Source organism: Pseudomonas sp. LJDD11 (assembly GCF_024584215.1).
Lineage (GTDB): Bacteria > Pseudomonadota > Gammaproteobacteria > Pseudomonadales > Pseudomonadaceae > Aquipseudomonas.
Genome location: NZ_JANJFL010000008.1, coordinates 1 through 57671, shown reverse-complemented (window position 1 = coordinate 57671; position 57671 = coordinate 1). Strand labels below are relative to the sequence as shown.

Annotated in this window: 43 protein-coding genes, 1 other RNA gene and 3 pseudogenes; 19 read left to right on the top strand and 28 right to left on the bottom strand. The window is 58.8% G+C overall.

What is annotated here, in order from left to right; translation table 11 throughout:
- Window positions 1-38: 38 nt before the first annotated feature.
- The 6 genes from secG to rlmE all read right to left on the bottom strand — a co-directional run bounded on the left by secG (window position 39) and on the right by rlmE (window position 6230).
- Window positions 39-419 (bottom strand): preprotein translocase subunit SecG, encoded by a 381-nt coding sequence (gene secG / locus NRB16_RS11800; protein ID WP_084709964.1) that lies wholly within the window; start codon window positions 417-419, stop codon window positions 39-41.
- Between the two features lie 4 nt (window positions 420-423).
- Window positions 424-1179, bottom strand: coding sequence for a triose-phosphate isomerase (tpiA, locus tag NRB16_RS11795; RefSeq protein ID WP_253116376.1), 756 nt, complete (start codon window positions 1177-1179; stop codon window positions 424-426).
- 66 nt (window positions 1180-1245) lie between these two features.
- Complete coding sequence (gene glmM / locus NRB16_RS11790) at window positions 1246-2586, bottom strand: phosphoglucosamine mutase (RefSeq protein ID WP_257106209.1); 1341 nt, start codon at window positions 2584-2586, stop codon at window positions 1246-1248.
- Window positions 2587-2604: 18 nt separating this feature from the next.
- Window positions 2605-3456 carry a dihydropteroate synthase gene (gene folP, locus NRB16_RS11785; RefSeq protein WP_045487716.1) on the bottom strand — a complete coding sequence of 284 codons (852 nt, stop codon included), beginning with the start codon at window positions 3454-3456 and terminating at the stop codon, window positions 2605-2607.
- A gap of 8 nt (window positions 3457-3464) precedes the next feature.
- Entirely contained in the window at window positions 3465-5366 is a 1902-nt protein-coding gene (gene ftsH / locus NRB16_RS11780; RefSeq protein WP_045487713.1) for an ATP-dependent zinc metalloprotease FtsH, read from the bottom strand.
- Between the two features lie 213 nt (window positions 5367-5579).
- A complete protein-coding gene (rlmE, locus tag NRB16_RS11775; protein ID WP_045487710.1) occupies window positions 5580-6230 on the bottom strand; it encodes a 23S rRNA (uridine(2552)-2'-O)-methyltransferase RlmE in 651 nt (216 codons plus the stop codon).
- A 104-nt stretch (window positions 6231-6334) separates the two neighbouring features.
- Between rlmE and yhbY the strand changes: the two genes are divergently transcribed.
- Window positions 6335-6643 carry a ribosome assembly RNA-binding protein YhbY gene (yhbY, locus tag NRB16_RS11770; RefSeq protein ID WP_257106208.1) on the top strand — a complete coding sequence of 103 codons (309 nt, stop codon included), beginning with the start codon at window positions 6335-6337 and terminating at the stop codon, window positions 6641-6643.
- Window positions 6644-6860: 217 nt separating this feature from the next.
- Here the strand turns inward: yhbY and greA are convergent, their stop codons facing one another.
- From greA to grpE, 7 genes are all read right to left on the bottom strand, one after another.
- The gene (greA, locus tag NRB16_RS11765) at window positions 6861-7340 is read right to left on the bottom strand and encodes a transcription elongation factor GreA (protein ID WP_045487706.1); all 480 of its coding nucleotides are present in this window, start codon (window positions 7338-7340) and stop codon (window positions 6861-6863) included.
- Window positions 7337-10558, bottom strand: coding sequence for a carbamoyl-phosphate synthase large subunit (gene carB, locus NRB16_RS11760; protein WP_045487704.1), 3222 nt, complete (start codon window positions 10556-10558; stop codon window positions 7337-7339). Before carB ends, greA begins: the two co-directional genes overlap by 4 nt.
- A gap of 147 nt (window positions 10559-10705) precedes the next feature.
- Window positions 10706-11842, bottom strand: coding sequence for a glutamine-hydrolyzing carbamoyl-phosphate synthase small subunit (gene carA / locus NRB16_RS11755; RefSeq protein WP_045487702.1), 1137 nt, complete (start codon window positions 11840-11842; stop codon window positions 10706-10708).
- A gap of 250 nt (window positions 11843-12092) precedes the next feature.
- A complete protein-coding gene (gene dapB, locus NRB16_RS11750; RefSeq protein WP_253139392.1) occupies window positions 12093-12896 on the bottom strand; it encodes a 4-hydroxy-tetrahydrodipicolinate reductase in 804 nt (267 codons plus the stop codon).
- Window positions 12897-12957: 61 nt separating this feature from the next.
- Window positions 12958-14091 (bottom strand): molecular chaperone DnaJ, encoded by a 1134-nt coding sequence (gene dnaJ, locus NRB16_RS11745; protein ID WP_045487697.1) that lies wholly within the window; start codon window positions 14089-14091, stop codon window positions 12958-12960.
- A gap of 327 nt (window positions 14092-14418) precedes the next feature.
- Complete coding sequence (gene dnaK, locus NRB16_RS11740) at window positions 14419-16335, bottom strand: molecular chaperone DnaK (protein ID WP_253116386.1); 1917 nt, start codon at window positions 16333-16335, stop codon at window positions 14419-14421.
- Window positions 16336-16436: 101 nt separating this feature from the next.
- On the bottom strand, window positions 16437-17000 hold the full coding sequence (gene grpE, locus NRB16_RS11735) for a nucleotide exchange factor GrpE (RefSeq protein ID WP_045487692.1): 564 nt from the start codon (window positions 16998-17000) through the stop codon (window positions 16437-16439).
- Window positions 17001-17259: 259 nt separating this feature from the next.
- Between grpE and recN the strand changes: the two are divergent.
- A pseudogene (recN, locus tag NRB16_RS11730) lies at window positions 17260-18915 on the top strand (DNA repair protein RecN); the annotation flags it as partial.
- Window positions 18916-19006: 91 nt separating this feature from the next.
- On the opposite strand, the gene fur reads toward recN, so the two are convergent.
- Window positions 19007-19411, bottom strand: coding sequence for a ferric iron uptake transcriptional regulator (gene fur / locus NRB16_RS11725; protein WP_045487688.1), 405 nt, complete (start codon window positions 19409-19411; stop codon window positions 19007-19009).
- Between the two features lie 96 nt (window positions 19412-19507).
- Between fur and NRB16_RS11720 the strand changes: the two genes are divergently transcribed.
- Entirely contained in the window at window positions 19508-20032 is a 525-nt protein-coding gene (locus NRB16_RS11720; RefSeq protein ID WP_045487686.1) for an outer membrane protein assembly factor BamE, read from the top strand.
- A gap of 63 nt (window positions 20033-20095) precedes the next feature.
- Here the strand turns inward: NRB16_RS11720 and NRB16_RS11715 are convergent, their stop codons facing one another.
- Together NRB16_RS11715 and NRB16_RS11710 are read right to left on the bottom strand one after the other, a co-directional pair.
- Window positions 20096-20416, bottom strand: a complete 321-nt coding sequence (locus tag NRB16_RS11715; protein WP_045487683.1) for an RnfH family protein — start codon at window positions 20414-20416, stop codon at window positions 20096-20098.
- Complete coding sequence (locus NRB16_RS11710; protein WP_045494304.1) at window positions 20409-20843, bottom strand: type II toxin-antitoxin system RatA family toxin; 435 nt, start codon at window positions 20841-20843, stop codon at window positions 20409-20411. Before NRB16_RS11710 ends, NRB16_RS11715 begins: the two co-directional genes overlap by 8 nt.
- 258 nt (window positions 20844-21101) lie before the next feature.
- Between NRB16_RS11710 and smpB the strand changes: the two genes are divergently transcribed.
- Entirely contained in the window at window positions 21102-21584 is a 483-nt protein-coding gene (gene smpB / locus NRB16_RS11705) for an SsrA-binding protein SmpB (protein WP_045487678.1), read from the top strand.
- 44 nt (window positions 21585-21628) lie between these two features.
- Here the strand turns inward: smpB and NRB16_RS11700 are convergent, their stop codons facing one another.
- Window positions 21629-22396, bottom strand: a complete 768-nt coding sequence (locus tag NRB16_RS11700) for an FCD domain-containing protein (protein ID WP_045487674.1) — start codon at window positions 22394-22396, stop codon at window positions 21629-21631.
- Between the two features lie 372 nt (window positions 22397-22768).
- On the opposite strand from NRB16_RS11700, the gene NRB16_RS11695 reads away from it, so the two are divergent.
- The 10 genes and pseudogenes from NRB16_RS11695 (at window position 22769) to NRB16_RS11650 (ending at window position 34959) form a co-directional block, all read left to right on the top strand.
- A complete protein-coding gene (locus tag NRB16_RS11695) occupies window positions 22769-24457 on the top strand; it encodes a lactate permease LctP family transporter (protein WP_253139398.1) in 1689 nt (562 codons plus the stop codon).
- An 84-nt stretch (window positions 24458-24541) separates the two neighbouring features.
- Window positions 24542-25363, top strand: coding sequence for a (Fe-S)-binding protein (locus tag NRB16_RS11690; protein WP_253139401.1), 822 nt, complete (start codon window positions 24542-24544; stop codon window positions 25361-25363).
- Window positions 25360-26817: a LutB/LldF family L-lactate oxidation iron-sulfur protein gene (locus NRB16_RS11685; RefSeq protein ID WP_253116397.1), complete on the top strand. Its 1458-nt coding sequence runs from the start codon at window positions 25360-25362 to the stop codon at window positions 26815-26817. Before NRB16_RS11690 ends, NRB16_RS11685 begins: the two co-directional genes overlap by 4 nt.
- Window positions 26817-27488 (top strand): lactate utilization protein, encoded by a 672-nt coding sequence (locus tag NRB16_RS11680; protein ID WP_253116399.1) that lies wholly within the window; start codon window positions 26817-26819, stop codon window positions 27486-27488. Before NRB16_RS11685 ends, NRB16_RS11680 begins: the two co-directional genes overlap by 1 nt.
- Window positions 27485-30295 (top strand): FAD-binding and (Fe-S)-binding domain-containing protein, encoded by a 2811-nt coding sequence (locus NRB16_RS11675; protein ID WP_257106207.1) that lies wholly within the window; start codon window positions 27485-27487, stop codon window positions 30293-30295. Before NRB16_RS11680 ends, NRB16_RS11675 begins: the two co-directional genes overlap by 4 nt.
- Window positions 30296-30556: 261 nt before the next feature.
- The gene (locus NRB16_RS11670) at window positions 30557-30841 is read left to right on the top strand and encodes a hypothetical protein (RefSeq protein WP_045487655.1); all 285 of its coding nucleotides are present in this window, start codon (window positions 30557-30559) and stop codon (window positions 30839-30841) included.
- 83 nt (window positions 30842-30924) lie between these two features.
- Window positions 30925-31316, top strand: a transfer-messenger RNA (tmRNA) gene (gene ssrA / locus NRB16_RS11665).
- Between the two features lie 187 nt (window positions 31317-31503).
- A pseudogene (locus NRB16_RS11660) lies at window positions 31504-32759 on the top strand (integrase domain-containing protein).
- Window positions 32760-33706: 947 nt separating this feature from the next.
- On the top strand, window positions 33707-34687 hold the full coding sequence (locus NRB16_RS11655) for an integrase domain-containing protein (protein ID WP_257106206.1): 981 nt from the start codon (window positions 33707-33709) through the stop codon (window positions 34685-34687).
- On the top strand, window positions 34684-34959 hold the full coding sequence (locus tag NRB16_RS11650) for a hypothetical protein (protein WP_257106205.1): 276 nt from the start codon (window positions 34684-34686) through the stop codon (window positions 34957-34959). The genes NRB16_RS11655 and NRB16_RS11650 overlap by 4 nt, the downstream gene beginning before the upstream one ends.
- Window positions 34960-35379: 420 nt before the next feature.
- Here NRB16_RS11650 and NRB16_RS11645 read toward each other — a convergent pair whose 3' ends face one another.
- From NRB16_RS11645 to NRB16_RS11595, 10 genes and pseudogenes are all read right to left on the bottom strand, one after another.
- The gene (locus NRB16_RS11645; RefSeq protein WP_257106204.1) at window positions 35380-36450 is read right to left on the bottom strand and encodes a hypothetical protein; all 1071 of its coding nucleotides are present in this window, start codon (window positions 36448-36450) and stop codon (window positions 35380-35382) included.
- Window positions 36451-37483: 1033 nt separating this feature from the next.
- Window positions 37484-40486: a type I restriction endonuclease subunit R gene (locus tag NRB16_RS11635; RefSeq protein WP_257106203.1), complete on the bottom strand. Its 3003-nt coding sequence runs from the start codon at window positions 40484-40486 to the stop codon at window positions 37484-37486.
- Window positions 40487-40490: 4 nt separating this feature from the next.
- Complete coding sequence (locus NRB16_RS11630) at window positions 40491-41660, bottom strand: restriction endonuclease subunit S (protein ID WP_257106202.1); 1170 nt, start codon at window positions 41658-41660, stop codon at window positions 40491-40493.
- A complete protein-coding gene (locus tag NRB16_RS11625; protein WP_257106201.1) occupies window positions 41653-43179 on the bottom strand; it encodes a class I SAM-dependent DNA methyltransferase in 1527 nt (508 codons plus the stop codon). Before NRB16_RS11625 ends, NRB16_RS11630 begins: the two co-directional genes overlap by 8 nt.
- Window positions 43176-44672 (bottom strand): class I SAM-dependent DNA methyltransferase, encoded by a 1497-nt coding sequence (locus tag NRB16_RS11620; RefSeq protein ID WP_257106200.1) that lies wholly within the window; start codon window positions 44670-44672, stop codon window positions 43176-43178. Before NRB16_RS11620 ends, NRB16_RS11625 begins: the two co-directional genes overlap by 4 nt.
- 153 nt (window positions 44673-44825) lie before the next feature.
- Window positions 44826-44997: pseudogene (locus tag NRB16_RS11615) on the bottom strand (IS66 family transposase); the annotation flags it as partial.
- A gap of 156 nt (window positions 44998-45153) precedes the next feature.
- Window positions 45154-47658, bottom strand: a complete 2505-nt coding sequence (locus tag NRB16_RS11610; RefSeq protein ID WP_257106199.1) for a phosphoketolase — start codon at window positions 47656-47658, stop codon at window positions 45154-45156.
- Window positions 47659-47719: 61 nt separating this feature from the next.
- Entirely contained in the window at window positions 47720-48925 is a 1206-nt protein-coding gene (locus NRB16_RS11605; RefSeq protein ID WP_257106198.1) for an acetate/propionate family kinase, read from the bottom strand.
- 52 nt (window positions 48926-48977) lie between these two features.
- Window positions 48978-49892: a universal stress protein gene (locus tag NRB16_RS11600; RefSeq protein ID WP_253139467.1), complete on the bottom strand. Its 915-nt coding sequence runs from the start codon at window positions 49890-49892 to the stop codon at window positions 48978-48980.
- A 13-nt stretch (window positions 49893-49905) separates the two neighbouring features.
- Complete coding sequence (locus tag NRB16_RS11595) at window positions 49906-50916, bottom strand: universal stress protein (RefSeq protein WP_257106197.1); 1011 nt, start codon at window positions 50914-50916, stop codon at window positions 49906-49908.
- 230 nt (window positions 50917-51146) lie between these two features.
- Here NRB16_RS11595 and NRB16_RS11590 point away from each other — a divergent pair, with 230 nt between their 5' ends.
- The gene (locus NRB16_RS11590) at window positions 51147-51596 is read left to right on the top strand and encodes a potassium channel family protein (protein WP_253118059.1); all 450 of its coding nucleotides are present in this window, start codon (window positions 51147-51149) and stop codon (window positions 51594-51596) included.
- 133 nt (window positions 51597-51729) lie between these two features.
- Window positions 51730-52488, top strand: coding sequence for a cyclic nucleotide-binding domain-containing protein (locus tag NRB16_RS11585; RefSeq protein ID WP_257106196.1), 759 nt, complete (start codon window positions 51730-51732; stop codon window positions 52486-52488).
- A gap of 9 nt (window positions 52489-52497) precedes the next feature.
- Here NRB16_RS11585 and NRB16_RS11580 read toward each other — a convergent pair whose 3' ends face one another.
- Entirely contained in the window at window positions 52498-53571 is a 1074-nt protein-coding gene (locus tag NRB16_RS11580) for an NAD(P)-dependent alcohol dehydrogenase (RefSeq protein WP_253118061.1), read from the bottom strand.
- A gap of 251 nt (window positions 53572-53822) precedes the next feature.
- On the opposite strand from NRB16_RS11580, the gene NRB16_RS11575 reads away from it, so the two are divergent.
- The 3 genes from NRB16_RS11575 (at window position 53823) to NRB16_RS11565 (ending at window position 57545) form a co-directional block, all read left to right on the top strand.
- A complete protein-coding gene (locus NRB16_RS11575) occupies window positions 53823-54383 on the top strand; it encodes a GNAT family N-acetyltransferase (RefSeq protein WP_257106195.1) in 561 nt (186 codons plus the stop codon).
- A 36-nt stretch (window positions 54384-54419) separates the two neighbouring features.
- A complete protein-coding gene (locus NRB16_RS11570) occupies window positions 54420-56696 on the top strand; it encodes a heavy metal translocating P-type ATPase (RefSeq protein WP_257106194.1) in 2277 nt (758 codons plus the stop codon).
- 198 nt (window positions 56697-56894) lie between these two features.
- Window positions 56895-57545: a BON domain-containing protein gene (locus tag NRB16_RS11565; protein ID WP_045494292.1), complete on the top strand. Its 651-nt coding sequence runs from the start codon at window positions 56895-56897 to the stop codon at window positions 57543-57545.
- Window positions 57546-57671: the final 126 nt, after the last annotated feature.

Genomic DNA, 57671 nt, shown 5'->3' with positions numbered 1-57671 from the left:
ACACTTTGACGACATCAACTGCATCGTCGAATTCTTGCTTACTTTTCCGGAGCCTGAGGAACATCGGCCGGGACAGTAGCTGCGGGCTTCTGGCCGTCAAGCATAGGAACATCGTCGGATGCCGGCTTTTGCTTGATTTCCATTACCGCTGGATCTGGCAAACCTACCTGATTCAGCTCTTGAGCTTTTTCTTTAGCAAAGTAACCTAAACCCAAGCTACTCAAGAAAAAACATGCTGCAAGTATAGCAGTAAACTTACTAAGAAAGGTAGCACTTCCTTGGCTTCCGAAGACAGTATTTGATGCACCCGCACCAAATGAAGCACCTGCTTCAGCACCCTTACCCTGCTGCATCAGAACCAGGGCAACAACACCCAGGGCACCCAGCAGATGAAAAACGATTACGACTGTTTCCAGCATATTGTCAGTTTCCCGCGGCGCGACAGATCGCACCGAACTCATCTGCATTCAGGGAAGCTCCACCAACAAGCCCCCCATCGATATCCGGCATACTGAAAAGCTCAGCCGCATTGGCCGCCTTTACACTGCCGCCGTAGAGAAGTCGCACACCTTGTGCAACCCCAGAATCATTTTCGGCCAGTTGCGCACGTATTGCTGCGTGCACCTCCTGCGCCTGCTCAGGTGTTGCCGTCAACCCGGTGCCAATGGCCCATACAGGCTCGTAGGCAACAACGGCATTGACCAGCGCCTGGATACCAAACGCCTTGATGACACTGTCAAGCTGCTGCCCGACCACCTCAAGAGTTTGACCCGCCTCGCGCTGTGCAAGAGTTTCCCCAACACACAACACCGGCACCAGACCACTTGCCTGAATGGCCGCAAACTTGCGATTGAGCACTTCGTCAGACTCGCCCAACAAAAGGCGTCGCTCGGAGTGACCAACCAGAACCAGCTTGCAACCCGCATCGACCAACTGAACCGATGCCGTCTCGCCTGTCAGGGCGCCCTGCTCAGCCTGAACGGCTGCATCCTGGGCTCCCACGACGATCGACGTACCTTGGAGCCCGTCGACAACTTGACCGATATGCAGACTCGAAGGAATCACTGCAACATCAACACTGCCAGGCAGGTCCTGCGCTGCGAGTCCCTCGACCAGCTCAGCGACGCTGGCGCGGGTACCGTGCATCTTCCAGTTACCAGCTACCATAGGGCGACGCATGCTTTACCTCGTCGGTCAAAGTGGGCGCAGATATTACCCAACCATTTCAAAGCTGGCAAGCCGTTTTCAGGAACAAACTTCATCGACCAGCCTGGCCAGTTCTTCGGCATAGGCCCGGACCCGCACTTCATCCTCACCTTCGACCATGACACGCACCAGCGGCTCGGTCCCGGACTTGCGCAACAACACCCGACCACGCCCCGCCATCTCATCGGTTACCCGGGCACAAGCTTGCTGCACGGATGGATGAGCGACCGGATCCAGACCGCCGGCGAAGCGCACATTGATCAACACCTGAGGGCATTTGCGCAGTTTCTGGCGCGCCTGAGCCAGACTTTCACCTGCACGGCGCAGGGCCATCAACACCTGCAGCGCGGCGATAACGGCATCCCCGGTCGTGGTGTGCTGCATACATACCACATGTCCGGAGTTCTCACCGCCGAGCAGCCAGTTGCGCTCCAGCAGTTCGGCAATCACGTAGCGGTCACCGACATTGGCCCGAACAAATGGAATGCCGAGCTCGGCCAGCCCAAGCTCAAGCCCCAGATTGCTCATCAATGTACCGACGACACCGCCATTGAGGCGATCACGCTGATGCATGTCGCGGGCAATGATGTACATCAACTCATCGCCATCGACTATCGCACCGGTCTGATCGATCATCAGCACCCGGTCACCATCGCCGTCAAAGGCGATGCCCAGATCGGCCTTCTCGGCCAGCACGGCGGCCTGCAAGGATTCAAGGTGCGTAGAGCCGCAGTTTTCGTTGATATTCAGGCCGTTGGGCTGCGCAGCCAGAACACTGACCTGAGCCCCCAACTCGCGAAACACGCTGGGCGCGATCTTGTAGGTAGCGCCATGAGCACAATCGACCACCAGTTTCAGCCCGGCAAAGCTGGTGCCCGTCGGCACGCTGCTCTTGCAGAACTCGATATAACGACCGGCTGCGTCGTTGATCCGCGACACCTTGCCCAGATTCTCCGAGTCCACGACGGTCATCGGCGCATCGAGCAATTCTTCGATCATCATTTCGATCTCGTCAGGCAGCTTGGTGCCCTGCCCCGAGAAAAACTTGATGCCGTTATCGTAATGCGGATTGTGCGAAGCGCTGATCACGATACCGGCTTCTGCGTGAAAGGTACGGGTCAGGTAGGCGATCGCCGGCGTAGGCATCGGCCCCAGCAACATGACATCGGCCCCGGCAGCCGAAAGACCGGCCTCCAGGGCGGATTCGAACATGTAGCCAGAAATACGAGTGTCCTTACCCACCAGAATCCGGCAGGCGCCCATACGGCGAAACGCCATGCCCGCTGCCCAGCCCAGCTTAAGCATGAAATCAGGGGTAATCGGGTACTGGCCAACACGACCGCGAATGCCGTCGGTGCCGAAATATTTTTTGGTAGTCATGGGTGCTCCACAGTGTTCTTATTCAGCTGACTCGACAGCTGTAATCATGCGTACGACATCGACCGTCTCGGCAACATCGTGCACACGCAGGATCCGCGCGCCCTTGCTCATCGCCAGAGCCGCCAGGGCCAGACCGCCATACAGGCGCTCATCCACCGCACGCCCCAGCACACCGCCAATCATGCTCTTGCGCGAGACACCCACCAAGAGTGGGCGCCCCAACGCTTGCAGAACTTCCATGTGCTTGAACAGGCTGAGATTGTGATCCAGTGTCTTGGCGAAGCCAAACCCGGGGTCGAGAATAATGCGCTCAGCGCCAATACCGACGGCTGCGCACTGCTTCATACGCTCGACCAGAAAATCACTGACTTCCTGAACCAGGTCGCGATAGTGCGGATTATCCTGCATATCGCCAGGCTCGCCCAGCATGTGCATCAGACAAACCGGCAAACCGGTCTGCGCAGCCGCCTCCAGAGCACCAGGACGGCGCAGCGAGCGGACGTCGTTGATCAGACCCGCCCCCAGACGTGCGGTTTCCAGCATTACCTCAGGGGTTGAGGTATCGACGGAAATCACCACATCCAGCTCTTGAGCGACCCGCTCGACCAACGGCGCAACCCGCTCCAGCTCTTCGGGCACAGAGACCGGTGGCGCACCAGGGCGAGTGGACTCACCACCAATATCGATCAGAGTCGCACCAGCCAGCACCATCGCTTCGGCATGGCGCAGCGCAGCATCAAGCTGGCTGTAGCGGCCGCCATCGGAGAAAGAGTCGGGAGTCGCATTCAGAATGCCCATGACATGCGTCCGGGCCAAATCAAGAACCCGGTTGCCGCAAGGCAACCGGGTCGGATACAGCGTTGAAGTCATGTCAGACCTTAATGATCGGCAGCAGGGCCGCCGATAGGCGCTTCAGGACGGGGCTCGGGAATTGGCGTACCGTTGGTACCGGAACCACCTTCCCAATCACGAGGCTCACGCGGCGTGCGACCGGCCATGATGTCGTCGATCTGGTCGCTGTCGATGGTCTCGTACTTCATCAGCGCATCAGCCATGGCATCGAGCTTGTCACGGTTATCGGTCAGCAACTGCTTGGCCGTGCCATAACAAAGATCGATGATGCTGCGCACTTCAGAGTCGATCAGCTTGGCCGTATCACCGGAGAAACTGGTGTTCTGGCTCGAACCGCGCCCCAGGTAACCTGAGTCCTCGTCCTCCGTGTACATCAGCGGGCCAAGCTTCTCGGACAGCCCCCACTTGGTCACCATGTTCCGGGCAATCTGGCTGGCGCGCATGATGTCATTGGAGGCGCCGGTGGTAACCCCATCGAAGCCCAGGGTCATTTCCTCAGCGATACGGCCGCCATACAGCGAGCAGATCTGGCTGATCAGCGCACGCTTGGAGAGGCTGTAGCGATCCTCTTCAGGCAGGAACATGGTGACACCGAGGGCACGACCACGCGGGATGATCGAAACCTTGTAGACCGGGTCATGTTCCGGCACCAGACGACCAACGATCGCGTGGCCTGCTTCGTGATAAGCGGTGTTCTGTTTCTCTTTCTCGGACATGACCATGCTTTTGCGCTCGGCGCCCATCATGATCTTGTCTTTGGCCAGCTCGAACTCTTTCATTTCGACCAGGCGCTTGCCGCTGCGGGCAGCAAACAGTGACGCCTCGTTGACCAGGTTGGCCAGGTCGGCACCAGAGAAGCCAGGCGTACCGCGTGCGATCACTGCCGGATTGACGTTCTCGCCCATCGGCACTTTGCGCATGTGGACCTTGAGAATCTGCTCGCGACCACGGATATCCGGCAGACCGACGACCACCTGACGGTCGAAGCGGCCTGGACGAAGCAGCGCCGGGTCAAGAACGTCGGGACGGTTGGTCGCTGCAATGACGATAATGCCGTCATTCATTTCGAAGCCGTCCATCTCTACCAGCAACTGGTTGAGGGTCTGCTCGCGCTCATCGTGACCACCGCCCATACCGGCACCGCGATGACGACCGACCGCATCGATTTCGTCGATGAAGATGATGCATGGCGCATGCTTCTTGGCCTGCTCGAACATGTCGCGGACCCGGCTGGCACCAACACCGACGAACATCTCGACGAAGTCTGAACCGGAAATCGTGAAGAACGGCACCTTGGCTTCACCAGCAATGGCCTTGGCGAGCAAGGTCTTACCGGTGCCCGGAGGACCGACCATCAGTACGCCGCGCGGGATCCGACCGCCCAGGCGCTGGAACTTGCCCGGATCACGCAGGAACTCGACCAGCTCGCCGACTTCTTCCTTGGCTTCGTCACAACCTGCAACGTCGGCCAGGGTCGTCTTGACCTGATCTTCCGAGAGCAGGCGCGCCTTGCTCTTGCCGAAACTCATCGGCCCGCCCTTACCGCCGGCACCGCCCTGCATCTGCCGCATGAAGAACATGAAGACAGCAATGATCACCAGGATCGGGAAGCTGGCCACCAGCAACTGGGTCCAGATACTCTGCTGCTCAGGCTGTTTGCCTTCGACGACCACGTTGTTGTCGACCAGATCACCGATCAGGCCGTTATCCTGGATGGCAGGGCGGATGGTCTTGAAGGTATCGCCGTCACTGCGCTTGCCTGTGATGACATAGCCGTCCACAGAGACTTTCTCGACCTTGCCGCTCTTCACCTGCTGGATGAATTCGGAGTAGTTGAGGGTCTGCGGCTCGTTCGGGCTGGAGAAGTTGTTCATCACCGTCACCAGGACAGCCGCGATGATCAACCACAGGATCAAATTCTTTGCCATATCGTTCAATTAGCTACCCTCTGAAGCAAGCTCCACGCAGCAAGCGTGCCTCGCATGATAATCACCGCCCTAACTTACTACAGAACCCCCCAATGTGGCAGGCGCCGTCTGTAACCCTTTGTGAAACATTAGCTACAAGATGTTCATTCAGGCGACATCTGCACGCCATTTGAAAAAAACTATCGCACCATACCAAAAGCGCCCGGCACAGGATCAAAGACGCTCTTCGCTGGCCGAACCCTCCAGACCACGGAAGCCACGGGCCAGAAGGTATTGCTCGCGAGACCGGTCGCGCGATGACAACGGCTTGCGCATCTGCACCTTGTCGAACAGCCGACGGATGTCCTTGTGGTAGGTATCGAAGCCCTCACCCTGGAAAATCTTGATGAGGAAATCGCCACCTGGACGCAACACACGCCCCGCCAGGTCCAGCGCCAGCTCACAGAGGAACATGGCACGAGGCATATCCACAGCGCTCAATCCACTCATATTGGGGGCCATATCGGAAATAACAAGGTCTACTTGCGTATTACCTACCGCCTCGAGGATCTGCGCCAGCACGGCGTCCTGGGTAAAGTCGCCGCAAATGAAAGTGACATCCGGAATGCTGTCCATTTCCAGAATGTCCGAAGCGATCAGCTTGCCCTGACCACCAATCAGCCGACTGGTGACCTGAGACCAGCCGCCCGGGGCCGCTCCCAGGTCGATCACGGTCATGCCTGGACGAATGATTCTGTCCTTCTCCTGGATCTCCAGAAGCTTGTAACTGGCGCGCGAACGATAGCCGTCTTTTTGCGCCATCTTCACGTATTTATCGTCGAAATGTTCTTTAAGCCAGCCTTGGCTTGATTTGGAACGGGCCACAGGGCACCTCAATTTTAAACGGGTCGCGATTATATGGGCGGTCTCGGACTTGCTCGGGTAAACTAGCCGCCGTTTTTCACCAGACCAGACGCAGGGGTCAGATTATGCCGCTCACTCAAGAGCAGAAGAAACAGTACAAATCCATTGGCCACCACCTCAAGCCGGTTCTGATCGTGGCTGACAATGGTTTGACCGAAGGTGTGCTCGCCGAGCTTGAACGCGCTCTGAACGACCACGAGCTGATCAAGATCAAGCTCAACATCCTGGATCGCGAAAGCCGACTGCAGAGCGTCGCAGAGCTGTGCAAGAGCGGCTCGGCAGAGCTGGTTCAGGTCATCGGCAAGATGGCACTGATCTACCGCAAGAATCCCAAGCCGAACAAGAACCTTTCCAACGTTCATCGCGCCGGCTGATTCGCGCATCGTCAGGGCCGCAATCGCGCGCCCTGCTACCCTTCGACCAACGGTCGGCCTGCTTCACCCACTTGGCAAAACCTTCATTCAGCTACCTTACAGGGTCCGAGGACACTGCGCAGCAAGCTGCCTGAAAATCGGGACTGGATAGATGAAACAGGCCGCTCACCCCTGAGGATGAACAGCCTGCCTGTTACATCGGTACTGGCCCGAGGTGTCAGATGTGACGAACCTCGATGATTTCGTACTCAACATCACCACCGGGGGCCTTCACCACCACGGTGTCACCTTCTTGCTTGGCGATCAACGCGCGTGCAATTGGCGAAGTGACAGAAATCTTGCCCTGCTTGGCATCTGCCTCATCCTCACCTACAAGCTTGTAGATCACGCTTTCGTCGGTTTCGACGTTAGCGATTTCCACGGTAGTGCCGAACACCACCTTACCGGTATGCGGGATGGTCGTGACATCGATGATCACAGCGTTCTGCATGCGGCCTTCGATGTCACGGATGCGCGCTTCAACCATGCCCTGCTGCTCACGGGCGGCATGGTATTCGGCGTTTTCCTTCAGGTCACCCAGCTCGCGTGCTTCGCCGATGTCCTGACTGAGTTTTGGCCGGACCACCTTGGTCAGGTGGGCCAGTTCCTCTTCGAGCGCACGAGCGCCCTCGACGGTCATTGGGTACTTGGTACTCATCCTTTCATTCCTGCATGGAGGTCCTGCAAGCGACGCACGGTCTTTTCCGGACCGAACTTGAGCGCTTCACAGACCGCTTCGCCAGCCGCAATGGTGGTTGTGCAGTAGATCTTATGCTGCAGCGCATTGCGACGAATGGAGTAGGAGTCAGCGATCGACTGACGGCCTTCGGTGGTATTGATGATCAAAGTCACTTCGTCGTTCTTGATCATGTCGACAACGTGCGGGCGACCTTCGGTCACCTTATTGACCCGGCGCACCTTCAGGCCCGCAGCTTCGATCAGCTTGGCAGTACCAGCGGTAGCGACTACCTCGAAACCAAGGTTGATCAGGTCACGGGCGACACCCGCCACGAGCGGCTTGTCGTCGTCACGCACGCTGATGAACGCAGTACCGCCCGTTGGCAGCACTTCGCTGGCACCCATCTGGGCTTTGGCAAATGCCTCGCCGAAGGTGTCGCCCACGCCCATCACTTCACCGGTGGATTTCATCTCCGGGCCGAGGATCGGGTCAACACCCGGGAACTTGGCAAACGGGAACACCGCTTCCTTGACGCTGTAGAAGTCAGGAATGATTTCCTTGGTGAAGCCCAGCTCTTTCAGGGTTTTGCCGGCCATGACACGGGCTGCGATCATTGCCAGGGATACACCGATGCACTTGGAAACGAACGGCACGGTACGCGAAGCACGCGGGTTCACTTCAATGACGTAGATGTCCTCGCCCTGCAACGCCAACTGCACGTTCATCAGACCGACGACACCCAGCTCAAGGGCCATCTTCTTGACCTGGTCGCGCATCTCGTCCTGGATATGGGCCGGCAACGAGTACGGCGGCAGCGAACAGGCCGAGTCACCGGAGTGAACACCGGCTTGCTCGATGTGCTGCATGATCGCACCGATCACCACATCGGTGCCGTCGCTGACAGCATCGACGTCCATCTCGATTGCGCAGTTGAGGAAGTGATCGAGCAGCACCGGACTGTCGTTGGAGACCTGAACGGCCTCGCGCAGGTAGCGCTTGAGCTCTTCTTCCTGATAGACGATTTCCATCGCACGGCCACCCAATACATAGGATGGACGCACCACCAGCGGGTAACCGATCTTGGCCGCTGCACGAATCGCTTCGTCTTCGCTGCGCACGGTGGCGTTTGGTGGCTGGCGCAGGTTCAGGCGCTCAACCATCTGCTGGAAGCGCTCACGGTCTTCAGCACGGTCGATGGCATCAGGGCTGGTGCCGATGATCGGCACGCCGGCTGCTTCAAGGGCACGCGCCAGTTTCAGCGGCGTCTGGCCACCGTACTGGACAATCACACCTTTTGGCTTCTCGACACGGACGATTTCCAGCACGTCTTCCAGGGTCACTGGCTCGAAGTACAGGCGATCAGAGGTGTCGTAGTCGGTGGAGACGGTTTCCGGGTTGCAGTTGACCATGATCGTTTCATAGCCATCGTCACGCAGCGCGAGGGCCGCGTGTACACAGCAGTAGTCGAACTCGATACCTTGGCCGATACGGTTCGGACCGCCACCGAGGATCATGATCTTGTCGCGTGTCGAAGGATTGGCTTCGCACTCTTCTTCGTACGTGGAGTACATGTACGCAGTGTCGGTGGCGAACTCGGCCGCACAGGTGTCAACGCGCTTGTAAACCGGGAACACTTCCAGTTTCTGGCGGTGAGTGCGCAGGTTCTTCTCGGTCACGCCCAGCAGCTTGGCCAGACGGGCATCGGAGAAGCCTTTGCGCTTGAGGCGCAACATCAGGTCACGGTCGATGGCCGACAGACCCTGGGTCTTGATCTTCTCTTCATCCTTGATCAGATCTTCGATCTGCACCAGGAACCAAGGGTCGATCATGTTCATGCCAAAGATGTCTTCGACGCTGAAACCGGCACGGAACGCATCGGCGACGTACCAGATACGCTCAGCACCTGGAACGGTCAGTTCACGCTTGAGCGTGCTCATGCTTTCCGGGTGGCTCAGGTCCAGTTTCGGATCCAGACCGCTGACACCGACTTCCAGACCGCGCAGGGCTTTCTGCAGGGACTCCTGGAAGGTACGACCAATGGCCATGACCTCACCCACCGACTTCATCTGAGTGGTCAGGCGAGCGTCGGCATTGGAGAACTTCTCGAACGCAAAGCGCGGCAGCTTGGTCACGACGTAGTCGATCGACGGTTCGAAAGACGCCGGGGTCTTGCCGCCAGTGATGTCGTTCTGCAGCTCGTCGAGGGTGTAACCCACAGCCAGCTTGGCCGCGATCTTGGCGATCGGGAAACCGGTTGCCTTGGAAGCCAGCGCCGAGGAACGCGAAACACGCGGGTTCATCTCGATCACGACCATACGGCCGGTGTTCGGGCAAATACCGAACTGAACGTTGGAGCCACCGGTCTCAACGCCGATCTCGCGCAGCACCGCCAGCGAGGCGTTACGCAGGATCTGGTATTCCTTGTCGGTCAGGGTCTGTGCAGGTGCCACAGTGATCGAGTCACCGGTGTGCACGCCCATCGGGTCAAAGTTTTCGATGGAGCAGACGATGATGCAGTTGTCCTTTTTGTCACGGACAACTTCCATCTCGTACTCTTTCCAGCCGATCAGCGATTCGTCGATCAGCAGTTCCTTGGTTGGCGACAGATCCAGACCACGGGCGCAGATTTCTTCGAACTCTTCACGGTTGTAAGCGATACCGCCACCGGTGCCACCCATGGTGAAGGACGGGCGGATGATGCAAGGGAAACCCAGCGTCTCCAGTACCGCGTTGGCTTCTTCCATGGAATGGGCGATACCGGAACGCGGACAGGCCAGGCCAATGGCCTTCATAGCCTTGTCGAAACGCGAACGGTCTTCGGCCTTGTCAATGGTGTCAGCATTGGCACCGATCATTTCCACGCCGAACTTTTCCAGAACGCCTTCGCGCTCCAGGTCCAAAGCGCAGTTCAGTGCAGTCTGGCCGCCCATGGTCGGCAATACGGCATCTGGACGCTCTTTCTCGATGATCTTGGCAACACTCTGCCACTTGATCGGCTCGATGTAGGTCGCGTCCGCCATGGCCGGGTCGGTCATGATGGTGGCCGGGTTGGAGTTCACCAGGATAACCCGGTAACCCTCTTCGCGCAGGGCTTTACAGGCCTGGGCGCCGGAGTAGTCGAATTCACAGGCCTGACCGATCACGATGGGGCCGGCGCCGAGAATCAGGATACTTTTAATGTCTGTACGTTTTGGCATGGGTTGTCACTCAAATCCGCAGGTCAGTCGGCAAGCCGTCTTGATCAATTCATTGCGGTACCGGGTGGCAGCGCCTGGCGCAACTCCTGCTACAGAGATTGCCGGGGCCACCCTGACACCTGATTACTTCATTCTCAAGGCAACCGGTCAGCGACGCTTGGCCATCGCATCGATAAAGCGGTCGAACAGTGGCGCCACGTCAGTCGGGCCAGGGCTGGCTTCAGGGTGACCCTGGAAGCTGAACGCGCTCTTGTCGGTGCGCTCGATACCCTGCAGGGTGCCGTCGAACAGCGATTTGTGGATGGCGCGAACGTTGCCCGGCAGGGTCGCTTCGTCTACCGCAAAACCGTGGTTCTGGCTGGTGATCATGACCACGCCAGTGTCCAGATCCTGGACCGGGTGGTTGGCGCCGTGGTGGCCATGCCCCATTTTGACGGTCTTGGCGCCCGAAGCCAGGGCCAGCAACTGGTGACCCAGGCAGATACCGAACACCGGAATTTCGGTTTCCAGCACTTGCTTGATGGCAGCGATCGCGTAGTCGCAAGGCTCTGGATCGCCAGGGCCGTTGGACAGGAACACGCCGTCAGGATTAAGCGCCAGCACTTCACTGGCCGGGGTCTGGGCAGGCACCACAGTGACGCGGCAGCCGCGAGCCACCAGCATGCGCAGGATATTGACCTTGACGCCATAGTCGAACGCCACGACATGGTAAGGCAGGTCGGCCGCCGGAATTTCCGGATGGCTGTCGGTTTTCAGTTCCCAGACACTGGAGCGCCACTCGTAACGCTCTTTGGTGCTGACAACCTTGGCCAGGTCCATGCCTTTGAGGCCAGGGAAACCACGCGCAGCAGCAATCGCCGCTTCTTCGCTGATGTTGTCGCCGGCCAGGATGCAGCCGTTCTGAGCGCCCTTCTCACGCAGGATGCGGGTCAGGCGGCGAGTGTCGATCCCGGCAATGGCCACCACGTTGTTGGCCTTGAGATAGTCTTGCAGCGACAGCTTGTTACGCCAGTTGCTGGCCACCAGCGGCAGGTCACGAATGACCAGGCCAGCCGACCATACACGATCAGACTCGGCGTCTTCAGGCGTGGTGCCCGTATTGCCGACATGCGGGTAGGTCAGGGTAACGATTTGTTGGGCATAGGAAGGATCGGTAAGGATTTCCTGATAGCCGGTCATTGCGGTGTTGAACACCACCTCTCCAACGGTCTGGCCGTCGGCTCCAATGGCTTCGCCGCGAAAAATGCTGCCATCAGCAAGGGCGAGTATGGCTGGCTTAGTCAAGAAGACCTCCCGTAGTTAAAGCCTGAAAGGGCGTTCGCAGGTTGCAAAAAAGCGGAGTGACGTTTCGATACGTCACCCCGCTTTCTTGGATAGATTCATCTGCGCGCTTTTAGTGGACACACTAAAGCTGTAGCTTACAGAAAAGGGCTGTTTTGGTCTACCACCAATCGGCCCAAGACTGGTTAAACAAGGCCATCACTGAGCAAAGAATCAAGAACGGCCTGTTTTTTTCACGAAAAGTGACAGCGGTTCAACGCAGTTCGAGCACGTCCTGCATGTCATACAGACCGGGTATCTTGCCGTCCAGCCACAGCGCAGCACGCACCGCACCACGGGCAAAGGTCATCCGGCTGGAAGCCTTGTGGGTAATCTCCACACGCTCGCCATCAGCAGCAAACAGCACGGTATGATCACCGACAATGTCACCGGCACGCGTGGTCGCAAAACCAATGGTCTGCCGATCACGGGCACCTGTCTGGCCTTCACGACCGTACACCGCCACCTTCTCGAGATCGCGGCCCAGTGCAGCAGCGACCACCTCACCCATGCGCAGCGCGGTCCCCGACGGTGCGTCGACCTTGTGCCGATGGTGCGCCTCGCTGATCTCGATATCGACCTCATCCCCCAGCACCCGCGCGGCGGTATCCAGCAACTTCAGGCACAGGTTGACACCGACACTGTAGTTAGCCGCAAAGACAATCGGAATGTCCTTGGCCGCCTCTTCGATACGCTGCTTTTCTTCGGCGCTGAAACCCGTGGTGCCGATAACCATGGCCTTGCCAGCCTTGCGGCAAAACGCCAGGTTCTTCAGGGTCACCGATGGGTGAGTGAAGTCGATCAGCACATCAAACTCTTGCGCCACACGAGCCAGGTCGCCCGACAGCGGCACGCCAATGCGCCCCTGCCCAGCCAGCTCGCCGGCATCAGCACCAACCAGCGTGCTGTCAGGACGATCAACTGCTGCGGTAAGCCCGGCACCCTGCGCCTGACCAACCGCCTCGATAAGAATCTTGCCCATGCGCCCAGCGGCACCGGTAATAGCTATACGTCGCATATTCTGCTCCTGCCAGCCCTCGGGAAAGCGACGCTCTCACGAGGGCTTCTGGTTGGTGGCCTTACAAGTCGCCAAAGAACCGCTTCACACCTTCAAACCAGCCACTGGCCTTGGGCGAATGTGATTCGTCGCTTTGCAGCGACTCGCGGAACTCTTCCAGCAATTCACGCTGGCGCTTGCTGAGGTTGACCGGCGTCTCAACGGCGACCCGACACATCAGGTCACCCGGCCCACCACCACGCACTGGAGCCACACCTTTGCCACGCAGACGGAACTGCTTGCCGGTTTGGGTGCCCTCAGGGATCTTCAGCTTGACCCGCCCCTCAAGAGTCGGCACTTCAAGCTCGCCGCCCAAGGCTGCATCAGTGAAGCTGATTGGCACTTCGCAGAACAGATGCTTGCCATCGCGCTGGAAAATCGGGTGCTCGCGAACATTAATGACAACGTACAGATCGCCATTCGGACCACCTTGCGGCCCCGCCTCACCTTCACCAGACAGACGAATGCGATCGCCGGTATCGACCCCCGAAGGCACTTTGACCGACAAGGTCTTGTACTCTTCGACCCGGCCTTCGCCATTACAGGAATCGCACGGATCAGAAATGATCTTGCCCTGGCCATGACAGCGCGGGCAGGTCTGCTGCACCGAGAAGAAGCCCTGCTGCATGCGCACCTGACCAATGCCGCCACAGGTCGGACACGTGACAGGCGAGGAGCCTTTCTTGGCACCGCTGCCGTCGCACGGCTTGCAATTGACCAGCGTCGGCACACGGATATTCACGGTTGTACCGCGAACCGCTTCTTCCAGATTCAGCTCAAGGGTGTAGCGCAGGTCGCTGCCGCGCTGTGGACCGCCACGCGCGCCACCACGACCGCCACCACCGAAGAAGTCGCTGAACACATCACCGAAAATATCCGAGAAGTTCGCGCCACCGGCACCAAAGCCGCCACCGCCGCCGCCCATGCTCGGGTCGACACCGGCGTGGCCGTACTGGTCGTAGGCCGCACGTTTGCTGGTATCGGACAGCACTTCGTAGGCCTCGTTGGCCTCTTTGAAAAGCTCTTCCGATGCCTTGTCATCAGGGTTACGGTCAGGGTGATGCTTCATCGCCAGGCGGCGATAAGCTTTTTTCAGCTCGGCCTCGCTGGCGCCGCGCTCGACCCCCAATACTTCGTAATAATCACGCTTCGCCATAATTCTTCCGCACTCTTGAGGACGCCCGGCCAAACCCTCCTGAGCCTGGCCAGACTCGTTGAGCCCAATACAGGCCCGGACCCAACTCACGTCAATTCAACGATCCTGGTCTTCGTTCAACGGCCGCAAAGGGCCGCGAAAAGCGGCAGAACAAGCCGCACTGCAGGAGCACCGCGGCCTTGCCACAGGACTTGCGCAGCACAGTGCACAAGCCATAAAAAAAATCGTCTATCCCAGACACGCCAACGCGGGAGCAAGCTCCCGCGCGGCGACATCCTACCAGCGACCGCGATACAGCGGTCAACCGGGTTGCAAGTGAGCCTGCGCTTACTTGTGGTCTTTGACTTCTTCGAACTCGGCGTCGACAACGTCATCAGCCTTGGCCGCGCCTTCAGCTGGCTTGGCAGCGGCTTCCGGAGCTTCAGCCTGTTCGGCATACATCTTCTGCGCGATTGGCGCAGAGACCTTGGACAGCTCTTCAACCTTGGCATCGATGACCGACTTGTCGTCGCCCTTCACTGCCACTTCCAGCGCAGCAACAGCCGCTTCTACTGCGGTCTTCTCTTCGGCGCTGACCTTGTCACCGGCATCGGCAATCATTTTGCGGGTCGAGTGCACCAGTGCATCACCCTGGTTACGGGCCGAGGCCAGCTCTTCGAACTTGCGATCTTCCTCGGCATTAGCCTCGGCATCACGCACCATCTGCTGGATTTCTTCCTCGGACAGACCGGAGTTGGCCTTGATCACGATCGACTGCTGCTTGCCGGTAGCCTTGTCTTTCGCGCCGACGTGCAGGATGCCGTTAGCGTCGATGTCGAAGGTCACCTCGATTTGCGGAACGCCACGTGGCGCCGGCGGAATCTCGGCCAGGTCGAACTTGCCCAGCGATTTGTTCTGGGTCGCCTGCTTGCGCTCACCTTGCAGCACGTGAATGGTCACGGCGTTCTGGTTGTCGTCAGCGGTGGAGAACACTTGCGACTTCTTGGTCGGGATAGTGGTGTTCTTCTCGATCAGCGCAGTCATCACGCCACCCATGGTTTCGATACCCAGGGTCAGCGGGCTGACGTCCAGCAGCAGCACGTCTTTGACGTCACCGGCCAGAACCGCGCCCTGAATGGCGGCGCCCATGGCAACAGCTTCGTCCGGGTTGACGTCCTTGCGAGCTTCCTTGCCGAAGAACTCGGCAACCAGCTTCTGCACCAGCGGCATACGGGTCTGGCCACCGACCAGAATCACGTCGTTGATCGCACCGATGTCGATACCGGCATCTTTCAGAGCAGTACGGCAAGGCTCGATGGTGCGCTGCACCAGGTCTTCAACCAGCGACTCCAGCTTGGAACGCGAGATTTTCACGTTCAAGTGCTTTGGACCGGTGGCGTCTGCAGTGATGTACGGCAGGTTGACGTCGGTCTGGGTGCTGGAAGACAGCTCGATCTTGGCTTTTTCAGCGGCTTCTTTCAGGCGCTGCATGGCCAGCGGATCACCTTTGAGGTTGATGCCGCTTTCTTTCTTGAATTCGTCGACGAGGTAGTCAATCAGACGGATATCGAAGTCTTCACCACCGAGGAACGTGTCACCGTTGGTGGCCAATACTTCGAACTGGTGCTCGCCGTCGACTTCAGCGATCTCGATGACCGATACGTCGAAGGTACCACCACCGAGGTCATAAACGATCACAGTGTGGTCGCCTTTGGCCTTGTCCATACCGTACGCCAGCGCGGCTGCGGTCGGTTCGTTGATGATCCGCTTGACGTCAAGACCCGCGATACGGCCGGCGTCCTTGGTCGCCTGACGTTGGCTGTCGTTGAAGTAGGCCGGAACGGTGATCACCGCTTCAGTCACGGTCTCGCCGAGGTAGTCTTCGGCGGTTTTCTTCATCTTCTTGAGAATTTCAGCCGAGATCTGTGGCGGAGCCATTTTCTGGCCATTGACTTCAACCCACGCGTCGCCGTTGTCAGCCTTGGTGATCTTGTAAGGGACCATCTGGATGTCTTTCTGTACGACACCCTCGTCGAAACGACGGCCGATCAGACGCTTTACTGCGTACAGCGTGTTGTGCGGGTTGGTGACCGCCTGACGCTTGGCCGACTGACCGACCAGGATTTCGCCATCGTTGGCGTAGGCGATGATCGAAGGGGTAGTACGCGCACCTTCGGCGTTTTCAATGACCTTGACGTTGCCGCCTTCCAGAATCGAGACGCAGGAGTTGGTGGTCCCCAGGTCGATACCGATAATTTTGCCCATCTTGACTCTCCCGAAACTTTTGATTGGTTGCCGCAACCGGGTTCACAGATTGCGGTAGCACTTAAACGCTTGACCTTTAAATGGGGGCTGCCCGGACGATTTCAAGCCTGCTCGTTAATTGAGGGCGTGGCCGGCGAAGGCGCCTTGCTGACCACGACCATGGCCGGGCGCAGCAGGCGGCCATTGAGCTGATAGCCCTTCTGGAAGACCTTGAGTACGGTGTTGGGCTCGACGTTGGCGTTCTCTTCCATCGCCATCGCCTGGTGCTGTTCAGCATTGAACGGCTGGCCATGCGGATCAACGGCTTCCAGCTGATAGCGCTTGAGCGTGTCCTGAAACATCTTGAGGGTCAGTTCGATGCCTTCACGCATCGGACGGATGCTCTGGTCGTCCGGGTTGGACAGCTCCAGGCCACGCTCAAGGCTATCGATGATCGGCAACAGGTCGGCGGAGAATTTTTCCAGCGCAAACTTGTGCGCCTTTTCAACGTCCTGCTCGGCACGGCGGCGGACATTCTGCAGATCCGCAACGGCTCGCAGGGACTGGTCCTGCGCGGTGGCGAGTTGCTCTTCGAGCACTTGCACGCGGGTCGCCAGATCATCCCCGGCTTCAGCCTGTGCGGCCTGCCCCTGAGCGTGCGTATCCAGATTCTGTTCGTCAGCCATACTTCTCTCCTCTCCAAAACGTCCGCGATCCCAACTCGCGCTTCTGCCCCTTATATGGGAGCGGAATTTCCAGCTTCAAGGGGAGCACACCACGAAGTGCAGGGTAAAAAGCAAAAACCGCCAGCCCGCCAATCCATCTTGCGCATCAGGCAATTGCAGGCCTGTCCGACGACCAGTCATTACGAATTGGAGACGGGCATTGTCAGGCCGAAACAAAACACTGTATAAATAACCAGAAGAATCGTTCTGGAGCCGCTGCATGCTGGTTCATCTTTCGGTACACAACTACGCCATCGTCGAACACCTCGATCTGGAGCTTGATCGCGGCATGAGCGTCATCACGGGTGAAACCGGCGCCGGCAAGTCGATCATGCTCGACGCCCTGGGCCTCACCCTCGGTGACCGCGCCGACAGCGGCGTGGTTCGCCCTGGCGCCGACAAGGCCGATATTTTGGCCACGTTCGACCTGAGCAAGATCCCTGAGGCGCAGACCTGGCTCAAGGAGCGAGACCTGGAGGGCGAGGCACTGTGCATTCTGCGCCGGGTCATCACTGCTGAAGGTCGTTCACGCGCCTACATCAACGGCACGCCATGCCCACAGGGCGATTTGAAAGCCTTGGGCGAGCTGTTGATCGACATCCACAGCCAGCATGAACACCAGTCGCTGCTCAAAAGCGATACTCACCGGCGCCTGCTCGACGAATATGCGGGCGCAACCGATCTGGCCCGCCAGGTACAACTGGCCTCGCAGCGCTGGCGCCAGACACGCGCCGAGCTGGAGCGCCTGTCCAGTTCAGGTGATGAACAACGCGCGCGCCACCAGTTGCTCAGCTATCAACTCGAAGAGCTGGAGAATCTCAGCCTTGGTGAAAACGAGCTCGAGCAGCTCGAGCAGGATCAAAAGACCCTGACCAACGCCGAGAGCCTGCTGAGCATCTGCCGTCAGGTTATCGAACAATGCAGCGAAAGTGACTCGGGCAACGTCCTGCACGCCCTGACCAACAGCCTCAATCGCCTGTCCAGCGTGAGCGGCAATTCGACACCACTCAATGAGGCCACCGACCTGCTGTCCAGCGCCCAGATCCAGGTTGAAGAGGCCGTGGGCGAACTCAATCGTTTTCTCGACCACTTCGATGCCGATCCGGGCCGCCTTCAACAGATCGAAGAGCGCCTGGACGCCATCTACAGCCTGGCACGCAAACATCGTATCCAGCCCCATGAAGTTGCTACCCTGCATCAGAAGCTGCTCGATGAGATTGAAACGCTCAACGCCAGCGACGAGTCGATCGAGCGGCTGCAGAACGAGCTGACGGCCTACGCCCGGCATTATCAGGAAAAAGCCCGGCAACTGAGCGACCTGCGGCGCCACTCGTCGAGCGAACTGGCCCATGCAGTGGAACAGGAGATCCACCGCCTGGGCATGCCCGGCGGCCGCTTCAACATCGAGCTCAAGGCCAATACCGGGGCTGACCTGCTGCCTTACGGCCTTGAACAGGTCGAACTGCTGGTCAGCGCCAACCCGGGTCAGCCACTCAAGCCTTTATCAAAAGTCGCTTCCGGCGGTGAACTGTCACGGATCAGCCTGGCCATTCAGGTCATCACCGCTCAGACCTCGCGGATTCCTACCCTGGTATTCGATGAAGTCGACGTGGGCATTGGTGGCCCGACGGCAGAAATTGTTGGTCAATTGCTGCGCCGCCTGGGCGAGCGCGGCCAGGTCATCACCGTCACCCACCTGCCCCAGGTGGCAGCGCAGGGCCATCAGCACCTGTTCGTGCACAAGGCCCGTGACAGCAATGCGACGCGCACTGCGGTATCAAAGCTCGGCAAGCACGAGCGCATCGAAGAGGTGGCACGGATGCTGGGCGGTATTGACCTGACCAAGGAGTCATTGGCCCATGCGAAGAAAATGATACTCAGCCAGAAAAACTGTACGCCCCAAAAAACCAAAAGGCCCCTTGCCGAACGAATCGGCAAGGGGCCTTTTTTGCTGTACGAAGAAAGGTTTAGGCTTTCTTGCGCACGTAGAGCACCAGATTGTGATCGACCAGATCAAAGCCGTGACGCTCAACGATGGCCTTTTGCAAGGCTTCGATTTCTTCGTCGAAGAATTCGATGACCTCACCGGAGTCCACATTGACCATATGGTCGTGGTGGCCGCCGTCTGCCAGTTCGAAGACCGCATGACCGCCGTCGAAGTTGTGGCGCACCACCAGACCTGCCGCTTCGAATTGGGTCAGAACACGGTAAACCGTGGCCAGACCGACATCTTCACTGGCGTCCATCAGAGCCTTGTAGACATCCTCGGCACTCATGTGGCGCTGCTCGGCAGAATCGAGCATTTGAAGGATCTTGACCCGTGGAAGGGTCACCTTGAGTCCTGCTTTACGTAGTTCGCTATTTTCAACCATGGTCAGCTTTCTCGCAGACGCTGCTTCGCAGCTTCTCTTAATGCAGGTATGATCGGGGTTTGTTGACCCAGCCAAGATAGTGGAAGTCGCCCACCGATGCAAAACACCAAGCTCTTGCTAACCAGTTTCACACTTGTGGGACTGCTCGCACTCGCCGGTTGCTCGTTCCCCGGGGTTTATAAAATCGACATCCAGCAGGGAAATGTCGTCACGCAGGATATGATAGACCAGTTGCGCCCCGGAATGACCCGGCGGCAAGTACGGTTTATCATGGGCAACCCGTTGCTGGTCGATACATTCCACACCGATCGCTGGGATTATCTGTATAGCCTGCAACCCGGCGGCGGTGAACGCCAACAGGAACGCATCAGCCTGATTTTCAACGGCAATGACCAACTGGTCAGCCTGTCTGGCGACTTCATGCCGGGTGTCAGCCGTGACGAGGCCATCCTTGGCCAAGGCAGTGACACCAGCGTGACGCCGGTGCAGAGCCAGCCGCAGACGCCACCTGAACAGCCCGCGCGCCCAGGCTCGATGCTTGACCAGATTCAGAAAGAGGTCGACAGCGTCGAGACAACGCCAGTCCCTGAACAGGAACCGCTGGAAGCACCAGCGCGTTAAGCAAAAATGCCCGGTTAGCCGGGCATTTTTTTATCCAGATATTTTCTCGGCCCTGAACTGAAGTCAGGCCCGCCCCTTCTTCGGTCGCGCTTTTTCAGCCTTGGCAGCACGCAGCCGCCGCACTTCCTTCGGATCAGCCAATAGCGGTCGATAGATCTCGATACGCTCACCCGACTCCATGACGCGATAGTCAGGATCGCTGATCAGTTTGCCAAAGACCCCCACCGCACAAGACTCCAGCTCAAGCTCCGGAAAAACCGCTCCGATGCCGCTTGACTGCAATGCCTGGCGAACCGTGGTGCCAGCAGCCACCTTGACGCGCAACATGACCTGACGCTCAAGACTTGCATGCACCACCTCGATCTCAATCGGGGTTTCAGACATGCAGCTGTTTCGCCCGCTGGCAGAATGCATCGACCAAGGTATTGGCTGCCTGATTGAACAGTGGCCCGAGGGTGGCACGCACCAGTGGCCCGGCATAGTCGAACGACAGGTCCAGATTGATCTTGCAGGCCTTTTCGCCCAGCGACTTGAAAGTCCAGACACCATGCAATTGACTGAAGGGCCCTTCGACCAGGTCCATGACAATCGACTCACCTGGTATCAGGGTATTGCGGGTCACGAACTTCTGGCTCAGTCCGCCTTTGGCGATTTCAAGACTGGCACGCATCTCGGTGTCGCTGGACTCGTGCACCAGCGCCGCGGCACACCAAGGCAAGAATTCGGGATAGCGAGCCACATCGTTGACCAGGTCATAAAGAAACCGGGCTGGATACGGCAACAGTGCCGAACGTTGAATATGCGTAGTCATGTCAGCATCTTTTCCAAAACTGAGCGGCATATAAATGCCGAACGGCACCCTCTGGTGCCTCAAGAATGAAAGTCAGGGTAACAGGATCGGACGCCAGCGCCTCATCACCTTTTCGCCTGAGTCGTGGGCCGCTCAGATGCGATACGCCACGTTACAAGGTGTAAAAAGAGCGCGCATTGTCCGGGATTCGATCATCGCGCTCAAGCACACGCCTTGCCCATAGCCGACAACGCAGCAACTGCCTATAATGCGGCCCCTATGGCCAAACTCAAAAAGCACCCTACAGGGACCATCGCGCAGAATAAAAAAGCGCGTCACGATTACTTCATCGAACACAAGTTCGAAGCCGGTCTGGTCCTGTCCGGTTGGGAAGTAAAAAGCCTGCGTGCCAGCAAGGTACAGTTGGTTGACAGCTATGTGCTGCTCAAGGACGACGAAGCCTGGCTGATGGGCAGTCATATCACCCCCCTCAAGACAGCCAGCACGCATGTCATCGCGGACCCGACGCGCACTCGCAAGCTGCTGCTCAACCGCCGCGAACTCGACAGGCTGTTCGCCGCTGTACAGCAAAAGGGCTATACCTGCGTTGCCTTGTCGCTGTACTGGAAACAGCACATGATCAAGTGCGAAATCGCACTGGGCAAAGGCAAAAAGGAATACGACAAGCGCGACACCGAGCGCGAACGCGATTCCAACCGCGAACTGCAACGTGCCGTGCGCAACAAGGGCAAGGAAGACTGACCCCGCGCAGCCCGCGACAGGCTATCGCGGGCATTCGGCGTAACCTACAGGTTATGCCGCCGCTCGGCTCGCGCCGCCCGCTCTCCCTGCTGACGCACCTCCTCAAGCACCTCCTGAACATACATCAGGTGGCGACTTGAAACACTTCGTGCATCCTCGGCGCGCCCTTCGATAATCGCCTCATACAGCTCACGATGCTGCGCGATAAGCATGTCGCGGGTCTCGCTGCGCTGCTGATACATGCCCCCGATATTGATCACAACGTTACGCCGCACCAGGTCGAACAGCCCACGAATGGTGTGCAGCAACACCGCGTTATGGCTGGCCTCGGCAATCGCCAGATGGAAATTGGCATCGGCAGCGGCCTCTTCGACACCACCCTCCTGTTCAGCCCTGGCGTAACAATCCTGCAGAGCATCAAATGCCTGGCGCAGCCGCTCGCGATCCAGATCGGTAGCCCGCAACGCTGCGTAGTAGGCGCACGAGGCTTCCAGAGTATGCCGAAACTCCAGCAGGTCGCGCTGCGCGTCCGGGCTGCTTTCCAGCAGTTGCAGCAACGGATCACTGAAGGTCGAGCCCAGATTTTCCGCCACGTAATTACCGCCGCCCTGACGACTGATCAACAGCCCTTTTGCTGTCAGTTTCTGAATGGCCTCACGCAGGGATGGGCGTGAAACACCAAACTGCTCAGCCAGCACGCGCTCGGCAGGCAAACGACCGCCGGCCTTGAGCGTGCCCTCCAGAATCATTTTTTCCAGCTGCTCGACAATATCGTCCGACAAACGGCGTTGCCGTACTTGACCAAAGCCCATAGCCCTCACTCCACCTTCCCGACCTCGTTATCGGGCCCGTCTATTCTGGCCGATCCGAGCACCTTAGGCATCTGCCGCATGGCTGTCACTGAACCATTGCTGTACTGCTGCCGGGCTGATTCAGACCAAAGTCGCAAAAAGAGCAAATTGACACATCCCCGGTAAGGCTTCTACCCTAGCAACCAGATCTTGTAAATTGGTCTTACCAATTAACCAAGAGCTATATAAGTAACCAACTGCACGTACATCGCTGGACCTTTCCCGACCAGAAAGGCCTGAGCTGGTGCACGGGACGCTACGACCACCTGCCTGAATCAGGCACGTACGCCACCGGACACCGGGCCTAACCAAAAACAACTAGGGGCCAACCCAATGCAAACCTGGCAACAACTCTATACCCCCTTGGGCAGCCTGGGCTTATCCGCCGCCGCTGCGCTGATCCCGATCATTTTCTTTTTTCTCGCCCTGGCGGTGTTCCGTCTCAAAGGCCACATTGCTGGCAGCATCACGCTGGGCTTATCGGTGCTGGTGGCGATCTTCGCCTTCCAGATGCCGGTCGACATGGCACTGGCTGCGGCGGGCTACGGTTTTGCCTACGGTCTGTGGCCGATCGCCTGGATCATCGTCGCAGCGGTATTTCTCTACAAGCTGACCGTCAAAAGCGGCCAGTTCGAGATCATCCGCAGCTCGGTACTGACCATCACCGACGACCAGCGCCTGCAGGTGCTGCTGATCGGCTTCTGCTTCGGCGCCTTTCTTGAAGGCGCGGCAGGGTTCGGTGCGCCTGTGGCAATCACTGCCGCCTTGCTGGTGGGCCTGGGCCTGAACCCGCTATACGCCGCCGGCCTGTGCCTGATTGCCAACACCGCGCCGGTGGCGTTCGGGGCGCTCGGCATCCCGATCATCGTTGCCGGCCAGGTCTCGGGCATCGACGCTTTCAAGATCGGCGCAATGACCGGTCGCCAGCTGCCGTTCCTGTCTATCTTCGTGCCGTTCTGGCTGATGTTCATCATGGACGGCGTACGCGGCGTCAAGGAAACCTGGCCGGCCGCGTTCGTGGCGGGCTTCAGCTTTGCCGTCACCCAATACCTGACCTCGAACTTCATCGGCCCGGAACTGCCAGACATCACCTCGGCACTGGTCAGCATCATTTCCCTGACCCTGTTCCTCAAGGTCTGGCAGCCGCAGCGCGCCACTGACGCAGTGATCAGCAGCGGTGGCGGCACCGCCGTACTGGGCGGTGGAGGTCATATCCCGGCCCCGTCACGTACGCCGTCGCCCTACACCCTGGGGCAGATTTTCAAAGCCTGGTCGCCATTTCTGATCCTCACTGCGATGGTCACTGTATGGACGCTCAAACCCTTCAAGGCGCTGTTCGCTGCCGGTGGCCCGCTGCAGGCATGGACCATCAACACCGCCGTGCCGTTTCTTGATCAGATGGTGATCAAGGGCACGCCAATCGTGGCCAAGGCAACCGCCATGCCGGCGGTGTACAAGCTGGACCTGATTGCCGCTTCCGGCACCGCCATCCTGCTCTCGGCCATCATCTCGATGATCGTGCTGCGCATCAGCGCCAGGATTGGTCTGACCACCTTCAAAGAGACCGTGATTGAGCTGCGTTGGGCAATCGTATCGATTGGCATGGTGCTGGCGTTCGCCTTCGTCATGAACTACTCGGGGATGTCTTCGACACTGGCGCTGGTACTGGCCGGCACCGGTGCGGCCTTTCCGTTCTTCTCGCCATTTCTGGGTTGGCTGGGGGTATTCCTGACCGGTTCGGATACTTCTGCCAACGCCCTGTTTGGCTCCCTGCAAGCCACCACAGCGCACCAGACCGGCGTCAGTGATGTGCTGATGGTCGCCGCCAACTCCAGCGGCGGCGTCACCGGCAAGATGATTTCGCCACAGTCCATTGCCGTGGCCTGCGCAGCGACCGGCCTGGTCGGCAAGGAGTCGGACCTGTTCCGCTTCACCCTCAAGCACAGCCTGTTCTTCGCCACCCTGGTGGGGATCATCACCTATGCGCAAGCGTATTGGTTCACCGGCATGCTGGTGCACTGAGTCGCGGTCAATCCGTAAACCCTGGCGCCGTCGTGATGGCGGGCGCCAGCTTTCGATAACCGGGCCCACCCGGAGAAGCACCTGATGAACGAACTGTTCTATAACGCCTCCCCCAACGCCACGCGGCTGGCGCCGCGCCATGCACCACGCCAGTACCCTGATCAGAAGCCACAACGGGTGTACCTGTTCGGTACCTGCGTGGTCGACCTGTTTTTTGCGCAAGCGGGCATGGACACCATTCACCTGCTTGAGCGCGAAGGTATCCAGGTGAACTACCCACAGGGCCAGAGTTGCTGCGGCCAGCCGGCCTACACCAGTGGCTACACTGAGCAGGCCCGGCAAGTCGCCCGGGCTCAGGTGCAGTTGTTCGAAGGCAGCGACCCGGTAGTCGTGCCATCTGGCTCGTGCGCGGGCATGTTCCGTGAGCATTATCCAGAGCTGTTCAAGGACGAGCCGCCGATGCTGGAAAAAGTGCGCAATCTTGCCGCGCGCACTTATGAACTGACCGAATTCCTGCTGCATGTCTGCAAGGTGCGCTTCGATGACCAAGGCCAGCCGATCAGGATCGCCCTGCATACATCCTGCTCGGCACGCCGGGAGATGAACACCCACCTGCATGCCCGTGAACTGCTTGGCCAACTGGGCAACGTCGAGCGTGTCGAACACTCGCATGAAAGCGAATGCTGCGGCTTTGGCGGCACATTCAGCGTGCGTATGCCGGACATTTCCGGGGCCATGGTGGCCGACAAAACCCAGGCACTGAAAGACTCAGGCGCCGACCAGGTCATCACGGCCGACTGCGGCTGCTTGATGAATATCAACGGGGCACTGGAAAAGCAGCAAGCATCGCTGCACGGCATGCATCTGGCCAGTTTTCTCTGGCAGCGCACCGGAGGCCGCTCATGACCGCGCACAATCGTATTGCGGCCGTAGAGCTCAACCCCGACTTCCCCAACCGCGCCCGTCAGGCACTTGGTGACAGTCAACTGCGCGGCAATTTTCGCCGCGCCATGGATTCATTGATGACCAAGCGCGCCGCGGCGTTCAGCGACGCTGACGAACGCGAAGAGCTGCGCGAGCTGGGCAATGCCATCCGTGCCCGCGCGCTGTCGAAACTGCCTGATCTGCTGGAGCAACTGGAACACAACCTGATCCGCAACGGCGTTCAGGTGCACTGGGCCGAAACCATCGAGCAAGCCAATGCCATCGTGCTGTCCATCGTCGAAGCGCATGAAGCCCGGCAACTGATCAAAGGCAAATCGATGGTCAGCGAAGAAATGGAAATGAACCATTTCCTCGCTGAGCGAGGCATCGAATGCCTGGAAGCCGACATGGGCGAATACATCGTGCAAATGGCTCACGAGAAGCCCTCGCACATCATCATGCCGGCCATCCACAAGAATGCCGGCCAGGTCGGCACGCTGTTCCATGAGAAGCTCGGCGTCGACTACACCACCGATGTCGACCAGTTGATTCAGATTGGCCGCAAGGTGCTGCGCCAGAAGTTCTTCGAAGCCGACATCGGCGTGTCTGGCGTCAACTTCGCCGTGGCTGAGACCGGCACCCTGCTGCTGGTTGAAAACGAAGGCAATGGCCGCATGGTCACCAGCGTGCCGCCCGTGCATATCGCGGTCACCGGCATAGAGAAGGTGGTGGAGAACCTGCGCGACACCGTGCCACTGCTGTCGCTACTGACTCGCTCATCACTGGGCATCCCGATCACCACCTACGTGAACATGATCTCTGGCCCGCGCAAGGCTCATGAACTCGATGGCCCGCAGCAAGTCCATCTGGTACTGCTGGATAACGGCCGCAGCCAGGCCTTTGCCGACAGTGAGCTGCGCCAGACCCTCAACTGCATCCGCTGCGGCGCGTGCATGAACCATTGCCCGGTGTATACCCGGGTCGGCGGGCATACCTATGGCGAGGTCTACCCTGGCCCGATCGGCAAGATCATCACCCCACACATGGCCGGCCTGAATAAAGTACCGGACCACCCCAGCGCGTCGTCGTTGTGCGGAGCCTGCGGTGAGGTCTGCCCGGTGAAGATTCCGATTCCGGCACTGTTGCGCCGGTTGCGCGAAGAGAACGTCAAAGCGCCGGATGCACCCAACCCGGTCATGCGCGACCAGGGCCGCAAGTACTCACGTAAAGAGCGGCTGATCTGGAACGCCTGGTCGGTGCTCAACCGCTCGCCAGCGCTGTACCGGGCCTTCCGCTTTCTCGCCACCCGCCTGCGCGCCTTGATGCCCGCTAACCTCGGCCCCTGGACGCAGCATCATAGCGCTCCGAAACCTGCGGCCCGGTCACTGCATGAGTTGGCCCGCGAGCACCAGGCCCGGCAGAAGAGAGACACCTGATGAACGCCAGAAACACTATTCTCGCCAAGCTGCGCCGTAGCCTGGAAGGCACTCAACCGATTGCCGATCATTTCAATGAAGCAACAGTGACCGGGCCATGGAGCTATACCGCACAGACCCGGCTCGCGCGCCTGCGCCAATTGATGGAAGCGGTACATACCGAAATCCATCTGTGCCGCGAGCACGATTGGCCACAACGCCTGGCGCAACTGGTCAGCGAGCGGCAACTGCCCAACCTGCTGATCGCTCCGGGGACACTGCACGGGCAACGGATTCGCGAACACTGGGCGCAGCAGCCCGGCCTGGCGCCGCTCAAGGCCTATGACAAACCGATAGAAGCCTGGAAAAAAGAGCTGTTCGACGATACGGCCGCCAGCGTGACCGGCACACTGGGCGCGATCGCCGCGACCGGCAGCCTGATCCTTTGGCCTACCCGCGAAGAGCCGCGACTGATGAGCCTGGTGCCGCCGGTGCACTTTGCTCTGCTCAAAGCCAGTCAGATCCACGACAACCTGTACCAGGCGCAGCAGCAACAGCAATGGGCGAACGACATGCCGACCAATGCGCTGCTGATCTCCGGCCCGTCCAAAACCGCCGATATCGAACAAGTGCTGGCCTACGGCGCCCATGGTCCCAAGGACCTGGTGGTGCTGATCCTGGAGGACGCATGACCCTGCCCGCCAACTTTCTACGCCAGGCGCAATTGTTGATTCCCGAACAGCGCCGCTTCGATGATCCGCTCTCGACCCTGGCTTTCGGTACTGACGCCAGTTTTTATCGGTTGATCCCCAAACTGGTGATACGGGTTGAATCCGAAGACGAAGTCGTGGCGCTGCTCCAACTGGCTCAGGCCCATAAGGTTGCGGTGACCTTCCGTGCGGCGGGCACCAGTCTGTCTGGTCAGGCAATCAGCGATTGCGTGCTGCTGGTGCTGGGCGATAACTGGAACAGCCGCGAGATTCGTCAACAGGGCAGCCAGATCCGCCTGCAACCCGGCGTGATTGGTGCTCAAGCCAATGCCTGGCTGGCACCCTTTGGCCGCAAGATCGGTCCGGACCCAGCGTCGATCAATGCCTGCAAGATCGGCGGTATCGTCGCCAATAACGCCAGCGGCATGTGCTGCGGCACCGCGCAAAACACTTATCACACGCTGGCCGGCATCCGCCTGGTGCTGGCCGACGGCACCCGCCTGGACACCGAAGACCCTGCCAGCGTCGCCGCCTTTCGCAACAGCCACGCGCAGTTGCTGGAGCAACTGGCCAGCCTCGCACGCGAGACCCGCAACAACAGCGAACTGGCGGCCAGAATCCGTCACAAATACCGTCTGAAAAACACCACCGGGCTGTCTCTCAACGCCCTGGTGGATTTCGACGAGCCACTGGATATCCTCAGCCATCTTTTGGTGGGTAGCGAAGGCACTCTGGGTTTTATCAGTGCGGTGACTTATAACACCGTGCCCGACCACCCAAATAAAGCTTCGGCGCTGATCGTGTTCCCGGACGTTGAGACCTGCTGCAACGCCGTCAGCGTCCTCAAACAGCAGCCAGTGGCCGCCGTGGAACTGCTCGATCGGCGCAGCATGCGCTCGGTCCAGGACAAACCGGGTATGCCGGCCTTCGTGCGCGAGCTGTCGGAAAACGCCTGCGCGCTGTTGATCGAGGCCCGCGCGGCCAGCCAGAGCCTGCTGCATGAACAGCTGGCGCAGATCATGGCGTCGCTGGCGCCGTTTGCAGTGGAGCAACAAGTCGACTTCAGCGAAGACCCACAGGACAATGCCCGGCTATGGGCAATTCGCAAAGACACCTTCCCTGCTGTCGGTGCCGTGCGCCAGACCGGTACCACGGTCATCATCGAGGACGTTACCTTTCCAGTGGAACAACTGGCCGCTGGCGTACGTCGACTCATCGCCCTGTTTGAAAAGCATCATTACGATGAGGCCATCCTGTTTGGTCATGCCCTGGAGGGCAATCTGCACTTTGTCTTCACTCAGGGCTTTAACAGCCATGAAGAAGTCGCACGCTATCAGGCGTTCATGGATGACGTCGCCGAGCTGGTTGCTGTCGAGTTCGGCGGCTCACTCAAGGCAGAACACGGCACAGGCCGCAACATGGCGCCATTCGTCGAGAAAGAATGGGGCAGCGACGCCTATCAACTGATGTGGCAACTCAAGCACCTGCTCGACCCCAACGGCATCCTCAACCCGGACGTGGTGCTGAGCAACGATCCGCACATTCACCTCAAGCACCTCAAACCCATGCCGGCAGCCGACGAAATTGTCGATAAGTGCATTGAATGCGGCTTCTGCGAACCGGTGTGCCCGTCCAAAGGACTGACCCTCAGCCCTCGCCAGCGCATCGTCATGTGGCGTGACATTCAAGCGAGAAAACGCCGCGGCGAAGATACCCGCGCGCTAGAGCAGGGTTACCAGTACCAGGGCATCGATACCTGCGCCGCCACCGGACTGTGCGCCCAGCGCTGCCCGGTAGGTATCAATACCGGTGAGCTGGTCAAGAAACTGCGCGCCGAACAGGCCAGCCATGACAAAACCGCTGCTTGGATAGCGCAGCACTTCAAGATCGCCTTGCAGGGCGCACGCTTTACCCTGCGAGTGGCCGACGGGGCCCGCAGACTGCTCGGTGCGCCGCGTATGGCAAAAATCTCGGCAGCGCTGCACACAGCCTCCGCCGGCCGCGTACCACAGTGGACAGCCGCCATGCCGCAGCCAGCACAGGCCATTCGCTTCACACCGCCGCTCGACGATCAACGGCCGCGAGTGGTGTACCTGGCCGCATGCGTCTCGCGAGTAATGGGCCCGGCCGCCAGCGATCGGGAACAGACCTCGCTACTGGACAAAACGCGCAGGCTGCTGGAAAAGGCCGGCTATCAGGTGGTGTTCCCGGAAGATGCTGACAGCCTGTGTTGCGGCCAGCCGTTCGCCTCCAAAGGCTATACCGCCGAGGCTGACGAAAAGCGCGATGAGCTGATCAAGACACTGCTCAAGACCAGTCGCGGCGGGCTTGACCCGATCTACTGCGACACCAGCCCCTGTACCCTGCGCCTGATCGAAAGCCTGAAGGACAGCCGCCTGGACCTCTATGACCCGGTGCGCTTCATTCGTACCCACCTGCTGGACAAACTGACCTTTACACCACAGCAGGAACCGGTGGCAGTGCATGTTACCTGCAGCACCCAGCATCTGGGCGAAAGCCAGGCGCTGATCGACCTGGCCCGGTTGTGCAGCGTCAACGTGGTGATTCCCGAGGGCATTCACTGCTGCGGCTTTGCCGGCGACAAGGGCTTCACCCACCCGGAACTCAATGCTCACTCGCTACGCCCGTTGAAGAACGCTGTGCAGTACTGCAGCGAAGGCATCTCCACCAGCCGCACCTGTGAGATTGGGCTGTCGCATCACTCAGGGATTGATTATCACAGCCTGGTTTACCTGGTGGATCGGGTGACACAGCCACGGACGCGATGACTCCGCTGACCTCAATAAATAGCTGGGACATCACTGAACCACGTTTGCGTGATGCCCAGCGAGGTTAGCGACCTATCGCCTCTTTTTAGTGCATTTCACCCTGTTTTCGACTTTCTGTTCGCCGAGAAAAATAAATAGAACCCCTGCAAAACCTCATAGTCAATCCTTTAAGCCCCCCTGCACGGGATGGCTTTTCGCAACCTCGGGCAGCGGCCCTCACGACCCCGGCCATACCGAGTCCACAGGCTAAAGGAGAGACACATGAAACGTACCGCATTTACAGGACTGTTCCTCAGCGCTGCACTGTTGGCTTCCCCAGTCTTCGCCGCCGAAAATCTCTGCGACGTGAACCTGCAAAGTATCAAGGATGCGCAGGTGTCTACCAACTCCAACCTGAGCCCGGAAGTCAAGGCATCGCTGGAGAAGACCGAAGCCGATGCTCGGGCCGCCAAGGCCGCGAACGATGAGAAAAAATGCATCGAACTGACTGACAAAGCGATGACCGACCTGAAAAAAATTGGCTCCGGCAGCGAGGGCGCCAAATAATTGCCAGGTAGCCCGCACAGCGGGTCGACGTGAAGCGCCATTAGGCGTACACTGCGCCCCACTGACTACCTGAACGTAGTCACGGGGCCGATTAGGATTCGACGCCGGTGATGAAACTTTAGGTGCATGCCGACTTGGTAACAGAAGTCGTAAATCCACTGTTGCAACTTTCTATAGTTGCCAATGACGAAAACTACGAGGGCTACGCTCTCGCTGCGTAAGCGGCGCGACTAGCTCTTCTGGTAGCTTCGGCTCCAGCAATCATCAGGGGATGCCTGTAAACCCGAAATGATTGTCATACAGAACAGGATCGCCGCCTAGTACGTTGTGGACGACGTGGCTAAAACTTACACAACTCGCCCAATGCACCCTGCCCGTCGGGTCGCTGAGGGTTAACTTAATAGACACGGCTAAGCATGTAGGACCGACAGCGGAGTACTGGCGGACGGGGGTTCAAATCCCCCCGGCTCCACCAAATCATCAAAAAAAGACGTCCACGGACGTCTTTTTTTGTGCCTGCGATCTAGTAAATACGCGGTCTCGAGCGATTTTGCGGTCTTTTGAGAGTTTTTGAGTTCCAGCCGTTCGGGTATTCCAGGCGGTATTCCACCTCACCCGGTGCTAATCTTTGGAATACCGAATCAGTGCCTGAGGACAATCTCATGCCTGCTCAAAACCTCCGCCTCTCCGATCGGCGCTCAAGGGAGTCAAACCCGCGTCCAAGGATTACGTCCTCACTGACGGTGATGGTTTGCAACTCCGTGTACGCAGCAACGGCTCGTTGCTGTGGAATTTCAACTACCGCGAACCGGTGACCAAGAAGCGCATCAACATCGGCTTCGGGACCTACCCCGAACTGTCACTGGCGAACGCACGAAAGAAGGCAGTCGAAGCGCGCGAGCTACTCGCCCAAGGTATCGATCCGAAGGTGCAGCGCAATACACTGAATGAAGCCAAACGCGCAGAAACGGAACATTCCTTCGAGAACGTGGCCACCGCCTGGTTCGAGCTCAAGAAAGACTCGGTCACCCCGGCCTACGCCGAAGACATTTGGCGGTCGCTCACGCTGCACGTGTTTCCCGATTTGAAGACGACACCACTCACCAAAATCACCGCGCCGATGGTGATCGGACTGCTTCGCCCAATCGAAGCGAAAGGCAGCCTGGAGACGGTGAAACGTCTTAGCCAGCGGCTAAACGAGATCATGACCTACGGCGTGAACTCCGGCCTGATCTTCGCCAACCCGCTCACCGGCATCAGGGCAGTATTCAAGAAGCCCAAGAAAGAGAACATGGCTGCGCTTCCGCCCGAAGAACTCCCCGAGCTCATGCTGGAGATCGCGAACGCCAGCATCAAACGCACCACCCGCTGCCTGATCGAATGGCAGTTGCATACGATGACTCGCCCCGCCGAGGCAGCGACTACTCGCTGGGCAGACATCGACTTTGAAAGGCGCGTCTGGACTATCCCGCCGGAGCGGATGAAAAAGCGCCGCCCTCACAGCATCCCGTTGAGTGATCACGCTGTCGCCCTGTTGGAATCACTGAAGACTCACAGCGGCCATCGCGAATACGTCTTCCCGGCAGACAGAAATCCGCGCACCCACGCCAATAGCCAGACCGCCAACATGGCGTTGAAACGTATGGGCTTCCAGGATCGGTTGGTCAGCCACGGCATGCGCTCGATGGCCAGCACCATCTTGAATGAGCATGGGTGGGACCCGGAACTCATTGAGGTCGCACTGGCGCATGTCGACAAGGATGAGGTGCGCAGCGCTTACAACCGGGCCGACTACATCGAGCGCCGGCGTCCGATGATGGCTTGGTGGAGTGAGTACATCCAGAAAGCCGCCACCGGCAGCCTGCTCGCCTCAGCGTACGGCCAAGTCAGAGACAAGAACGTGGTGCCGATACGCTAGCTCTGTACGGCGCAATAATTGCGGAAACAACTGAACGTCCAAGATTCGGGGCAAGCAGCCTCGCTTATCTGCTTCTCAGCGCGGGTCCATCCAAACAGGGCTGCAAAGCCGCCCTGTTTGGATGGACCTCACTTTGAAGAGCTAAAAGCCACGACGTTGTCCGGGATTTACCAAGTAATTCCACCGATGGATAACCGCTTTTCACGTCCTCAAGGGCGCTTAATTTCGGCCCTTGACCGGGTTTATCCACAGGCGTAGAACTGGCCGTGCAAACGCTGTCGATGACAGCACCCCAGGTGACCCGAACCTTGAAGGTCATGCCGCTCCCGCGGTGGTTCTCCCCAAGGGCGATTAGCATCCGGCAGCTCGCCTGGTCACCTCCCCGGTGATGGATGCCAACTACATTTCATGGCCCTCGTGCGCCAGACGACACTTCCTATTGCGCTGCCCTGCAGCAACCTATCCGCTTGGCCGAATCTTGCGCCAACCTGTGACCGTCTCTTTCTTCTGGAAAGAGACGGTCACTTCTAACACTGCTGCAGCCCAGATCGCATACGGCTTTGCGGCAATCCCCCTCGTGACAATCGGCGTGACAAACGCCGATGTCACCAGCAACGGCGATGTAGATGATGGTGCCGCAGACCACGGAATGGACTGCACCTGACTGACAGTCAGGCATGCCCCAGTCATCGCATTGCTACGTTCACCCGGCTCAGGATCTTCAGGCGCGGGTTTAGTCAGCCAGCGCTGCCTCCACCCGCCCACCGGCAACGGTGTTCAGGAGGCTAGATCATGAGATGCCCTTGCTCCCGGACGTAAGGAGCCGCCAGTCTCGCGTAGAGGACATTCCCCACAGGCCGCAGGGGCCTTGATCCCTGATAACACTCAGCATTCTTGGCGGGATGACGTGGGGCGAGGATCGGAGAGCAAAAGATGAGGTGACCGACATGGCATTGGTGGGTAAACGAGATGGCCGCAATTTCGGCTACGGCAGGCAACTGAGCTACGCAGGTCCGCAGGCGCTGAAAGACATGTTTGGCGGTGGCCATTACGGCACGGTCAAGGCGCATTGTGATCGGTGGCAGGCATTCGTCAAATGGTGCCGTTCCGAACAGGGGCCCGGCATCAATGATGCGCGGCAGATTGATCGAAAAGTGTTGGCCGACTATGCGGCGTATCTGCGCGACCTGGTTGGGCGCGGTGATCTCGCCGTCAGCACCGCACAAAACCGCCTGTCCAGCGTTAACAGGACCATGGCGGCGCTTCGCGGTGATCAGTGCGTGAAATTGCCAAGTCCGAGCAAGGCGTTGGGCATGCAGCGCACCGGGGTTCGTCACTCGGTACCGCAGGGACAAGATCGCGAACAGGTGAAGCAGATCGTCGATGCGCTTTGCAGCCTTGACCAGAGACGGGGCGCCGCGATCGTTCTGCTAGCGCGAGCCACCGGCATGCGCTTGCGCGAGACCGTCTTGGCTGACCTGCCACGACTAGGCCGTGAGGCTAACGATCTAGGGAGGATTAACATTCAGGATGGCACCAAAGGCGGTCGCTCCGGCGCTTTGGCACCGCGTTGGATTGCGGTGGATGAGCAGATTCGAGACGCCTTGGCTTTTGCGGTCCAGGTATCGCCGGTAGGCAGCCGCAATATGGTTGCGCCAAGTGAGAGCTATAAGGAGTTTGTACAGCGCGTCGCCGGGCCGGCTAGGGACGTACTGCATGCTCACAATCTCAAAGGGTTTCACGATCTGAGGGCGGCGTTTGCGTGTGAGCGCTATGAACAGATCACCCAGCACCGGGCACCTGTTAACGGTGGGCAGTGCTATGCCATAGATCGTCGTCTTGACCGTGAGGCTCGCATGCAGATCAGTCGAGAGCTGGGGCATGGGCGGATTGATGTGGTCGCTGCCTACATCGGGGGGCGGCTATGACTAAGGCGTTTGATATCGAGGTGTTCTTGGCTGGCGTGCTGACTGGATCGTATGCGACTCGGCAGCGGCATTTGCGCCAAGCTAAGATCATCCAAGCAGCCGTAGCTGAGAGGTGGCACCGGGAAAATCCTTGGGCGTGGCAGCGGAAGCATTTGGAGTGGTTTCTCGCGTATCACTTGGAGCATCGGAGCGAAGACACGCGGTATTACTACCTGCTCACTACCAGATTGATCACTCAACGCTTAGGGGCTTCGTGGGTTTTCGGACTTTAAACTGCGGCAACCTACCCGCAAAGCAGCATGCAATCGACATATAGCCTCCCTTCAGAAAGCTGCTGACCCGTGGATCAGAGTATTACCAGCGCACAGGAACGCCCATAACTCAATAGCAAGCAGACACTATACGGCGGTGTTACTATTGAGCATACGCTATCCGCAACTTTGCACTTACCCCTTCCAGCCGCTGCAATACGCTTAGGCAGCTAACAGAGTGACTTTGTGGATAGATTCGAAAACGCATTGGCTAGAGTGCATAGCCTGCCATCGCAAGAAACACTCACAGTCTATTTGACGTTCCGACTAAACACCTTTTGACTTTCTAAGCCGCTTGACCAGCCTAAAAAACCCTGCCACGCCGCCGCGCATAAAATTCCAATATAGCGCGGCAGCTCGACAATTTATCTACACTTAACCTTAGGACGACCCAACAACTCGAGAGCACCCCAAAAATAAATTCCCACCCACTAGGTACGGCCTGAGCCTTTTCAGCCTGCGATAGTAAGCGAGCAAAACTCGCAATTGGTGCAAAGCATCAACATCCAGATACTCAAAGCTACTTCGGTAATCTTCCCACCTCATCAGACCGAAAAAGAAATCAATAAACTCCTTCAAACGAGTTACGATTTCAGGGGCAAGATTAGCTGAAATAGCTCTTTCATCATCGAACCCGGATATCTTATTGCCCTTAAAATACCTGTACACCGTTGAGTAATATTGCTCCAGCGCTACAAATGAATCATCATCGGCAATCTGCCGAGCGGAAACCTCAATTCTACGAGCAAGATCTGGCAGCAAGTCGAGCTTTATGTGCCCTGGAGAGGCGAACTGCACCTCCGATACCTTGGCCCTGTGAATAGATGGCGTTACGGAGTTCAAACCTGTGAAAAGATGAACCGCGCTGAACCCTCCCGTCCAACTTCCTGCTAGCTTACTCAAGGCACCTTGTACAGCAGGTCGATCTAGATGTTCCAACCCATAGTGGAATGAGTAAAGCTGCTGGTAAATCTTAGGAACAAGCGAAAAATCATCAATATACAGCTCTCCATCCAGACCAAGAAAATAAGCCTCCGTTATCTCTTCAGCCAACTTTTCTGCAGCCGAAGTTGCTATTTCTGGAGTTAGGTAAGAGTCAACTTCAGGCAGGTAAGCATCCGGCAATCTATCCCAACTCGTACGAAGAAATGCGCTCCGTTTCGAGGAAGCACCGGTATGAAATATGACTATCCATTCTGACTCTAGATAAAGCTCCCTCAGCGTCTTTTGTTGCTCCAGATAATCCCGTAGGGATTTCCGATCCACCGGCACGATACACCATCGATTACGAGTCGCGGTGCAATCAAGCCAGGCGTACAGCAAGTCATTACCTGACTCGCCCTTGTAAAGGCTTAACAAGGGCCCCTCAAACTCAATGAGATCAGCGTTCCACTGATGCTTAGGGAGAGTCCTAGCATCTATTTTAATACCTTCAACACGGAGAAAGCTCATGGAATTGCTCTCACCGTTGATACGTTACTATGAATGCTGCCGGTCGCGTATGGATGAAAGTCGAAATGGCCATAACGGTTCGCCACTGTGCAGGCACCGTCGTTAGGTGTAATCACTACATTAGCCACATGCCCACCAAATACTTTGCGCGCCATTCGAAAGCTTTTTTGAACACTTTGGAAAGCGCTTACGCTCTGCTCAAGTGACAAGTACATGGATAGACCCCAACATGAGCATTTCTCGAGGGGATCGGAGGCTCGTAATAAACGAGGTGGATTTCGAACAGCCACTGGGGCGAAGCACTGCGCACTGACAGGATTTGCGACCCATCGCCATGCGTCTCGTTGAGCAGGAGATGTTCCCGCTGGAGGGCATTGGTATCCGTTCGCAGACAACTCCGCTAGCTGGACACTATACGTGTAAGACATAAAATCCCTTTAATGGCTCGGCGATCTCAAATGTTAGGCATTTAGCCATCATTTCACACGTCCACCATTTCCGAAAGTTCTACCAGCTGTCATTCCGGCGGGGTCCGACGTGCGGTATCTTATACGGATATCAAAACGCCTCTTAAAAGGAAGATACCTAGCGCTGCCGTTGGCAGCACCCCAGATGGCCAGAGCATTCAAGGCTAAGCCGCTAGGGCGGTCGCGCGACCCAAGTACGATTCGCGTCCGGCCGCTCGTACGGTCACTACCCATTTGATGGATGCCCACTTCACCTCGGTACCCTTGCGGCAAACCTCCCTAAACTTTTGCTGCCTGCGGCAAGCTATTCGCGTGGCCCCTTCAGATGCGCGACGGCGGTCATTGCCACCATTATCAGCTACGCGCCGCCGCGATCGTTTTGTTGGCGCGAGCTACCGGCATGCGCTTGCGTGAGGCCATCTTGACCGACCTGCGCTGGAGGACGGACATGAGCAAGCCATTCGATATGGAATTGTTCTTGGATGGCGTGCTGTCCGGATCGCGCCATCGAACCAGGTGGTATCGGTAGGCGAGCTGCTTTTCATTTTATCCATACCTACTCGCTCTCAGTAATACTGCCGGATATAGCTGTAAGCCTTTTCGAACAGTTCCTCATCCGCATGCAGCTTGTATTTGAAGAGAGCCTTTCGTAACGCTTTTTTGACTTCGCGCTCACCCGATTGCGTACCCTGCCAGCCGGGGAAGCGCACCAAGCGTACGATCTCATCGATATCCGCAACTACACGTTCGACCATGATCGGTGTCTCGTCGGTCTTTACCTCGTTGAACAGCTCAGACAACGCCGCTTTGCCACGATCCTCATCCTCCTCAGGCGGCACTTCTTTTTCAGCCTGTAGCGTCTCCTTGGCGATCTCCAGCAACTGCTTCAAAAACTCGACGCTGTTAACCTGACCAGATTCGAAGCGGTCCTTGAGTGCCTCAAGCCGTTCAGAAAGCTTCTTGAACTTCGGATTTCCCGAATGCCCACGCAAACGGCGATTGAGCTTAATCTCAATCTCCTTGGTCTTCTTCGGATCGGGGTTCGAAAGCACAGCGTCTAGGAGATCGGCATCCAGTACCAAGGTATCGAGGTCGTCCCTTACAGCATCGACATGTACGTTTTGGTGGATCAGCTCAATGGTCTTGGCCCCCAGCGAATGCCAGATCAACTTGCCGTGTCCACTGGAGGGCTGCACCGACTGGTACACCTGCGACAGCCACTTGTAGTCCTTCTCGAAGGGGCCCAAAACCGTGTCCGGTGACAGCGCCTCCCAGATCTTGTTGAGCACACTGTACTCAGCAGCAAAATTGTCGCGCACTGCGTTGTTGGGCAGGCATTGCTGCGCTGCAATCAGTCCTTCGTAACCCTCCACCGAACGATCACAACCGGTGAAGAATGCCAAACACTTCTGCATGGCCTCAGGCAGCTTGTCCTTTAGCTCCTGGATGTTGCTCACCACCTGCTTGACGCTCTGGTCGTCGAACTCCAGTGCGGCCGCGACGTCATCAAAGATGCCGAGGTAGTCGACGATCAGGCCGTGGGTCTTCTGTTCGGAATAGGTGCGGTTCACCCGGCAGATGGCCTGCAGCAGCGTGTGGTCCCGCAGCGGTTTATCTAGGTACATGGCCTGCAAGATCGGCGCGTCGAAGCCGGTCAGTAGCTTGGCCGTGACGATAATCAGCTTCAGCGGATCGGCCGGATCGCGGAAGCGATCCAGCAGTCGTTCCTCCTCATCGCGGCTTCGGTCGTATGTCGCGTACTCCGGGTGTTCCTTCTTGTCCGCCGCCTGCACCGACATGACGATGTCCGTGGCCTCGGGCGGCAGCAGCTTGTCCAACTCGGCCTTGAATAGTAGGCAGGACTCCCGGTCGAAGGTGACGATCTGCCCCTTAAAGCCGTTGGGTTCCACCTTGGTCTGATAATGCTCGACGATGTCTTCGCAGATCTTGCGGATGCGTTCGGGCGTCTTCACCAGCACGGCCATCTTGGCGGCGGTCTTGGCGAGGTTGTCCTTGTCCAGATCTGATAGGCCGCCGGTCAGGTCTTTGTACGCGGCATCCAGCGCCGCCTTGTCGATGTGCAGGTCAATCAGCCTGGGCTCGAAATGCAGCTTCAACGTGGCGCCATCTCGGATCGACTCCTCGAAGCCGTACCGGCTCATGTAGCCCTTCTCGTCCTCGTCGGCGCCGAAGGCGTAGAAGGTGTTGCGGTCGGCGCGGTTGATCGGTGTGCCGGTCAGGCCGAACAGAAACGCATTGGGCAGGGCCTCACGCATCTTGCGACCAAGGTCGCCTTCCTGGGTGCGGTGGGCTTCGTCTACCAGCGCGATGATATTGCTGCGGTCGTTCAGGCTGCCCGTGGCCTCGCCGAACTTGAAGATCGTGGTGATGATGATCTTGCGCACGTCCTGCGCCAGCAGCTGCTGCAGCTTCTCGCGACTGTCCGCTTTTTCCAAATTGGGGATGTCCGCTCCGGTGAAGGTGCTGGTGATCTGGCTATCGAGATCGATCCGGTCCACCACAATCAGCACCGTGGGATTCTTCAACCCTGCATGCATGCGCAGCTTCTGCGCTGCGAACACCATCAGCAGTGACTTGCCCGAACCCTGGAAGTGCCAGATCAGCCCTTTCCTAGGGAAACCCGCGAGCACGCGGTCGACGATTTTGTTGGCCGCTTCAAACTGCTGGTAGCGACAAATGATCTTGATGCGCTGCTTTTTCTTGCTGGTGGCGAACAAGGTGAAGCTGCCCAATATGTCCAACACCACATGCGGGCGGAGCATGCTCTCAGTGGACAGTTTGAGCGATTTCAGTGGGTGGTGCTGGCCATCGTCGCCATCACCATCCAGATGCCAAGGCCCCCAGTCCTTGACCGGCAGGCCGATGGAGCCGTAGTGGTAAGCCTTGCCCTCAGTGGCCACCGAGAACACATTACAAACGAACAGCTCCGGCACGAATTTCTCATAGTCGTCGTGCACCTGCACCGCGCCATCGACCCAGCTGATGCACTTCTTGACCGGCGTCTTCGCCTCGATCAATACCAGCGGGAGACCGTTGACCAAGAGTACCAGGTCAGCCCGGCGCTCAATAGGGCCGGCGCGGTAGGTGTACTGTTGGGTAACGATGTACTGGTTCTGCTTCAGATCCTCAGGTCCATCCATGGCAATCAGCCGTACCGGCACATGCTCGTTGTTGGGACCAAAAGGCATGGAGCGTTCACCACGCATCCAGGCGGTCATCTCCTCGTTGGCGCGGATCAGACCATCCGAGCGCACCGAGAGCAGGATGGCGCGCAGCTTGTAAAGTACCTCGTCAGCGCGGTCGGGCTGAGCGGAAATCTCAGGATTCAGGCGAATCAATGCATCGCGCAGCCAAGGTTCTACCAGCACTTCCTGAACCTGGCGCGGCACTTCAGACGGAGCAGCGTAGCGCCAGCCGACGCCTCTGCGGCTGGGGCCATAGCTGGCTTGAGGTTCCTGAACGGTGTTGGCTGGAGCTACCTTGATCGGGCCGGAGAGCAAATCGCGAACGTAGGCTTCGACAGTGTTGGATTCGTTGAATACAGCCATCGTGCTACTCCACTGATAAAGCTGCTAGATGAGCGACACGGCGGATCTCATGAGCTGCGCCGAGCCTCGTTGCCAACTGACTCTCAATCGTCTCAATTTCCCTGAGCTGACTAACTAACCCGCGCTGCACCTCAATTGGGGGAACTGGGATCGGAAAGCTTTTTAGCAGTCCGCAACTTAGCGCACGCTGATTTGTGCCCTGGGACCAATGCCGCAAAGCTTCATAGTTGGACTCCAATAGGTAAAAGAGATACCAAGGATCAAGCGACGCACCCGGAATGACAGCACCGAAGTTTTGGTTAATACACGAATCTATGCCGAGCATTGCTGCACGTCCCCGTGTCTGGCCTTCGCCTATCATGGCGACTAATGTTGAGCCCTCGGGAATCAATGTCAGCGGGCACTCCGACAGCGCCTTTTCAGTAATGAACTCGTCAGCTTCCAGAATCACGCGGTCGTTTACCTTCCCGGTAGGGAGCCAAGGAATCGTCCCATTCCAATACTCATTCTTAGCCCGCCGAGGAGTTGAGCCGTTCTTGATCTCTGCAACCGACCCCATCTTTACCTTAGGGTATTCAAGCGCGGAGAATGCATCTAACGCGAATGATTTCCTTAATTTTGTTGCGGCTCTGAGTGCGCCCAAAACAGCTTCGGTCTGCTTGTCTACAGACAAAAGCAAGCTCACTGCACGTCGCTGCTCATCCATCGGAGGAAGCGCAAACTCGAACCTCGCCAGATCAGAGAAGTTGATGTAGGGGTTTACTGAACCTTTGGAGTTCTTGACCGAGAACTCAGTAAATGCTTCGGTCTGCATAAGGAACGGCAAGAACTCCGGCACCAGTTCATCGAGATTCTTCGGCTCCAGCACGAAAGTCGTATTGGCGCAGATTCCTTCAAAATCAGCCACGGCCACCTTGCGCAAATAGGTTCGGCGCGAGCCGTAGAGGACTTGTCCCGGCCTGAAACGCATATGGAAGGCAGGCCCTAGGTATCCCGAACCAATTTCGCCCCAACGGCGGAGTCGCAGGTTGTCGGTGTCCATGTGATCACCCGCTATATAGCGCTCAAGGCCAGAGGTTTCCGGATCAGCCTTTTCTTTGCATTGGCGCACCACGTCACCGAATTTCACCGGACGCCAGCCGGGCTTCAGGGCTTTACTATTTCTGTCAGACACGCTCGATGTCCTCCGTAGTCAGTCCATCCAGCGTTTCCACCAGCGCGTCCATCTGTTGCCAAAACGCGCGGCCATCCGCTTGCCATTGGTCCCAGGCACAACGCAGCGATACTGCATCGCCATTGCTGTCGGTGGCGATAGCGGCGGCAATGCGCTTCACGTACAGCGGGATCGAGAGGTTGCCCGCATTGGCGCCAATTTCGGCCAGGGTGGCGACTTTGGCGAAACCGGGCACGTCCGCAAAAGTCTTGAAGGCAGTCAGGATGCGCTGCTGGTGCTCGGGCTTCAGAAAACTCTGTGCACGTTCCCGAGTAACCTCGTTCACCGCGTCGATTAAGATCACCTTGCCCTTACGAGCAGCGACCTTCTTGCGGTTGCAGATGACGATGCATGACTCCATCGGAGAGTTGTAGAACAGGTTGGGGCCCAAGCCGATGACGGCCTCAACCCAGTCCTGCTCGACCATCTTGGCGCGCATGGACTGTTCTTCGTTACGGAACAGCACACCGTGGGGCCAGAGCACGGCACTACGCCCTTTGGCGGTGAGGCTGGTCAGGATGTGTTGCTGGAAGGCGTAGTCGGCGCGGCCTTGCGGCGGCGTGCCCAACGAGTTACGGCCCCACTTGTCACTGCTCCAGGCCTCGCGGTTCCACTGTTTGATGGAGTAGGGCGGGTTGGCCAGGATCACATCGAACTGGCGCAAGCGGTCTCCTTCGATGTGTTTGGGTTCGGCCAGGGTGTCACCCCTGATAATTTCGAAGTCCTCCACGCCGTGCAGGAACAAGTTCGTGCGAGCGATGGACGAGGTAATCAGGTTGCGCTCCTGCCCGTAGAGCTTGAGCGTGCGGTACTCACCGCCAGAGCGTTTCACTTCATCCAGCGCCGAAATCAGCATACCACCGGTGCCGCAGGTGGGGTCGTAAATCGACTCGCCCGCCTGGGGTGCCAAGAGTTGCGTCATCAAGTGAACGACGGTGCGGTTGGTATAGAACTCGGCGGCGGTGTGGCCTGAGTCGTCCGCAAACTTTTTGATCAGGTACTCGTAGGCGTTGCCGAGCTCGTCCTCGGGCACGTTGCCCACTGACAGCGTCTGTGTCGAGAAGTGCTCGATCAGGTTTTTCAGCGTTTCATCGGGCAGGCGCTCGCGATTGGTCCAGGGCGCATCACCGAAGATACCGTCGAGCATATCTGGGTTGGCAGATTCGATTGCGCGCATCGCTTTCTGAATGGCCGCGCCCACGCTCCTCGGGGTCTGCCTGACATCGTTCCAGTGCGCCCCCTCGGGGATCTGAAACCGATGATTCTCGGCAAACTGCGCATAGGAAAGATCGCCATTGGAATCGGCCAGTGTCGCCCGGTATTCCTCATCCCAGACATCCGAAACGCGCTTGTAGAACAGCAGCGGGAAAATAAACTGTTTGTAGTCGCCGGCGTCAATCAGTCCACGCAGCAGTACGGCGGCGCCCCACAGGTAGCTTTCGAGTTCTTGTTGGCTAATGCGTTTGCTTGGGTGACTCATTTCAGCCATTCCCCTTCAGTCATGACCTGCGCAAGCCGTTCTTCAGCCTCGCGGCAGCGGGTAAGCGCATTCTTGAACGCAGCGATGGCGTCTGGTAACGGAGGGATGTCTTCTTGCAAGGGCGGCAGGACGTAGCGCGAAATGTTCAGCGTCCAGTCCTCAGCCTTGATCTCATCGAGACTGACCACGCGAACCGCATCCTGCTCATCAGCAAAGCCGCGATACCAGCCAAGGATTTCAGCAGCGTGCTCAGACTCCAGAAAATTCTGGGCACGCCCCCGGCGGAACAGGCGCGAGGCGTCAGCGATCAGCACTTTCTTTTTGTACTCGACCGGCTTGCGCTTGCGCAGCACAAGAATGCACGCGGCGAGGCCAGTGCCGTAGAACAGATTGGGAGCCAATCCGATCACAGCCTCAACCAGATCCATTTCTAGCAACCTCTGACGAATGCTGCCTTCGACACCCTTGCGGAAAAGTGCGCCTTGCGGCAACACCACGGCCATCCGACCGCTAACTTCGGCCATCGACTTGACCATGTGCTGGACCCAGGCGAAGTCACCGCTGGATGAGGGCGGCAGGCCAGCAAAGTTGCGGCCAAATGGATCATTCAGCCACAGCTCTTCGCCCCACTTTTCCAACGAAAACGGCGGGTTGGCAATCACGCAGTCGAACGTGGCCAATCGATCGCCTTCAAAGAAAGCCGGAGTGCGCAGAGTGTCACCACGCACTACCTGAAAGTCCTCGATACCATGAAGAAACAAGTTCATCCGCGCGATGGATGAGGTGGTGAGGTTTTTCTCTTGCCCGTACAGCTTGCCCCAAAGCCGCTTCACGTCGCCGTGCATCTCTTTGACGTGCTGCACAGCTGCTAGCAACATACCGCCAGTACCGCAGGCCGGGTCGTAGATGGTCTCTGCCTCCGTGGGATCGAGCATGTCGATCATCAGCCGGACTACGCTGCGTGGGGTGTAAAACTCGCCGGCCTTCTTGTTGGTGGCGTCGGCGAACTTCTTGATCAGGTATTCATAGGCGTCGCCAAGCAAATCCGAGGTGACGTCCTTGTTGCCCAACGGCAGCTTGGAGAAGTGCTCGATCAGGTCCTTGAGCAAAGCATCAGACAACCGCTCCTTATTCGACCACTGGGCATCGCCGAACACGCCATAAAGGGTGTCAGGGTTGGCCTTCTCGATCTCACGCATAGCCCACTGCAATGCAGCCCCTACGTTGATCGATTTTTCACGCACGTGCTCCCAGTGGCAGTAATCCGGAATCTGGAATCGATGCGACTCAGGGAACCAGCCGAGCTGGTCATCGCCAGTCTCGTCGACGATCTCCTGGTACTCGTCATCCCAAACGTCGCAGATACGCTTGAAGAACAGCAGAGGGAAAATGTAGGTCTTGAAGTCAGCCGCATCAACCGGGCCACGCAGGATGTTGGCAGACTCCCAAAGGTGGCTTTCGAGCTGGCTAAGGGTGATCTTTTGGTCGCTCAAACGCGTAGTCCTTCTTTTACAAATTTCGCCGCAGAGCGGCTGTATGCGTGCTTTTTTTTCACTGGTAAACCAAAAAAATTGGATAGCTTAGCGTAAGCGTCCGGCGAACTCACCTTGTGTTAATCAAGCCGGCATTCACTGATGAGGCGGCAACTACCCGATCTCACTGGCGCGTTGTGTCGGCAGCCGCGTCAGCGCATCTTTGAGATAGGGATACAGAGCATTCCCAATACATACTCGCCGATTGGATCAGCCTCATGATTGCGACTGCCCGTTTACCACGGTGCAGCAGCCCGGCAACCAACCAGTTCAAGCGTCCGAGTGCTCATGACCGGATCTGGTCCCCAACAATGCGCGTAGCGCTATCCTCCAGGTATTCCAAACGGCATTCCACGATCACAGTAATTTCAAAAAATAATTTAAAAATCAATTACTTATATTGCAAATTCAAATCCCCCCGGCGCACCGTACCCCCTCCCCCTTACCCATCCGTAAACCCCACTCCCCGCACATGCCCCCTGGCCAGCGGCGGTGGGCAATCCGGTTCGCTGAAGTCCGCTGTCCAGCGCCAGTTGCGGATTTCCGGCAGGTCTTCAAGGTGTTCGCGAATCCATACGTCATGCCGGCTCAGCTGGCGGGTGAAGTGGTCCACGGCCGTTGCGCTTTGGGGGTGTAGCCGGGGTATGTGGCTCAGGGCGTCGATGGCCAGGTGGTAACGGCTCATTCGGTTGAGCACTACCATGTCGAACGGGGTGGTGGTGGTTCCCCGGTCGCTGAAGCCTCGTACGTGGAAGCGCGCTTCGTTGGCGCGGCCATGGACCATTGAGTGGATGACCCAGGTGGAGCCGTGGAAGGCGAACATGACCGGGGCTTCGCGGATGAACAGGGCGTCGAAGGAGGCGGGGTCGAGGCCGTGCGGGCGTTGCTCCGGTGCGCAGAGGGTGCCGAGGTCAACGATGTTGACGACCCGGACACGAATGTCCGGGACGTGTTTGCGCAGCAGCCAGGCGGCGGCGACGGTTTCGGTGGTCGGAACATCGCCTGCGCAGGCCAGGATTACGTCGGGTTCATGCCCCTGGTCGTTGCTGGCAAAGGCCCAGATGGAGGCGCCTTGTGAGCAGTGCCTGAGTGCGGCGTCGAAGTCCAGCCACTGGAAATCCGGCTGTTTGCCGCAGGTCACGACGTTGACATAGTTCCGGCTGCGCAGGCAGTGGTCGAAGACGTTGATCAGGCAGTTGGAGTCTGGCGGGTAGTAGACCCGTACGACGTCCGCACGGCGTTGCAGCACGTTGTCGACGAAGCCGGTGGACTGGTGGCTGAAGCCGTTATGGTCGTTGCGCCAGGCGTGGCTGGTGATGAGGATGTTCAACGAGGCCAGCGGGCGGCGCCAGTGGAATTCCTTGCTTTGCTGCAACCATTTGGCGTGCTGGGTCACCATGGAGTCGACGACCTGGGCGAAGGCTTCGTAGGTGGACCACATGCCATGTCGCCCGGTGAGCAGGTAGCCTTCCAGCCAGCCTTCGCACAGGTGTTCGCTGAGCACTTCCATGACCCGCCCGTCAGGCGCGAGGTGGTCGTCGAGGGTCAGGCAGGTGCCGGAGGCTTTTCGGTCGGAGGCGTCGAACACGGCGTTGAGGCGGTTGGAGTTGGTTTCATCCGGGCCGAAGACTCTGAAGTTGTGAGGGTTGCTGCGCATCACGTCACGCAGGTATTCGCCCAGTTTGCGCGGTGCCTCGGCGATCACCTGGCCGGGGCCGGGGACGTCCAGGCTGTAGCCGGCGAAATCGGGCAGGTCCAGCGCCAGCAGCACGCGCCCGCCATTGACATGGGGCACGGCGCCCATGCGCAGTTCGGCGGGGGGCGTCAGGGCCTTGAGGTCTGGCAGGAGCGCACCGTGGGCATCGAACAGGTGCTGCGAGAGGTAGCCGCGCATCCAGCGTTCCAGTTGTGCCCTGTGCCCGGGGTTGTCGATGACGTTGGCCAGCGGCACCTGGTGGGCGCGGAAGGTTCCTTCGATTGGCACCCCGTCCACCACGTGCGGCCCGGTCCAGCCCTTGGGGCTGCGCAGGATGATCATCGGCCATTTCTCAGCCAGTGGATGGTCCTGCCTGGCGTGCAGCTGGAGTCGGCCGATGGCGTCGTGGGCACTGTTCAGCGCAGCCGCGAATCGCTGGTGCATGCCGGGCAGGTCGTCACCGGCGACGATGATCGGCTGATAGCCACGGCCGCGATACAGTTCGATCAGCCGCTCATCCGCCGTGCGCGCCTCGACGGTGGGGCCGGATATTTTGTAGCCGTTGAGATGCAGGATGGGCAGCACGGCCCCGTCGCGGGCGGGGTCGATGAACTGCACGCTTTTCCAGCTGCCTTCAAGGGGGCACGTCTCCGCTTCGCCGTCGCCGATGACGCAGGCGACCAGCAATTGGGGGTTGTCGAACACCGCGCCAAAGGCATGCATCAACGAGTAGCCCAGCTCCCCGCCTTCATGCAATGAGTTGGGCGTGTGCGGCCCGCAATGGCTGGGGATGCCACCGGGGGCGGAAAAACTGCGGAACAGGCGCAACATGCCGGCTTCGTCGGGGGCGACCTGCGGGTGCACTTCGCTGTAGGTGCCCTCCAGCCAGGCGCAGGCGTTGAGGGTCGGCCCGCCGTGGCCTGGGCCTGAGATAAAGACGGTTTCGACCTTGCGCTCATGGATCAGGCGGTTGAGGTGCACGTAGATGAAGTTCTGTCCGGCCGAGGTGCCCCAATGTCCTAGCAGGCGCGGTTTGATGTGGTCGGCGCTCAGTGGTTCGCGCAGCAGGGGGTTGTTGCGCAGGTAGATCTGGCCGACGCACAGGTAATTGGCCGCGCTCCAGTAGCGATGCAGCCGATCCAGCAGGTCGGCTGACAGCACGCCTGCGGCACTGTCTTGCGCGGCAAGGTGGTCAGGGCGCGGGGAGGCTTTGAGGTCGGCACTGGAAACCTGTGGGTTGAACACATACATGGCGGCTCCTTGGGGGCGGCGGAGTTGGCGTGGCGCTATTGGAGGACGAACACCTGGGTGCTCAGGCTGCTTGGTGCAAACGGCGCAGGGTGTGTCGTGCGATCACGGCGTTTTCATCCGTGGGAATCACCCAGGCCGTCACGGCACTGCCGGGGTGGGAGAGGCAGTTCGTACCGGCCTGCCGCCCGTCACGGTCACGCTCCAGGCCCAGCCACCGGCAACCGTCGAGAATGGCGTTGCGCACGTCGCTGGCGTGCTCGCCCACGCCACCGGTAAACACCAGTGCGTCCAGGCCGCCCAGTGCCGCGGCAACCGCACCGATTTCCTTGACGACGTACCGCTCGAACAAGGCAATCGCTTCGGCAGCTTGCGGTGCGGCACTGGCGGCCAGCTCACGCAGGTCACTGCTGATCCCGCCGGACACCCCTAACAGCCCGCAATGGTGATAGAGCAGGTTCTCCAGACCCTTTGCGCTCATGTGCCGCTCGCGCATCAGGTACAGGAGGATGCCGGGATCCAGCCGGCCAGGCCGGGTGCCCATGAGCAATCCGTCGAGGGTGGAAAATCCCATGGTCGTGGCGCGGCTGGTCCGGTTGACCAGGCCACACAAGCTGGCACCATTACCCAGGTGGGCAACGATCGTTCTGCCGTGCGCCGCGTACGGGTCATGGTCGATGAGCCGCCCGGCGATGTATTCGTAGGAAAGCCCGTGAAACCCGTAGCGGCGCAGTCCCTGATCAGTCAGTGTGCGCGGCAGCCCGAAGCGGCTTTCCAGCGCATCGAGCGTGCGATGGAAGACCGTGTCGAAACACACGAATTGCGGCAAGCCGGGGCGTTCGCGGGCCAGATGGTCGATCGGGGCGAGACATTTGGGCTGATGCAGTGGGGCCACAGCGCTCAAGGCTTGCATTTCGCTCATCAAGGCCGGGGTGACGATCATGGCCATCTCGGCGCAGTCGCCGCCATGTACCACACGGTGCGCTGCTGCAACGATGTCGCACCCGACGGCCTCGGCAATCCAGGCCATCAGCCGTGACAGCGTGTCGTCGATGGAGGTCGCATGGTCGCCTGGCCACTCGGCCTGTCGTTCCTGCTCGTCGCCGGAACCGAGAAACACCAGGCGCTGCATGCCCTTGCTCGCCTCCACGCTGCCGCGCCCCAGGCAGCGCTCCGCTTCGACGGGTACAGCCGCGTCATACAGGGAGAACTTCAGGTTCGAGGAGCCAGCGTTCAAGACCAACAGTGCCGGAGGTGACTGATCGATCATTTGGCTCTCCTGGGGTCGCGCCCCTGTTGGCCCCGAGCGCCTGTACTGCCGGTCATGGCACGAGCGGGTACGGGTTGACGGCCACAACGCTGGTTTTCAGATGACGCACGACATGTTCGGTGGTGCTACCCAACCATTTGCCGTGCACGCTGCGATGGACGACGCCCATCACGATGACGTCGAAGTCGTGTGCCTCGCTGAATGCCTCGATGACTTTCGCAGGGTTGCCCATGACCAGATGCTTGCACTCAAGGGGCACACCGTAGCGCTCGGCCAGGTGATCGAACGCGTTTTCGTCCAGTTTGTAGATCCGCTCATGCATTTCGGAGTTGAACGCCAGGTCGCTCCCGCCGCTGAAGACGTAGGACAAATCGTAGGCATACAGCAGGTGGAGCTCCGCGTTGCACTGCGCCGCGAGTTTTTCCGCCGTGGAGATGATCCGGTCGTTGAGGCCGTCGTACTGTTCGTCCGGGCGAAAAGGGTCAACGGCGGCGAGAATCTTGCGGGGAAGCACATGGGGCGCCGGATGGGCCACCAGGTGCAGGGCCACCGGGCATTTGCGCAGCAGGTGCTCATCCAGGGACGTGAACATGATTCGGGTCAGCCACGAATGGTGCTCCAGGTCCTTGATGACCAGCGAAGGTTTCATTTCGCCGATGTGCAGGATAATTTCGTCGAGCGGGTGTGCCACCCAGATGACTTCGTGGGTGACCTGAACCCCAACACTGCGCATGGGCACGACCTGTTCTCCCAGCCACTTGCGATGTCGTTCCAGATACCCCTCTTTCATTTCCCGCAAGGCGTTATCATTCACAAGCCCGGCAGTGGCCAGCGCTTCGACATAATCAAACGCAACGATGTGCAGTGCGGCATCCTGGGCCTTGGCAAGGGCCAGGGCGCGGTCAAATGCCGGGGTTCGTTCCATCAGTGGCGACGCGATCAGCATCAAACGTTCAGCTTGGGACATGTCACACCTCCTTTCAGGGCCAAAGGGCGCGCATAGGGGTTCTGCGCTGGGCTGCGGCAGGGCTCTCGACAGGGCTCTCTACCGAAGCGCCGCGGCCGGCCTCGACGGTGTGGTCGCCGGGTTTGATGACCAGCACGCTGCTCGGTGAATGGATCAACAGTGATTCGGCCGTATTGCCGATGACTTTCTCCAGCCTGGTGCGCGGCAAAGTCCCCATGACCAGCAGGTCGATGTCCTGCTCGCGAGCAAACTCACTGATGGTCTGTAGCGGCGTGCCGGTCAGGAAATGCCGACAATCGTGCGCAATGGCATGTCGGTCGCACAGCGCGGAGAAAGCCTGCTCATGGGCCTCTCCCAGGGCTTCGTGAAAGCCGGTCTCGATTGGCAAGGCGCCCAGCATGGTGATGTTCCTGGCATAGAACTCCGACCAGTCATAGCTGTAGAGCACATGAACGCTGGCGCCACATTGCCTGGCCAGGCGGGCGGCCATGGCCACCAGCGTGTCATTGAGCTGCAGGTCCGCCTCTTGGTAACGGTAAAGATTGACGGCGGCCAGCACCTTGCCAGGCAGCGGATGGTGCGCGTCCGTGACGAACTGGACAGGGCAGGTACAGTCGCGCAACAGGAGCCAGTCCAGCGGCGTGGAAAACAGCCGGGCGAAGAGCGGCTCATGATGCACGTCTTTGATCAGCATCATGGGGCGAGCCATCTGCACATGGGTACTGATCGCCTCGAAATCGTCATCGGTCCAGAGCACCTCGACCGAGCAGTCCAGGCCACGTGCGCGCTCTTGCGCCGCCTGCTCTTCCAGCCACCGGCAATGGCTCTCAAGGTAGCTGTCACGCAAGGCGACAAGCGCCGAACGGTCGAATACGCCCATGATTTCGAGGGCCCGGAAGTAGTCCAGTGCGAGGATCCGCAAGGCAGCGTCGCAAGCCCGGGCCAAGGCCACGGCGCGCTCGAATGCAGGGGTGCGCTGCATGTTCGATGAGGCGATCAACAAAAAGCCTGGCGATGCGTTCATGGCGACCTCATTCAGCGACCTCAGTGGTGATCTGAAAGTGGCTACTTGGAGAAAGCGATGTCCAAACGCCTGACACGGCGCAGGCCGGCGCACATTCACAGGATGGGGCGATACCGGCGGCCGTTTCTGATCTATATCAGAAAGTCGGCGTTTCCCGGCGCCAGCCATCACGATCCCGAGCATAATCACGCCATACACCGAACGCAGGAGCATCCAGCGGAGATGCCTTCATGATCCTCGTCACCTTGATCAACATGCTGATCATCACCACTGCCGTGATCATTCACTACGAATGCCTGTTGCGCTTGAACCTGCTCATGCCCCGACTCAAGATCTGGCATCGTTTCAGAATCGTCTTCGGTGTGCTGGGAGCGCTGGTGGCCCACGCCATCGAAGTCTGGGTCTTTGCGCTGGGTTATTACCTGCTGAACAAAAGCGCAACGCTGGGTCAGCTCGTCGGTCACTTCGACGGCAGCTTCATGGACTCGGTGTACTTCTCCTTTACCACCTACACCACCATAGGCTTCGGCGATATCTCGCCCGTAGGCCCGCTCAAGTTCCTGACCGGGCTCGAAGCCTTGACCGGTCTGGTGCTCATCACCTGGACAGCGTCCTTCCTGTTCATCGAAATGCAGAGGTACTGGAATCTTCAGGAAGCCACTGGACCCAGTCGGCAATGACCCCGAACGATCTCTAACACGGCATATTTGCCAGCGGGTGGGGGCGGCCCGTCCATCCGGCAACGATTGCAGCATGAGCCTGCAGGCGTATCGTTTTTGCCGGTAGTACACATAAATGTCGGGGGGCTCCCGCATGAACCACTGCCTACCCCTGCGCAGCGAGAGCTGTGCCAATTGTCGAGTGCGTGAGCTCTGCCTGCTGGTCGGGCTTGATACTGCGGACGCCAGACGCCTGGACCTGATCATTCCGCAGCGCATGAAGGTCAAGAAAGGTGCGGTTCTGTTTCATCTGGGAGACCCCATGCGCTATCTCTATGCCATTCATCATGGGTTCTTCAAAACGACGTTTTGTTCAGAAGACGGCCGCGAACAACTGACCGGCTTTCAGATGCCGGGCGAGTTGCTTGGCATTGACGCGATAAGCAGCGGGGACTACGCCTGTGATGCCATTGCCCTTGAAGACAGCGAAGTCTGCCCGATCCGCTTCACCCAGCTTGAGCGCCTCGCCCGGGAACTGCCCTCGCTGCAACACAACCTGAACCGGACGTTGAGCCAGGAGCTGGTGCGCGACCATGAAGTTCTGATGTGGATGGGGAATCTCAAGGCGCAAGAACGGCTCGGGGCCTTCCTGCTGGACCTAGCCACACGTATGCAACGCCGTGGCTACTCGCCCCACGCGTTTGTATTGCGCATGACGCGAGAGGACATTGGTGCTTATCTAGGCCTGCGCCTTGAGACGGTGTGCCGGGCCATCGCCTACCTGCGCAACAACGATATCGTGCGGATCTCCGGACGGGCCGTTGAGATCGTCAGCCAGGAACGCCTCAAAGCTCTGGTTTCGGGCTGTAGCTCCCCCCGAAAGCTCCGCTCGGTACAAGAGCGCCTCTGTTGATTGGCGCGGTCATGGCGTAATCGCGACTTTCAGCACGCCGTCGCGCTGATGGGCAAACAGATCATAGGCCGCTTCGATCTCGTCCAGCCTGAACCGATGGGTGACCAGCGGTGACAGGTCGACAGCCCCACCGTCCACTACGGCCATCAAGCGCCGCATGCGCTCCTTGCCACCGGGGCACAGGGTGCTGACGATGCTGTAGTCCCCCAGCCCCGCAGCGAATGCCTCCAGCGGAATGCGCAGGTCATTGGCGTAAACGCCAAGGCTCGACAGCCGTCCGCCAGGGCGCAGCACGCGCAGAGCGGACTCGAACGTGCCTTGGGTTCCCAGCGCCTCGATCGCCACATCCACACCGCGACCGTCGGTCAGGGTCATGATCTGCTCCACTACGTCTCCCGCCTGAAAGTCGACCGTGTAGGTCGCACCCAGGCGCCGGGCGACACTCATGCGCTCTGCCACTGTGTCGACCCCGATAATAGTCGCCGCCCCCTTGAGCCGCGCACCCGCCACCGCACACAGCCCAATAGGGCCCAGCGCAAAGACCGCAACGCTGTCGCCAATGCGCACATCACCGCGTTCGGCCCCGGAAAACCCGGTGGACATGATGTCGGGGCACATGAGGACCTGTTCATCACTGAGGCCGTCCGGAATCGCACACAGATTGGCCATCGCATCGGGCACTCGTACGTATTCGGCCTGGCAGCCATCGATGGTATTACCGAATTTCCAGCCGCCGATGGCTCGAAAGCCGTGCCGGGCGTGAGGACCGTCCTGCGATGCACAGCCACACAGGCAGGCAAAACTGTGTCCACTGGGGGTGATGGCGCCGGCGATGACCCGCTGCCCCTCGAAGAAGCCCTGGACCTGCGAACCCAGCCGCTCGATCACACCTACCGGTTCGTGGCCGACGATGAGCCCACTGGTCACCGGGTATTCGCCACGCAGTATGTGGATGTCCGTGCCGCAAATGGTCGTGGTGGTAACCCGCACAAGCGCATCCAGGGGGCCTGGTTCCGGAATCGGCTTCTCTTCGAGCACGATGCGATTCTTTTCGACGAAAACCGCCGCTTTCATGCTGTTCATGGCTGGCCTCGGGGCTGTTGGCGAGAACGCTCGGATAGGCCAATAGCCTGCCGCGCTACCCGTTGGGCCGCTTGATGATTATCAACAAACATCCTTGGCCCCCACGCGCCGACCGATGGTCGAGCGGCCCCGTCGTATTTCTGATTTTGATCAGTCGCCATCGTGCTGGTGGGCGTAGAAAGGCGCGTAGAGGCGCTGTACGTCGCAGCGCTGCGCTTCACAGCCCACCTATAGCAGATCAGGAGATAGACATGGCCAGGCCCGAACTGACCGAGCACCTGCCTACCGGCGCACTTGGGAAACATCATTGGATAGAGCCGCTCAACGACGGCACGCACGTCCTGATACGTCCCCTGGAGCCGCAAGACCGTGAGCGGGAGTTTGCCTTTATCAAGCATCTGTCCCCTCAATCCCGGCGCTTGCGCTTTCTCGCCACGATCAACGAACCCAGCGAATCAATGCTCGATCAACTGATGGATGTGGACTGCTGCAGACGCATGGCCTATGTCGGGCTCAGCATGGACCAGGGCAAGCTGATCGAGACCGGCATCGCACGCTATGCCGCGCTGGCAGATAGCTCACAATGCGAATCGGCGGTGGTCGTTGCCGACTCATGGCAGCGCAAGGGACTTGGCACACTGTTGATGAAACACCTGATCAATACGGCCCGGCTCAATGGCTTCACCGAGATGTTATCCATCGACAGTGAGGCGAATTCAGGCATGCATCGATTGGCCAACAAGCTGGGGTTCGTACGCCGTCAGGATCCGCTGGATGCTACCCAGGTCATCCATCGTTTGAACTTGTGCTGAGCGGCGCCGGGAGCCCTTGCTTCGTCTGTGAAGCCTATGGACAAGATCAGAGTGGATCCGGCCCTGCTGGTGATCGCGCTTGGCTCACTGGCAGCCGGGATCATTGCCAGCCTGATCGGCAGGCATGACCTGGCGCATGGCCTGTGGGGCATTGGGGCGGTGCTGGTGGCGTTAACGCTCGCGGTAGAGATCGTCATCGACCTGGTCAGACACCGGATGGGGGTGGATCTGATTGCGCTGTTGTCCATCGCCGGAGCCTTGTTTTTTTCCGAGTATCTGGTCGCGTCGGTCGTCGGGGTCATGCTGGCGTCCGGGCGCAATCTGGAGTATTTCAGTTCGCAACGTGCCGCACGCGAACTCAAACGCCTGATCCAGCGCGCACCCACGTTTGCCTGGCGGATCGAGGGCGGTGATCTGACCCGTGTGCCACTGCAGGAGGTTGTTCCCGGTCAACTGATCCTGGTGCGCATGGGCGACGTGATACCCCTCGACGGTGACCTGCAAGGCAGCGGAGCAATCGTCGATGAATCAGCGCTCACGGGCGAACCCATACCTGTGAGCCACCGGCCGGGGGCCAGCATCAGAAGTGGCGGCATCAACGTCGGTACGCCCTTCTCGCTCCGGGTCAGGCGCAGCGCGCAGGAGAGTACCTATGCCGGCATTGTCAGAATGGCGACCCAGGCGCGTCAGTCACGACCACCGTTCGTACGCGCAGCCGATCGCTATGCGCTGATCCTCATCCCGGTGACGCTGTTGATTGCGGGGGTGAGCTGGGCCTGGTCTGCCGATCCGGTCAGGGCGCTCGCGGTGTTGGTCGTTTCCACGCCTTGCCCGTTGATTCTCGCAGCCCCTGTGGCCATCTTGTCGGGGATCTCTCGCTGCGCGCGACGGGGTATCCTCGTCAGGGACGGCGCCACGCTCGAAGCGATGGCCAGAACGCAAAGGGTGCTGTTCGACAAGACCGGAACCCTCACGGCGGGTCGGCCCTCGGTCATGGGTGCAGAAACCAGGGGCGATGTGGATGTACAGCGGATGCTGTACCTGGCCGGCTCCCTTGCACAGGGCTCACCCCATCCGGTCTCGATTGCCATCGCCGCATCCGCCCGTGTCGGCAACGTTGCGTTGGCAATCCCTACGCAAGTTGTCGAACAGCCAGGATCGGGTTTGTCGGGAGAGGTTGAAGGCCATCGAGTCTGGCTTGGTGGGCCGGACATCGCAGCTGCCACTACAGACAACTGGACGCAACACTTGATGAGCCGCCTGGACTTTCAGGGCCTTGGGGCCAGCCTGGTGGTTGTCGATAACCAGCTTGCCGGTGCCATCCTGTTCACCGATCCGCTACGCAAGGAGTCGGCACGAGCGTTGCGCCATATCAAGCAGATGGGACTCGACAAGATCGCGATGCTGACAGGCGATCGACTGGAAACCGCGGAATTGGTCGCCGTGGCAGCCGGTGTGGACGACGTCAGGGCTGGTTTGAGCCCTGAAGAAAAGGTCCGTGCAGTCCAGCAATCCTGCGTCGATGGCATCACGATGATGGTCGGTGATGGGATCAACGATGCACCGGCACTCGCCGCCGCAGATGTGGGCGTCGCGATGGGTGCCAATGGGGCAAGCGCGGCGTCGGAATCTGCCGGAGTGGTGCTTTTGGTCGACCGACTCGACCGTGTCGTTGAGGCACTGGAGATCAGTAAGCGCACCTACACGATCGCACGGCAAAGTCTGCTGATCGGCATGGGGCTGTCGGTTACGGCGATGTTGGTCGCGGCAGCCGGTTACCTGCCGCCGCTGGCCGGCGCCATCCTGCAGGAGGGCATTGATGTCGGGGTTATCCTGAACGCGCTGCGGGCACTGGGTGCCGCTCGCGGACAGGGGGCCAGGGGGCTGCCCGATGAGCGTCTGGACCGGCTGGCCGCCGAGCACCTGAACATGAAACACATACTTCAGCAGCTCAGCAGCATGGCCTACAACTTTTCAAGCCTGCCTGCCGAGCAAGCCACAAAAGAATTGAGCAGCCTTCTGGAGCAATTCGACAATGAGCTGTTGCCCCATGAGCATGATGACGAAGAGCAGCTTTACCCCAGCCTTGTCGATTACCTGAAAGGCGACGACCCACTGGGAGCCTTGAGCCATACACACCGGGAACTCTTCCGGATGATCGGCCTGCTTCGGCACATGAACCAGCAATTGGCAACTCCGCCTTCGAACGTCGACCTGAAGGAAATCCAGATACTGCTCATCCGCCTGGATACGTTGCTGGCGCTGCACTTTTCCCTGGAAGAGGAGCTTTATCAAACTCTGGATCTTCGATAACGGGATTCAATGCCTATGCACAGCGACAGTGCATCCTTGTTTACTGCGTCATGGAGTCCGGCCAGAGCTAGCTGCAGGTGCAGCCGCCTTCGCAAAACCGTGACAAAACTCAACGTTTTTCTCCAGGTACAGGCTTTCAATAACGGCCTTCCCTGGATCCCCATACCAGGGTCATGAGCCTGATAATCGGGGGTGATTATGAACAACTTTGCACTGCGACGCGCCATTCTCGATGAGCTTGAGTTTCAGCCTCATATCGACGCGGGCGCTATTGGCGTTGCCATAGAAGAAAATGGCGTTGTCAGACTGACAGGGCATGTCAAAACCTATGCGGAGAAAATCGCGGCCGAGCGAGCCGTGAAAAGCGTCAAGGGCGTGAAGGCGGTTGCCCAAGAGATTGAGGTACGCGTTCCCGGCGACCTGGATCTAAGCGATGAAAGTATCGCTTCGCGCTGCGTGGATGTGGTCCGCTGGAATACGGCCACGGCTGCCGACCGGATACAGATTGAAGTTCAGCAAGGGTGGGTCACCCTTGAGGGTGAAGTCGACTGGCAATACCAGAGGCAAGCGGCTGAGGATGCCGTCCAGAAGTTGGCAGGGGTCGTTGGGATCAATAACCTGTTGGTGGTAACACCCAAGATCACCGCCGACGATGTGAAGAGTCGTATCGAAGCGGCCTTGGCGCGTAATGCAGAACTGGATACGAACAAGATTCGCGTTGTCGTTGATGGTAAAGCGGTGAAGCTTGAAGGGCATGTTCGCCATTGGCGAGAGCGCAGCGCTTGTGAGCAGGCGGCGTGGGGAGTGCCGGGTGTCAGTCGTGTCGAAAACTGTATCCTGATTGCCTAGCCGATTTTGACTCGGTGAATTACAGATCGGTGCCTGTACCTGGATGTTTTGATCTACTCCTGAGGCTGTCGCAGCACTTTTCCGCGCGCAAAAGCAAAACCCCTGATCGCAGTGCGATCAGGGGTT

Excerpts from the sequence above, each read along its gene's own strand:
- NRB16_RS11595 (WP_257106197.1), bottom strand. The coding sequence starts at position 50,916 with ATGAACGCATCGCCAGGCTTTTTGTTGATCGCCTCATCGAACATGCAG.
- NRB16_RS11605 (WP_257106198.1), bottom strand. The coding sequence starts at position 48,925 with ATGATCGATCAGTCACCTCCGGCACTGTTGGTCTTGAACGCTGGCTCC.
- NRB16_RS11670 (WP_045487655.1), top strand. The coding sequence starts at position 30,557 with ATGAAACGTACCGCATTTACAGGACTGTTCCTCAGCGCTGCACTGTTG.
- NRB16_RS11590 (WP_253118059.1), top strand. The coding sequence starts at position 51,147 with ATGATCCTCGTCACCTTGATCAACATGCTGATCATCACCACTGCCGTG.
- NRB16_RS11710 (WP_045494304.1), bottom strand. The coding sequence starts at position 20,843 with ATGACTACGCATATTCAACGTTCGGCACTGTTGCCGTATCCAGCCCGG.
- folP (WP_045487716.1), bottom strand. The coding sequence starts at position 3,456 with ATGACTTCAACGCTGTATCCGACCCGGTTGCCTTGCGGCAACCGGGTT.
- NRB16_RS11585 (WP_257106196.1), top strand. The coding sequence starts at position 51,730 with ATGAACCACTGCCTACCCCTGCGCAGCGAGAGCTGTGCCAATTGTCGA.
- NRB16_RS11675 (WP_257106207.1), top strand. The coding sequence starts at position 27,485 with ATGACCCTGCCCGCCAACTTTCTACGCCAGGCGCAATTGTTGATTCCC.
- glmM (WP_257106209.1), bottom strand. The coding sequence starts at position 2,586 with ATGACTACCAAAAAATATTTCGGCACCGACGGCATTCGCGGTCGTGTT.
- NRB16_RS11580 (WP_253118061.1), bottom strand. The coding sequence starts at position 53,571 with ATGAACAGCATGAAAGCGGCGGTTTTCGTCGAAAAGAATCGCATCGTG.
- NRB16_RS11600 (WP_253139467.1), bottom strand. The coding sequence starts at position 49,892 with ATGTCCCAAGCTGAACGTTTGATGCTGATCGCGTCGCCACTGATGGAA.
- tpiA (WP_253116376.1), bottom strand. The coding sequence starts at position 1,179 with ATGCGTCGCCCTATGGTAGCTGGTAACTGGAAGATGCACGGTACCCGC.
- secG (WP_084709964.1), bottom strand. The coding sequence starts at position 419 with ATGCTGGAAACAGTCGTAATCGTTTTTCATCTGCTGGGTGCCCTGGGT.
- NRB16_RS11690 (WP_253139401.1), top strand. The coding sequence starts at position 24,542 with ATGAACGAACTGTTCTATAACGCCTCCCCCAACGCCACGCGGCTGGCG.
- NRB16_RS11685 (WP_253116397.1), top strand. The coding sequence starts at position 25,360 with ATGACCGCGCACAATCGTATTGCGGCCGTAGAGCTCAACCCCGACTTC.
- NRB16_RS11695 (WP_253139398.1), top strand. The coding sequence starts at position 22,769 with ATGCAAACCTGGCAACAACTCTATACCCCCTTGGGCAGCCTGGGCTTA.
- fur (WP_045487688.1), bottom strand. The coding sequence starts at position 19,411 with ATGGTTGAAAATAGCGAACTACGTAAAGCAGGACTCAAGGTGACCCTT.
- dnaK (WP_253116386.1), bottom strand. The coding sequence starts at position 16,335 with ATGGGCAAAATTATCGGTATCGACCTGGGGACCACCAACTCCTGCGTC.
- dapB (WP_253139392.1), bottom strand. The coding sequence starts at position 12,896 with ATGCGACGTATAGCTATTACCGGTGCCGCTGGGCGCATGGGCAAGATT.
- smpB (WP_045487678.1), top strand. The coding sequence starts at position 21,102 with ATGGCCAAACTCAAAAAGCACCCTACAGGGACCATCGCGCAGAATAAA.
- NRB16_RS11575 (WP_257106195.1), top strand. The coding sequence starts at position 53,823 with ATGGCCAGGCCCGAACTGACCGAGCACCTGCCTACCGGCGCACTTGGG.
- ftsH (WP_045487713.1), bottom strand. The coding sequence starts at position 5,366 with ATGGCAAAGAATTTGATCCTGTGGTTGATCATCGCGGCTGTCCTGGTG.
- yhbY (WP_257106208.1), top strand. The coding sequence starts at position 6,335 with ATGCCGCTCACTCAAGAGCAGAAGAAACAGTACAAATCCATTGGCCAC.
- NRB16_RS11565 (WP_045494292.1), top strand. The coding sequence starts at position 56,895 with ATGAACAACTTTGCACTGCGACGCGCCATTCTCGATGAGCTTGAGTTT.
- NRB16_RS11720 (WP_045487686.1), top strand. The coding sequence starts at position 19,508 with ATGCAAAACACCAAGCTCTTGCTAACCAGTTTCACACTTGTGGGACTG.
- NRB16_RS11650 (WP_257106205.1), top strand. The coding sequence starts at position 34,684 with ATGACTAAGGCGTTTGATATCGAGGTGTTCTTGGCTGGCGTGCTGACT.
- NRB16_RS11645 (WP_257106204.1), bottom strand. The coding sequence starts at position 36,450 with ATGAGCTTTCTCCGTGTTGAAGGTATTAAAATAGATGCTAGGACTCTC.
- NRB16_RS11610 (WP_257106199.1), bottom strand. The coding sequence starts at position 47,658 with ATGTATGTGTTCAACCCACAGGTTTCCAGTGCCGACCTCAAAGCCTCC.
- NRB16_RS11715 (WP_045487683.1), bottom strand. The coding sequence starts at position 20,416 with ATGTCTGAAACCCCGATTGAGATCGAGGTGGTGCATGCAAGTCTTGAG.
- NRB16_RS11680 (WP_253116399.1), top strand. The coding sequence starts at position 26,817 with ATGAACGCCAGAAACACTATTCTCGCCAAGCTGCGCCGTAGCCTGGAA.
- carB (WP_045487704.1), bottom strand. The coding sequence starts at position 10,558 with ATGCCAAAACGTACAGACATTAAAAGTATCCTGATTCTCGGCGCCGGC.
- NRB16_RS11635 (WP_257106203.1), bottom strand. The coding sequence starts at position 40,486 with ATGGCTGTATTCAACGAATCCAACACTGTCGAAGCCTACGTTCGCGAT.
- greA (WP_045487706.1), bottom strand. The coding sequence starts at position 7,340 with ATGAGTACCAAGTACCCAATGACCGTCGAGGGCGCTCGTGCGCTCGAA.
- dnaJ (WP_045487697.1), bottom strand. The coding sequence starts at position 14,091 with ATGGCGAAGCGTGATTATTACGAAGTATTGGGGGTCGAGCGCGGCGCC.
- NRB16_RS11655 (WP_257106206.1), top strand. The coding sequence starts at position 33,707 with ATGGCATTGGTGGGTAAACGAGATGGCCGCAATTTCGGCTACGGCAGG.
- grpE (WP_045487692.1), bottom strand. The coding sequence starts at position 17,000 with ATGGCTGACGAACAGAATCTGGATACGCACGCTCAGGGGCAGGCCGCA.
- NRB16_RS11570 (WP_257106194.1), top strand. The coding sequence starts at position 54,420 with ATGGACAAGATCAGAGTGGATCCGGCCCTGCTGGTGATCGCGCTTGGC.
- NRB16_RS11700 (WP_045487674.1), bottom strand. The coding sequence starts at position 22,396 with ATGGGCTTTGGTCAAGTACGGCAACGCCGTTTGTCGGACGATATTGTC.
- NRB16_RS11625 (WP_257106201.1), bottom strand. The coding sequence starts at position 43,179 with ATGAGTCACCCAAGCAAACGCATTAGCCAACAAGAACTCGAAAGCTAC.